We start from the raw sequence: 57,671 nt of genomic DNA on the forward strand, positions 1-57,671 counted from the left end.
TAGAAAAGCAACCACTTCAAAAAGCAAATGGTTTTGGTTTTGCAATTTTAGGATTGATGTTGTTCATCTTTGATGGGTTAAAAAATGCGACACCCGAAATGTTAAAAGAATTATTAGTGCCGATGGTCGGAATTATTGTTATTGGAGTATTTGGAATGTATGTATTTTCAGCAATTGTTGGAAGGTTACTAGGGGTGAGTAAAGAAATGGCTTTTGCAGTTTCGTTAACGGCGCTTTATGGTTTTCCAGCAGATTATATTATTACGAACGAAGTGATTCAAGCGTTGACAGAAGATAAGAAGGAGCAGGAAGCACTCACAAGTCATATGTTGCCTCCGATGCTAGTAGCAGGCTTTATCACGGTGACAATCGTATCTGTTGTTTTGGCAGGGATTTTTTCAAGTATTCTATCAAATTTATAAAAAATGGGGGCTTAATTGATGGGGAATTTAAAAGCTAGTATTCAAAAATATGAACAAGAAATGATTGCATTTAGACGAGATTTACATCAACACCCAGAATTGCAATGGGAAGAATTTCGTACGACTCAAAAAGTAGCAGATGAAATGGATAAGTTAGGAATTCCTTATAGAAAAACAGTTCCTACTGGTCTGATTGCAGAGTTAGTTGGAGGGAAACCTGGTAAGACAGTAGCATTACGTGCTGACATGGATGCGTTGCCTGTTCAAGAATTAAATGAAGGATTAGCTTATCAATCTTTAGAAGACGGTAAAATGCATGCCTGTGGACATGATGCTCATACCGCAATGTTAGTAACGGCAGCCAAAGCCTTAAAGGCCATTCAATCTGAAATTAAAGGAACTGTAAGATTTATTTTTCAACCGTCTGAAGAAAATGCAAAAGGGGCTAAAGCGATGGTGGAGCAAGGTGCTGTCGAAGGAGTAGACAATGTTTTTGGCATTCACATTTGGTCACAAATGCCTTCTGGAAAAGTTTCTTGTGTAGTAGGTTCTTCATTTGCTTCGGCTGATATATTCACAATTGATTTTACTGGACGAGGAGGACATGGAGCAATGCCAGACGCTTGTATTGATGCAACGATGGTAGCTTCTGCTTTTGTGATGAACGTTCAAGCAATCGTTTCAAGAGAGACACATCCGTTAGATCCAGTAGTAGTGACGATTGGTAGAATGGATGTTGGAACGCGATTCAATGTCATTGCGGAAAATGCACGTTTAGAAGGAACCGTTCGTTGCTTTAGTATTGAAACCAGAGAGCGAGTAAAAAAAGCGATTCAACGATATGCAGAACATACAGCGTTAACTTACGGAGCAACAGCAGCCGTTGATTACCAATACGGGACGCTTCCAGTTGTAAATGATGAAGAAGACGCCTTGTTTGCGCAAAAAATTATTCAAGATAGCTTTGGTGAGGACGCCTTACTTCAAGAGCCACCAACTACTGGTGGAGAAGACTTTAGCTACTTTACAGAACATACTCCAGGTTGCTTTGCTCTAGTGGGCTGTGGAAATCCAGATAAAGACACCGAATGGGCGCACCACCATGGGAAATTCAACGTTGATGAAGACGCAATGAAAATGGGGGCAGAGATGTATGCTCAGTACGCATATAACTATTTAAATAACTAATAAAAAAACTAGTCTAAGGGAAAATTTTAGGCTAGTTTTTGAATTTCAGAAACATTATAATAGAGGGAGTTAAAACAAATAATATTGCATAAGACTCTCTTTTTTGATAGTCTTATAGGGATTGAATTGAATCAATATGGAGGTTTCGTCAGTGGAGAAAATTATAACATTAAATGACATATCCTATAAATATCATCCAGATGCAGAAGGTTTAGCAATTGACGGTGTCTCACTTGATATTGAAGCAGGAGAATGGATCGCAATTATTGGACATAACGGTTCAGGAAAATCCACCTTAGCGAAAACCATTAATGGGTTACTAGCTCCAACTCAAGGAACGGTTACCGTTGGCGGACATCTTTTAACGGAAGAATCTGTTTGGGATATTCGAAAAATGGTTGGTATGGTCTTTCAAAATCCAGACAATCAATTTGTAGGTTCAACGGTTCAAGATGATGTAGCTTTTGGTTTAGAAAATATAGGTGTTCCCCGTGAAGAAATGATAGAACGCGTAAAAGACGCAATTGATAAAGTGAAAATGACGGATTATCTTGAAAAAGAGCCGGCCAGACTTTCAGGTGGTCAAAAGCAACGAGTGGCCATTGCCGGTGTGGTGGCACTACGTCCAGATATTATTATCTTAGATGAAGCAACAAGTATGCTGGATCCTCAAGGCCGAGAAGAAGTACTTGCGACTGTGAGAGCAATCAAAGAGACTGCTAATTTAACGGTGATTTCAATCACTCATGACATCAATGAAGCGGCTAGTGCAAATCGTGTGTTAGTGATGAAAGAGGGCAAGTTGATTAAAGAAGGGACTCCAGAAGAAATTTTCTCTTATGGGGATGAGCTGATTGAAATGGGCTTAGATTTGCCATTTCCAGAAAAATTAAAGTCAGCATTGAAGACTAGAAATATCACAGTACCAGAAGAGTATTTAACTGAGGAAGGGATGGTGGATTGGCTATGGACATTACTTTCGAAAAAGTAGGCTATACCTACCAAAAAGGCACTCCTTTTCAAAATCGCGCCTTATATGATATTGATTTAGAAATCAAATCAGGCAGTTTTACAGCGTTAGTGGGGCATACTGGTAGTGGAAAATCGACTGTATTACAACATTTAAATGCGCTAATGAAACCTACTGAAGGTGTTGTAACGATTGGCGATCGTGTGATTACACCCGAAACCAATAATAAGAACCTAAAAGGCATCCGTAAAAAAGTTGGTATTGTGTTTCAATTTCCAGAAGCGCAGCTTTTTGAAGAGACCATCGCAAAGGATATTGCATTTGGTCCTCGAAATTTTGGCGCAACGGAAGAAGAAGGCAAAGCGCTAGCAAAAGAAATGCTTGATTTGGTGGGCTTAGACGGATCTTATATGGAACGCTCACCATTTGATCTATCCGGTGGCCAGATGCGCCGTGTGGCGATTGCAGGTGTCTTAGCGATGGAGCCAGATGTCTTGGTCTTAGATGAACCAACAGCAGGCTTAGATCCAAAAGGACGTCTAGATATGATGGAAATGTTTCACTATCTCTATAAAGAAAAGGGACTGACAATCGTTTTAGTAACCCATCAAATGGATGACGTGGCAGATTATGCGGATCAAATGGTTGTTTTAGAAGGTGGCACAATTGTGAAAAAAGGCTTGCCAAGTGAGATTTTTAAAGAATCCGATTGGTTAAAGGAAAAACAATTAGGAGTGCCAACGGCGGTTGCTTTCAGTAACTATTTTGAAGCACGAACAGGCATTGACTTAGGCGAACTGCCATTAACGACAGAGGCTTTAGCTGATTTACTTGTGGCGAAAATTCAAGACAAAGCAGGTGACGGCAAATGATGGACAAACTGATTTTTGGTCGTTATATACCTGGGGATTCGATTATTCATCGTTTAGACCCGCGAGCAAAATTACTAGCAAGTTTCTACTTTATTGGTATTATCTTTTTAGCAAACAATTGGCAAACGTATTTATTTTTATTTGCCTTTACAATGGCAACCATTGCTCTTTCTAAAATCAAGTATAAGTTTTTTATTAACGGCGTAAAACCACTAATTTGGTTAATCTTGTTTACCGTTGTCTTACAAGTTTTATTTAGCCGAGGCGGCGAGGTCTACTTTGAGTGGGGACCAATTGTCATCTCACAATTTGGGTTGTTAAACGGTGTATTTATCTTCTGTCGTTTTGTGTTGATTATTTTTATGTCGACCTTATTGACGTTAACTACGGCGCCTTTAGCATTAACCGATGCGATTGAATTTTTATTACGCCCATTAAATGTAGTGAAATTTCCGGTGCATGAAATTGCGTTAATGCTGTCGATTGCATTGCGATTTGTTCCGACATTGATGGATGAAACGGAAAAAATTATGAACGCTCAACGGGCTCGTGGAGTTGATTTTGGTGAAGGGAATGTCTTTCAACAAATGAAATCCATCGTCCCATTACTAGTCCCACTTTTTGTCAGTTCCTTTAACCGAGCAGAAGAGCTTGCAACGGCAATGGAGGCTCGAGGCTATCAAGGTGGGGAAGGTCGAACCAAGTATCGCTTACTAAAATGGAAACGCAATGATACACTTGTCATTTTAGTATACGCAGTGGTAACGGTTTTACTTGTATATTTAAGAACTTAAACAACTTGAAGGACTATTTCTAATTGAAATAGTCTTTTCTATTAGCAGAAACAAGGAGAAATCGAATGAAAACAACACGCTATAAAGTAACTCTTCAATATGATGGCACGCATTTTGCTGGTTTTCAGATTCAACCAAAGTGTCGAACAGTTCAAGGAGAAATCGAAAAAGCCTTAAAAACCATGACGAAAGGCACCGTCATCAAAATCCAAGCTTCGGGTAGAACAGATGCAGGTGTCCATGCATTAGGGCAGGTGATTCACTTTGACTATCCTAGTGAGATTCCACCAGCTAATATGCTTCGGGCTTTAAATAGCTTAACAACAGATGAAATGGCCTTTATAGAAGCAGAGATTGCAGACAATCAGTTTCATGCCCGCTACTTTACAAATGGCAAAAGATACCAGTATCGAGTCAATATCAGCAAAGTTGCTGATCCATTTTTAAGAGATTATACGTTACACCATCCCTACCCCATTCAGATGGAGTATTTGGAAGCAGCATTAAAGGATATTGTAGGAACTCATGATTTTACAAGCTTTTGTGCGGTGAAAAGTGGACGTGAAAATAAAGTTAGAACAATCTATGAAGCAACCGTAACGAAAGATGAAACGCGTGATGAATTGATTTTTGAATTTTATGGCAATGGCTTTTTATACAATATGGTTCGGATTTTAATAGGGACGTTGATGCAAATTGCAAACGGACGTCGACCTGTCACCGATATGAAACGCATCATCGAAGCAAAAGACCGACAACAAGCAGGACCGACAGCCTTGCCTCACGGACTCTATTTAAAAAAAGTGTATTATTTGAATGCTGCTGAAATTGCTGGAAAAATTGCTGAAAAGGAAGCTTGGGATCGACAAAAGGAGCTGAGTGAAAATGGAGATTAGATTAAGTTTAGTAGAAGATTACCCCGGAATGGTAGCCATTGAAAATAGTATTTGGAACGATTTAAACACGCCATCTGTGACGACCTATAATAGTGTTGCTGAATTTCAACTGCGCTATCCTACTGGCTCACATTTAGTTGCAGTTGAAAATGGGGAGGTCTTAGGTTTGTTAGGCTTTCATCCCCCAACAGGCTTAGCAGCGCATCAAAGAACCTGGTTGCTAGACATTGGCGTTTTGCCAAGTGCGCAAGGTAGAGGTGTAGGGAATTTGTTGGTGTCAAAGCTTAAAGAGCTTGCTAAAGAACGCGGCATTCATAAGTTATCACTACGGGTATTAGGGACGAACGAAGGGGCCATTCGTTTTTATAAACGTCATGGATTTGTTGAAGAGGGCGTTTTAAAAGATGAATTTTGGATCAAGGATCGATATGTAGAGGATGTCTTTATGGGGTATTTGCTAAACAAATAAATTCTGGTAAAAGTTTGAAATAGGATTGACAAAACCGATAAAAAACGGTAATATGTTAGATGGTATTGTTTGCCCCCACGATGAGCCCCGGAAACTTATTGTGCATTCAAACAAACAGATAAGAATATGGAGGAAATTAACGTGCGTACAACTTATATGGCTAAAACAAACGAAGTAGACCGTAAATGGTACGTAGTAGACGCAACTGATATTCCATTGGGACGTCTATCTACAGCAGTAGCAACTATTTTACGTGGTAAAAATAAACCAACTTTCACACCTCATGTAGATACAGGGGATTTCGTGATTGTAATCAATGCAGACAAAATTAAATTAACTGGTAAAAAAGCAACTGACAAAATCTATTATCACCATAGTGGATTCCAAGGTGGTTTGAAACAAGTATCAGCTGGCGAATTACGTGCGAACAATTCTCGTAAATTAGTTGAATTATCAGTAAAAGGTATGTTACCAAAGACTTCTTTAGGTCGCAAACAATTTACTAAATTAAACGTTTACGGTGGAACTGAACATGAACACCAAGCACAACAACCAGTATTATTGGACATCAACAACCTAATTTAAGGAGGGAATTTCATTGGCACAAGTACAATATATCGGCACAGGCCGTCGTAAAAATTCAACTGCTCGCGTACGTTTAGTACCAGGAACAGGTAAAATCATCATGAACAAAAAAGATATCGTTGAATACATTCCATTTCCATACCTACACGAGGTAGTAAAACAACCTCTTGCAGCTACAGAAACTCTAGGAAGCTACGATATCCACGTTAACGTAAATGGCGGAGGATTCACTGGACAAGCAGGCGCTGCTCGTCACGGAATCGCTCGTGCATTGTTACAAGTTGACCCAGAATTCCGCGCACCATTAAAAGCGGCTGGACTATTAACTCGTGACCCACGTATGAAAGAACGTAAAAAACCAGGTCTTAAGAAAGCCCGTAAAGCTTCACAATTCTCAAAACGTTAATCTTTTTATATCAAGGATTTCAAGACACTTTCCATTTTTTGGAAGGTGTCTTTTTTTGATTTGGTAACGAGTTTGGTGGCGACTTTTTTCGTACCTCGTAACCAGCTATTCATTTTGATAGGCACTTCTGTATTCCTCTATCTATAAAAAATATTCATTTAATTGCACGATAAATGCTCCCAGACATTATCTTATAAGCTATTTGCGTCAGTTCATCTTCATTGGGGTTCTTATTATTGATTAGATAAGACTTGGTAAGCTGTGCTAAACCTGAAGCCATAAATTCTAAAGCCAAAAATGCCTCATCTTCATCAACGGTAATAAAACTATCTCTACATGTGGCTGTTTCTTGATAAATTAATAACTTTAAGATATCCATTAAATCATTTTCAATGATTATTTCCAAATCCTTTTTTCGCTTAATAACAAACTTACTAAAATTTCTACAGGTTTCTATGAGTGTGATCTCAGAACCGTGTTTATAAGAACTCGTTTCTTTTGAAATGATTTGCAAATGGTGGAGTAATAGGTTTTCCTTTGTTTTGTAAAGACTATAGAAAGTTTGACGTGAGACGCCAGATTGGGTACATAATTCACTAATTGTGATATCTTTGAATCCTTTTTTATTCAAAAGCTGAGTAAAAGCTTCTAATAATAATTGTTGTGAAATTAGGGCGGTAGGGTTATTTCCTTGGTACATTTACAAACACTCCTTTCTGTCTAAGTTTAGCTAATAACATTGACAGTGTCAATGTTAATTCATATAATACGATTAAACATTGACATTGTCAAGTTTGGTTGAAGGAGGAATAAAAATGAAAAAAGTATTAATTGTAACAGGACATCCAGATTTTGAGAAAGAATCAGTAGCAAATAAAGCTGCTTTTAAGGAACTAACTGAACTTTTACCCAGTGCAGAAATTGATAGATTGGATTTGTTATATCCAGACTATAAAATTGATGTACAAAAAGAGCAAGAGAAATTAGTTGAATCCGATATTATCGTCTTACAATTCCCAGTGTTTTGGTACCATATGCCTGCTTTAATGCAAAAGTGGGTGGAGGATGTTTTCTTAAATGGTTTCTCACATGGCCCAGAAGGAAATGCATTAGTTGGTAAAAAGTTAGTATTATTAATGACTGCTGGAGCACCAGAATCCTACTATAAAGGAGAAAAGGCTGTTTATGAACAAGATTTATTAATACCAATTAAAGGAATTGTGGAAGCTACTGAGATGGAATTAGCAGGTTACGAAATTTTATACGGTGTGAGTTATGGAACACGCATCAATGAAGAAATTTCGAAGGAGTACGCTGAAAAGGCTCGTCATACAGCTAGAAAAGTAGCAAATTTAGCAGGTGAATTAGCTAAATGAAAAGAAAAATGAAATTTTCAGTGTTAGATTTAGCTTATTTAAGAGAAGGTCAAACTTACCTTGAAGCGTATCATGATTTAGTTCAATTAGCTAAAAAAGCCGAAGAATTTGGCTATGAGCGTTATTGGATTGCAGAACATCACAATAGTAGACCAATCGGCAGTAGTGCGACCCAAATTTTAATTCAACATGCATTAGCCAATACAGAAAAAATCCGTGTGGGATCAGGTGGAGTCATGTTACCTAACCATAGTCCATATTTAGTAGCCGAACAATATGGAACGATTGAAACTTTATATCCAGGTAGAGTAGATTTAGGATTGGGAAGAGCTCCTGGAACGGATAGTGTAACAGCACAAGCTTTAAGACGTTCTAAAACATTGAATTCGGATTTTGAAGAAGAAATTGCTGAGCTAGAAAGTTATTTTAAAGGAACAGCATCGGTACATGCCTATCCAGCACAAGACTTAGCGATTCCTAAATATATTTTAGGTTCTAGTCCAGACAGTGCACATATTGCGGCAAAATTAGGATTACCATATGCCTTTGCTTCCCATTTTGCACCAACTCATTTAGAAGAGGCTGTGGCTATTTATCACAGGGAATTTAAACCAAGTGATTATTTGAAAGAACCGTATGTGATTGTTGGTGTGAATGCTTTTGTAGCAGATACAGATGAAGAAGCAAAACGACTAGCAACTTCTCAAATGCAAGGCGTGTTGTCATTAGTAACAGGGAATCCTAAAGGGATTTTGCCACCAAAAGATGAAGAGCAGTTATGGAACGACTATATCGCTGCAACGAAAGTTCCTCACTTTGGTCCAATTGCCTTTGAAATTGAAGGAATTGTAAATCGCGAGCGTGAGGTTGTTGAACAGATGACAGGCTTGTCGTTAATTGGAAATAAAGATACTGTCACAAAACAATTAAAAGCGCTACAAAATAAAGTGCAATTTGATGAGATTATTGTCAATAGTTTTATCTATAATCAAGGGGATCAAATAAAATCATATCAATTATTATCAGAAGTCATTAATGAGAAATTTTAAAAATTAGGAATGTAATGACAGGAATTGATTAAAAAAGACAGTACTTGAATTTTTAAGCAAAAACATAATAAAGTGATTGTAATATGTTTGGTAAAGTTTTTAAATACTTTGATTAATGATAAAAATTTAAACTTGAAAGGTGATTTATACATGAATTCAAATAATCAGAAATTAGTTTTAGTTGTTGGTGCTACTGGACTTCAAGGAGGCGCTGTTGCAAATGAAGCATTAAAACAGGGATTTAAAGTAAGAATTTTGGTTAGAGATAAAAATGCGCCTAAATCGCAAGCGCTTATTCAAAAAGGGGCGGAAGCTGTAGTAGGTGATTTTGATAATCCTTCTTCTTTGGAAAGTGCTATGAAAGATGTTGATGCTGTATTTTCTGTACCAATCTCTGGAATGGATACTGTTGAAACGGATAGAGAGAGAAAGCAAGTTTTGGCAGTTATTCAAAGCGCAGTGAAAAGTGGAGTGAAACAATTTGTGCATACGTCTGTTGCTGCGACAAGCAGATACACGGAGTTTCCAAAATGGGGAACAGGTTACTGGTTTGAAAAGTATTGGACAGATAAATGGGATGGGGAAGAAGCCGTTCGTTCTGCAGGTTTTCCTTCATGGACAATTTTGAAACCAGCAGTGATTATGGAAAATTTCATTGATAAAGTTGAATTGATGTATCCTGATTTTAAACAAGGTGAAATAAAAACAGTCACCTTTGCAGATACACTTATCGATTATATTTCAGTTAAAGACCTTGCTGTGTTCGTTTGTGCAGCCTTTGAAAACCCTGAGAAATTCAATCAACAGAGTATTGAACTGGCTGCTGAATCAATATCATATAATGAAATTACTGAAATCATTTCAGAGGAGACTGGAAAAGAGCTTAACGTTTCAACGCTTACTATTGAAGAAGCAGAAAAGGATGGAATTCATCCATTATCTATCGCAGGTCAAGAATGGGACAATGTAGTTGGATACAATGTGGACATTGATTTATTAAAAAAATATGATATCAAATTAACGTCATTTAAAGAATTTGTAGAAGAAAATAAAGACCAGTTTAAAATAGATTAAGGATTATATTTTTAATGTAGTGTTCAAGGGGGCCCCAATTGCTTCATATTCTGATGTGCAAGTAATTTATTTTGGTTACGAATATTGGTAACGAGTATCTAAAATTCAATAAAATTTAGTGAAACTACTTGCCCTAAAAGAGCGCTGTAAATACAGATAATATAGTGTTTTTCAACTCTATAAAATTTAGGAACAGCCAACCAGGTCTTAAGAAAGCCCGTAAAGCTTCACAATTCTCAAAACGTTAAAACCTTGTTATCAAGGGATTTACAAGACTCTCAGATATTTTATCTGGGAGTCTTTTTTTGGAATCTCCACCTATTCCCCACCGCTACATTCAGAAATATTATCAAAGGTGTAATCTGCAGGCGTAATCCTAACAGTAGGCTTTATATTAATATAAATTTTCATTGTTTCTTGGTCACTATGAGTCAAAGCCTCCATAATATCGTCTAACGACATTCCGTGCTTACTAGCTAAACTTGCTGAAGTGTGTCGAAGTTTATGGGGTGAGGCATGTGTGAGCTCAGGGTGTCGTTTTTCGACTACTTTCATTCTGTAATTTAAATAATCCGTGTGAACCCGTTTGTTAATATTTCCTTGACTATCACAGAAAGTGAAGAGGAACTGATTAGGGTCTTGAGAATTTCCAAGTTGTTTCAGCTCTCTTTTCTGCTGCTCATTCCAAGCGCTTAAAATAGCTTTTAAATTTGCTGATATTTTAAGCGTTGTTTTCTTGCGTCCTTTAGTAGCTTTTACAGTTCCATTTTTATCCAATGTTTGATCTAAATGAATACAATTATGTTCAAAATCAATATGTTTCCATTGAAGTGCATAGCATTCACTTTTCCTACAACTCAAAAAGAATGTTGTCCAAAATAGCGTATATTCTTGTGTGGTTAAATCGCCATTTTTGTAGTCTTCATTAATTGCTTTGAAGCAGTAATTCAATTCATTTTCGTTTAGATACTTGTCTTCATCAAGTTTACTTTCTGCTAGCTGAATATTTTTAAAAGCTTTTATTTTTTTAAGTGGTTCAGCAACCCTGTTGTATTCAATATATTTATAGTGAACAGCTAAATCAAAAACCTGATTCACGTAACACCTTAGAACTTTAAAATTAGCGTATTCTTTAGCTTTCGCAGTCATTCTAGGTGTAACAAATTCAGGGTGGTTATTTAAAAAGTTTAATGTCTGTTCTCCGAGCATTGGCAAGATATGAAGTCTAAACATATCTTTAGTGTTCTGTATAGCAGGTGGGTTGGGTAGGATAAGAACTTGTTGAACCATTGATATAAGCATCATACCAATATTTGATACAAAAATCCTCAATTATCATATTTCCACCAAGCTCAAAATCATTCATATGTTGTCTCCTTCGTATTTCTTGAATATAATTATCAAAATCTAAATCAGCTTGTTTTGCTTGTTGTAGAGTTTTAAACGTTTTGTCATAGTATGGATGTTTCAGGTTACAAAGTTATTATTGACAGTAGAGAATGGAATTAGCTATTCCTCAATATATAGCTGACTGGCTAAAAAACATCTGAAAAGCAAATCAAAATTTTTTGGTGTACAGACTGTCCACCTATACTTGGTTCGTTAATTGAGAGGACTATAGGTTTTAAAACGGAAGGACAATTACAATTCTATAATACAAAAGCTTACGAATGGAGTAAACTTTACGGAATCTTAGAATTTTGTAATGAACTTGAAAATGACTTGGTAGTATTAGCTGACAGTTTTGTGGAAAGAATGACTAAGGGAGTAGAATTACCCAGTAATTTGAAAACTGTTTTACCGTCAGATGCGACATTGACTATTGAAGATTTAAAATTAATTGATAGCTTGTAATTTATATGCTTTAGAAAAACTATATTTATGTAATTAACTATTATATCTCAATATTAAAAGCACTTCTTATTTGTAGGGTGTTTTTTTATTGTCTTGAGAAAAAATTCACAATAAGGTAAGATGTATATATATTCTAAAGATTGGAGGAGTTTCAGAGTGAGAATTAAAACTGTGTATATTGAAAATTTTAGAGGTTATAAAAATAGGGTGGATATTGATTTTGAAACTCTAACAACTTTTGTTGGTAGAAATGATGCAGGAAAATCAACTGTGCTTGAAGCATTGGATATTTTTTTTAATGAAGGAAAAAACATTATAAAGATTGAAAAAGACGATGCTTGTATTTATGGAGATTCAGATGTTTTTACAATAGGAGTATGTTTTGACAATTATCCTTCCAAAATTATAGTTGATAGTACAGTGGAAACGTCTTTGGAAGAAGAATTTTTATTAAATAATGAAAGTATGTTAGAAATAAAAAAACAATTTAAAAATGGTAAAAAAACTGGTACTTTTATTGTTGCTAATTATCCGGTATCTTCTGAATTACAAGATATTCATTTAAAATCGATTGCTGATTTAAAAGAAATATTAGAGAGTCATAATTTGGAAGTAGAGGATTACAGAAAATCATCATTAATTAGGAAAAAAATTTTTAACAGTGTAGAAAATGAAGATTTAACAATAAAAGAAATTCCTATTGATGTACAGGGAGCTAAACAAATTTGGTCTAGTTTAGAACAATACATGCCACTTTATGAATTGTTTCAATCAGATAGAAAAAACTTAGATCAAGATGATGAGGTACAAAGTCCAGTAAAATTACTTATAAAAGAAATACTGAAACAAGATGAAATGGAAGAAAGATTAAATGAAATATTTAATGAAATACAGACAAAAACTAAAATATTAACTGATAGAACAGTTTCAAAAATATCAGAAATGAATCCAGAAATTGCAAGTGAACTAATATCAGAATTTTCTAAACCAAACTGGAGTAGTGTATTTAAGTTTTCTCTTGATACTGATCAAGGAATATCATTGAATAAAAGAGGTAGTGGTGTTAGAAGATTAATATTATTAAATTTTTTCCGAGCAGAAGCAGAAAGACGAAGTTCAGAACGAAAAGTACCAACAATAATATATGCATTTGAGGAACCTGAAACATCACAACATCCAGAACATCAAAAAATGTTAATTGAAGCTTTTAAAGAATTGGCTCAAAGTGAGGTTAACCAGGTGATATTAACTACTCATAGCCCTGCTACAGTAAAAATGCTTCCTACTAATAACTTGCGTTTTATAACTAAAAACGAAGATAATGAAACTGTTATTTTTACTGCTTCAGAACATAGTGATATTCTTAGAGAAATTTCATTGGATTTAGGAATTTTACCAAGTATTGAGCCGTTTGATACGAATAGAGTAAAATTAGCTGTTTGTGTTGAAGGAAAAAATGATATAGAATTTCTAAAAAATATAAATAGAGCCATACCTATGTTAAAACAGATAATTGATTTGGAAAGTGATCAGATTATTTTTATTCCTATGGGAGGAAGTACTTTACAATTTTGGGTTAATGAAGATTATTTAGGAAAGCTTAACTTGGCTCAATTTCATCTTTATGATAGTGATATTGGTTCTCGAAGAGAACATAAATATATAGATAGTATTAACACTATTAACACTAGAGGTAATTGTATCGGACTTGAAACTACAATGAGAGAATTTGAGAATTATATACCTATGAATACTTTAAAAAGATTTTATGAATCTCAAGTGCTAAATAGCATAGAGGAATGGGGAACATGTGATATTCCAGAATCAATCGCTAAGAGTATTCATAATTCAGCAGAATCCAGAACATGTGATTGGGATGATGTTACTGATAAAAAGAAAAAAGATAAAGTGGGTAGAGTAAAAAATAAATTTAATACTGAATATATATTGGCAACAACAGAAGAAGACTTCCAAGGGCATAAATTCTTGCTAGATGAGATTATAATGTGGCATGAGCAAATTGTGTCATTACTTGAAGCATAAATTGTGTCGATAATCAGGGACGAAGCATTTAAAATAAGTATTAATAAAATCAAATTATAGCAATCGGGTAAGTAAACAAAGTAATAAAAATAAACAAAATCAATTGATTTAGATTTGCTCTATATCAAACCAGGTCTTAAAAAAGCCCGTAAAGCTTCACAATTCTCAAAACGTTAATCTTTGGTATATCAAAGATTTCAAGACACTTTCCAGTTTTTGGAAGGTGTCTTTTTTATTGTAATACAGACTGTAATAATTACATTAAATACTATAATAAAACTCGAATTCATCAAAAATTAGGTTATAAATCACCGATAGAATATCGGAAATTTATAGCATAACAATCGCTTTTTTTTGATTGTGTTCCATTCAATGGGGTTAGTTCCAAATGGAAGGGACTCTTTTTGTCTATTTATTTTGATATTGATGAACTCTCCGTAAAGTACTAGTTAAGATGATCATTATAGGTCGCTGATATTTTTATCTGCTAGATGTTGTCTAACGTTTGTTGTTGCTTCTCAAAGACTTTTGTTATTTTCGTTCCAAACTGTCCTTTAATTGAACTTCCTAATGTTTTTGAAGAAGAATCAAGTGCCTTTTTCGCACTCTCTATCGCTGTCTCTCCTTGTTTTTTGGTGTCCTGTATACTTGTATAAGACTTTTGTATTTTTGCGCCTCCAATTGCTAGAACACTTATTTTTTCTAAATTCTTTTGCAAATCTTTTAATAAATTCTTTGTGAATTCTTCCAATCTGTCAACTCCTTATTCTTTATTTACTTTCTGAAGGTCATTTCGATACCTTCGTTCAACTTGTTCTTGTTGTTGATAGATTTGTTTTTTTGCTCTTGCTATTTCCTCATAGTAGTCATGCTCTAAGCGCGTAATAGACTGTCTCGCCTTATCAAAAGGTTCACTGTTTACAGCAGATTCTTGAACTGTTCGGTAGATATCAGACAATGTTTCTTGTATCAACTGTTCTCCTTTTTGTTGAGCATTTTTTAATCTATCTTCATCCGCTTCCAATTCACGACGTTTTCGTTGATAGTCTGCAAGGATTTGTTCTTCTTTCATTTTCTAATCCCCCTTATGACCTTAACTGTTGTGCTAATTCTTTATCTCTTTGAATGAGCTCATCAATTTTATTTTTTATTTCTTTAGATAAGTTCTCAAATTTTTCATCTATCATTTTTGTCTTATTGATTTTTTTTTGAAAATATTCTGTTGGCTCATCCACCATTCGTTGCTGGGTCGCTCCTACAGCTGCTAGACTATCTTTTATTTCGTTTTCGGACAATAACTCTGTTTGTCTACGTGATTCTCTCAGTGTCTCTTGCCAGATAACTTCTGCGTCGGTCATTCCTTTTTGATACGCTCTTATTGCGTTTGCCATTGCATTTTGATAGGCAAAACGCCCTGTATTTACTGCTATCAGTGCTTGTTGGTCATTTAAATAGAGCTGTTCATTCTTCGAAAGTCCGCCACCATTTGCCGTTAGTTTTATCTTTAGTTGGTCTAGTTCTGTCAAGTGGGCAGAAAATTCACGCATAATATAATGACTTGCTTGTATCATGGCTCCTTCTGAGTTACCTGAACTATTCGGAATTTTTAATTGTCCGGTTTTCTCATCAAAATCCCAACTATCTAATTTATGGCTACTGCCATCTATCCACAAAATCGTTCCAAAATCGTCACTGTTTCCCCAACTTGAATTAAAATCATTCCATTTAGTGACATCATCGTTCTTTTGACGGTAATTCAAAAATAAATGTGGATTATTTTTCATAAAGGTTTCTTCTTCTTTTGTTAAAGAACGATATTGAAACCAGCCACTAAATACTGTTGTTGGTATTTTAAAATGAGCACCAGCTTTCAATATGTACGCAGATTGAGAGTAGCCAGACAACTGCGTAATCGTCCAGTCAGGATTCTTATCAATAAGGTCTCCAACATAGTCTACAGCTACATCTGCTTGAGGTGAACCGTTTGGAGATAGTCCTTTTAATGCAGCTTTAAAATCTATCCCATCGTCAGGATATGTTCCAGCTGCCACAACTGTTACGTGTGATACATCAGGTACACCATTTATTATCGGCGCCACTGCCATTCCTTGAAACCCATAATCACCGTTTTTCACTGAAAGAACCTTAAATTTTTGATTACCTGCCTTGACTATATTCCTCTCGTTACTCTTCAGTTGATTATCAGCTTTATTTGTATATTTAATTTCACTTTCCTTATAATCAGGGTCAACCTGGTAAACCCTATTGTTTAAATCTTTTAATTCTTTTTCTGTTGCCATTATAGACTCCTTTCTGTCTTATTAGAAAAAATAACTTTGACTTTATTTTCTGTCGTGCCTTCTAAAAGATTAGGGTCTACTCCATAAGATTCTAACTTTTTAGATTTATCATTCAAAGACATACTGACATCAAGTAATGAGGTCACCCCATAACTAGTTGTTATAGTCACATCCACTGATGTATAGCCAGTTAGTCTATTTTCACCATATCTTTCCGAAAACTTAATTTCCGTTACATCCGTAAAAGTATTTTTAATTTGTTTGGCCGTTGTTGTTTCCATCTTCACAATTTGTTGTTCTTTCCGTTGCGTCTCGTTTTGATTAAACATAAACCAGCTAACACCTCCAATTAGAATAAATATAAGAATCCCTGCTAATACCCATGTTTTCTTTCGCAAAATCACACCTCATCTCAGTTCACTACTCATTAAGTAAGCTACTCTATTTTTTATTTTACCATATAAATAAAAAGCGCATGTTTTTTTATTGTCTGATAGTTTGAGAAATAATGAAAAATTCGTATTTTTTAAATAGTTAATGGAATAGATTTGGTTACTAACTAGGGGCTCTCTATTAATTGTCTTACTATATCCAAGGAGTTGATTGCTCCTGTAAGAAAGTAATCAAAAAATAAATGCAACAGGGGCTATTATAAATATACGCCAAAATTTTTAAAAAATTCTATATAAAGAGCAAGTTGGGTGCCGTTTTAGGGAAGTGAAGGATGAGTTGTTTTTTCTTCTAGTGAATATGAAATCGATTAGGATTAATTAAATCAACCATTACTTCTTACGTCAGGGAGTATTCTCTGGATCCATTAGAAGTTATTGAAAAAGTAACGGAATTCAATGGAAAAAAGTTAGGTGATTTGATTTTGGAAAAATAGAAGATTATATTCAAGAATATTTATTTGTACGAGAACAAAAAGCATTACTAAACGATCATCCTGATGTACCATTAAAAATAAAAGATGATTTTCTTACAGGAGAATCTAAAAATAGTAGATGGGAAAATGATTTTGGTTATCTAGTAGAGAAATTTATTGATAACTGTTACGCAAAGATTCGTCGTCAAGTGTTAAGCGAATGTATTTAGACACTTTCCCAATTTTTGGAGAGTGTCTTTTTTGTTAAAACTGGATAAGTTTAAGCTTGTATACTTTAACTAAACAGAATCTTTTTTTGGAATACATAAAATATGCAACTAGATTCAATAGTTGAAAGTAGTCTCTTTTTTAGTGGAGAATATATTTTTTTTATTTTTGTCGTGATACAGTTAAATTATTAGAATGAAAGGGGTTGCAAAAAATGAAGAAGATTTTTTTTAGTATACTAGTTTCATCTGTACTGTTAGGTTTTTCTACGATAGCGCAGGCTGAAGAGACTGATCTTGAAAAAGAGGGTTATACGTTAGATTTTCATGATGAGTTTAATGGGCCGATGCTGGATAAAACGAAGTGGTCGGATCATTATTTAGAACATTGGGCAGATAATCCAGAAGATGCTAAAGCTAATTATCGATTTGAAAACGGTGCTTTAGTTGAATCTATTGAAAAAGAGCAGAAGGCTTGGGCACCAACACTGGATAAAGATAATTATGGTTATGGAACAAGCGGCGTAAAATCTAGCGCAATTCAATCATTTAATAAGAATTGGATTCATAATTTCAGCAATTCGAATACATTAATTTCACCTATCCCAGATGAGGATTTAATGCTTGGAGATGAGAAGACAGGCGGGTATGCAACAACTTACGGATATTTTGAAATACGTGCCAAATTAAGTAAGTCTTTAGGTGGTGGTCATCAAGCTTGGTGGCTAGTCGGCATGCAAAATGATACTAATGATTGGTTCAATTCAAAAGAAACAGGTGAAATTGATGTTATAGAAACATTTTTTGATTACAGTGAAAAAGTTCAAAGACCAGTAGGAACTAAAGGTGTTACAGAGGCGAATTGGCAAAAAGGATTATGGCAAGTCTGTACATTTGGCTGGAATGATCCGTTCTTTTCTCCTTCATGGACAGACAGTACGACGGCCATAAAAGGCGGAAATGAGGCCGTTGTTCCGGGAGCCGTGGGGATAGAAAGTTTAACGAATGAGTATCATACTTATGGGTTAGATTGGCAACCAGGATCACTAAAATTTTACTTTGATGGAAAACTATTTAGAACAATTAATCAAGCACCGGATTATCCAATGGGAATGATTTTAAATATTTACACAGATTCTGGATCTGGTAAACATGATGATGTATTTCCTAAAGAATGGGCGATTGATTATGTAAGGGTTTATAAAAAAGATAGTGGGTATGAGATTCCTAATCAAACAGTAAGAAATAGAGACACAGGTAAATATATTAATTTAGATGTATCTACTGAAAAGGTAATGTTGTCTGATGTTATCGCAGATTCGTCAAAATGGGAATTGGTGCCTAAAGGCGAGTACTTCTTAATAAAGAATAGTCTAACGGGTGAAACCTTAAATATTGAGCACCAAAAAGGTTTTGTTGAACATAGTAAGATTCAAGATACGGCATATAGTGGGCAGTGGAAGAAAGAGACGGTAGACGGATATGTTAGATTTGTGAATCGTTGGAAGCCAAATCAAGTAATTCATACAGAAGACAATTTAGGGTATTTACAGGCAGGTGCTATACAGCAAGGAGCTTGGCGAAGCCAATGGACTGTAAATGAATAGTCTTAAAGAATGTTAAAAAAATTGAGGGAAAATGAACGTATTAACAAATTAGTACATGATTATTTTATAAATAGAACAATTTTAAGAAGGATATTTTCATTATAAATATCCTTCTTTTTTTGACGTTATTTATAGAACGTATTTTTCTGTATAGAAATTCCTGATACGCTCTAAACGTCTTAAAATAGTTTATTGATATTTAATAAGTTTAATTGGAAAATAGTAACAATAAAAACCAAATCATTATCGATTTATTTTATTAATGATTTGGTTTTTTTGTATATTGATTTATGAGATATTCTATTAAATTTAGTGCATTTCCAAAGAAATAATTTAGATGTTGATTCTCATGATCGAGTCCAGTATTTCCTCTTTCTACAACAAAAGATAAGTCACTTTTTGCAACATAGCTGCTGTTTTCTGTCGCAGTAATTGCAATAACCGTACCACCATCATTTTTACATTCTTTCATTTTAATTAATCCTTGCTTATTTTCTCCTGATTGAGAAAAAGTAATTAACGTATGTGGATTGTCATCGGATATTAAGCTGATTTCTACACCTTCAAGATCAATTGCATAGATTTTTTTTAGAAGTAATTTTCGGTAGGTGTAATCGACTAAAAATTGACAAAATCCTTCGCCGTATAAGTAAATCTTTTTTGAAGTAAGTGCATTTTCAAAATAGTCATTAATTTTCTCCCAGTCTTGATCGGCAAGTACAAATGGTAAATTTTCCAATTGGTTTTTATTTTTAAGTGAAAATTCAGTAGTTAAAAAGAAAATAAATTCTTTATAGTTGTTAAATCCAGCGCGCTTGGCTAAGCGACTGATGGAAGACTGGGACGTAAAGTTCACTTTGGCAATCGTCTTTATGCAGGTACTAGATTTTTCTTTAATTCGTCCAATAATATTTTCTATTATTTTTTCATCATCGTCTCTGAGAGTGTTATTAGGAAAAAGACGACTAAAGTAGTAAATTTTTGTCAAGTAGACCCCTCCAGTTGAAAGTAGTTTCAGATGGAGAAAGAGAAACCATCCTATTCCGAAAGCATTGTATGCGCTATCTTTATAAATTATACTACATATAGATAGAAAGTAAATATCATTATATGAAAGTAATTTCGTTGAGGAGAGGGAGGTAATTATGAAAAAAGTAATTATTAATGCTGATGATTTTGGTTATTCGACAGCTGTCAATTTAGGGATTATAGAATCCTTTAAAAAAGGAGTTTTAACATCCACTACATTGATGGCTAATATGGGAGGGCGAGATGAAGCCATTCGTTTAGCTAAAAATAATACTGGATTGGGAGTAGGCTGTCATTTAGTTCTGACATGTGGAAGTCCAATTACTGAGGGATCAACAATTGTAAAACCCAGTGGGGAATTTTTCAGTTTGAAGGAGTATCAGTTATATAGAAAAGATATGAATGACACTGAGATTTTTAATGAATGGTGTTCCCAAATAGACTATCTGCTTAATCAGGGGATGGTGTTGACCCACCTAGACAGTCACCATCACGTTCATACGTTTAAAGAAAACTATGAAATTACAAAAAATATTTCTGAAAAATATCAATTATGCTTTAGAAATGCTTATAGTCTTGAAGAAAATAGTCATCTATCTTATCAAAAAGGGATCACAGGTTTCTTTGATTTAATGAATCATAAAGAAATTCGTGATTTGAATGTTGCCTTTGAATCACGAAAAAAAGAATGTTTTGAAGAACTTCAAACGGTATTTGATAAAGTAGAAGGAGGTCAGATTACAGAATTAATGGTTCACCCAGCATTTATTGATGAAAGTTTGTATTTTAATTCATCTTTTAATATTCAACGAATAAAAGAGGTAGCTATTTTATGTGACCCAGAATTAAAACTATTACTAGAAAATCAGCAGATTGAACTGTGTCATTACGGAGATATTCCTAGTGTAAATCAGTAAGCATCATTCGTATAGATTGAAAATAATTAAACGGAGGAGTAGTAAGAGATGAGAGAAAAGTTTATGAAATCGGCGAGTATTTTTTCCAAAGCAATTATTCAACCCGTTATGTTCATGGCTGTGACAGGGATTATTCTGTCGGTCTGTGCTATTTTGAAACTAGAAATGATGCCTACAGTTTCAAAAGATATAGGTGATTTCATTTTTAATATATTATCCGGAGGGATGATCGGTCAACTGAGTGCAATTTTTTGTGTAGGTATTGCTACTGCTTTAGCAAAACCAAAGTATAAAACAGATGCGGCTATTCTTGGAATTATTACTTATTTAGCCTTTTTATATGCAAATAACGCTTGGCTTACGTTAACTAATCAGTTAGCAAAAGCAGGTGCACAAGGTTTATATGGAACGGGACAAGGGCTTGTTTTTGGAATTCAAGTAACGGATATGGGTGTTTTTCTTGGGATTAGTCTAGGAGTATTGGTAGGATTTATGGTAAATAAATTTGGCGATATCAAGCTTCATAAATATCTTTCGCCCTATTCAGGCACTAAAACAGTCTATATTTTAATTCTTTTTGTTACAATTCTCTTTGCGATTGGCATCACTTATGTGTGGCCAGTTATCAATAATGCTGTTGAAACGATTGTAAAAACTACTACTACATCTGGATCTGTCGGATTTTTCTTTTATGGATTCTTAAATCGCTTATTACTCCCATTAGGATTGCATCATTTTTTATGGATGCCAATTTTTTACACACCACTAGGAGGAACAGCCGAAATTGCAGGACAAGCATACGATGGTGCATTTAATATTTGGTTAGCGGAACTTGGCAACGCAAGTCAAATTACTACAATGCATCCGTCAATTGGTTATTTGGCTAATTTTGGTTCGATTTCACTGCCAATCGGTATTGCATTTGCATTGTGGAAAACAGCTAGACCAGAAAATCGAAAAAAAGTTGCTGCAATCTTGATTCCAACTGTCACCACAGCTTTTTTAGCGGGGGTTACTGAACCATTAGAGTTTTTATTCTTGTTTTTATCTCCGCTATTGTGGTTTGCACATGCGATTGTGTATGGTTTAAGTATGTTTATTACGAATATGGTGGGTATCAATATTCAATTTGATACGGGAATCAATATGATTATTAATAGTTTTGCTTTTCCGATTCGATTAGGACATCAGTATTTAATACCAATTGTATTTTTAGTAACGGCAGCAATGGAATATTTTGTGTTCAAAACATTGATTGTAAAATTAAATATTCAAACTTTAGGACGAGAAGAGAATGGCTCTCTTGAAACAGATAATGAAATAGTAGCTGGAGATTCAGAATTCCCATCACAGATTAAAAATATCGTAGCTGGTTTGGGCGGGGTAGATAATATTGAAAGTATCATTAATTGTTATACACGACTTCGTGTAGATGTTAAAGATGAAACAAAAATTAACATGAACATTTTGAAAGAAGAAGTTCAAGCGTCGGGCATAGTAGATAAAGGGAAACATATTCAAATTATTATTGGTGTTGGTGTAGAAGAAGAAAGAGAAAAGGTAGAAGCTTATATGGAACACTTAAAAGCTACTCGAGTTTAAATAAAAATATTAAATTAATTTTGGAGGAGTCAAATCATGGGAAATAAATTTGTAATGATAGGTGGCGGCTCAACTCAGTCACCAGGAATTTTAGAAGTATTGCGTAAACGTTCAGAAGAATTAAATTTAAGTGATTTAGTTTTGTATGATATTGATGAAGAACGAGTGTCCTTATTAGGTCAGTACACAAAAATGTATTACGATGAAACAGGTTCGAAGGTCAATGTATCCTTCACCACAAACATTGATGAAGCTTTGCAAGGAGCAGACTTCTTATTTATGCAGATTCGTCCTGGTCTTAATAAACAACGAGCAATTGATGAAAAAATATGTTTACGTAACGGAGTAGTTGGCCAGGAAACATGTGGGCTAGGAGGCTTTTCTTTTGCCATGCGAGTGATACCAGCTGTTTTGGAAATTATTCGTAAAGTTAAAGAAATTTGTCCAAAAGCTTGGATTTTGAATTATACAAACCCAGAAGCTATCTTGTCAGAAGCCATCTATCGTGAGTTTCCAGATGCAAATGTATTATGTATTTGTGATATGCCCATCTCAATTGAAGGAGCTATCGCAAAATATTTTAACAAGAACCTTCGTGACCTAACGTTTAAATACTTTGGCTTGAATCATTTTGGCTGGTGGACTAACGTTGTCGATGAGAATGGAAACGATTTGCTACCTAAGCTAAGGGATGATGTTTTGTCTGGGGAAATTGAGACACTCTTAATGTCAAATGATGAGACAGAAGGAGATCAATATTGGATTGATACTTACAAGCAAATGATTAGTTTGTTTAAACGGTTTCCAGAATATTTTCCAAATTGTTATTTACAATATTATTTAACACCAGATGAGATGCTGGCTCATGATAATCCTGATTTTACTCGTGGTGATTTTGTAATGAACGGACGTGAAAAACGAATTTATGACGAATGTCGTCGAGTTATCATGGCGGGAACAGCAAAGGATTCATCACTACATGCTGGAGTTCATGGGAATTACATCGTGGATATAGCCTATGCTATTATTCATAATACAAGAGAACGCTTTACGGTAAATCAAAAAAATCATGGTGCTATTTCCAATTTCGATTCAGAAGCGGTTGTTGAAACTCCAGCATATATTGGATCTATGGGTGCTGAAACCATTAATATTGGTGAAATTCCTGTTATGCAAAAAGGACTTATGGAAATGCAGAAAGCTTACGAAAAGATGACAGTAGATGCAGCGTTATCTGGTTCATATCAAACAGCGTTAGAAGCAGTGATGCTTAATAGAACCATTCCAAATTATACAGTTGGAAAAAAAGTATTAGATGAGTTATATAAAGCAAATAAAGGATTATGGCCTGATTTGACGTAAATTAGATGAAAATAGAAATAAATATTTCCAGACGCTTCGCACTAATTTATTACGAAGCGTCTTTTTATTACGTGAATCACCAATACTAGATTGACATAAGAGAGTGAGCAAGTGATAATAGTATTAAAGGTGGTAGAAGAAATGAACGCAAAAGAAAAAATGTTAGAAATTATTAAAAATAAACAATCTGGTGGCAGATCAAACCAAGTAACAGCACCAAAAAATGACCGTAAAAACATGCGAAAAGGTCCGAAAATTTATAATAAATAATTATTTAAATGAGAACAGGGCGATTTAAAAACACTTTCCAAAAATGGAGAGTCTTTTTTTTACCATTTTTTATCTAGGATAATGACTACATAGTAGAAAGCTTTTTCGCAAATCATCCTTAAAACAAAAAACACCTCCCATTTCTGGAAAGTGTTCAAAATGTAACACCCATTAAATCAAAGAATCGTTCTTGTTAAAATCAGTCAAAATCTGACGAACTTCATTTGTCGATTTGGTCGTCATTAACTTAACACGTAAATCACTAGCGCCAGGAAAGCCTTTTACATAAATTTTAAAGAAACGATGCAAGCCTACGATGGAGCGTGGAGCTAGCTCTGAATAGTGATCTTGTAAATCTAGTTGTAATTGTAGTAAACCAAGTAGCTCTTTTGAAGAATGCTCTTGAGGTTCTTTTTCAAAGGCGTAAGGATTTTTAAAGATCCCTCGACCAATCATAATCCCGTCCACTCCATATTTTTCAGCAAGCATCAAACCCGTTTTACGGTCAGGAATATCGCCGTTGATTGTGATAAGCGTGTCAGGTGCGATGCGATCACGAATCGCCATAATTTGAGGAATAATCTCCCAGTGGGCATCCACCTTACTCATTTCTTCTCGTGTTCGTAAGTGAACAGACAAGTTGGCAATGTCTTGTTTCAGCAAGTGAGTAACCCAGTCTTCCATTTCAGCCATTTCCTTGTATCCGATACGTGTTTTGACGCTAACGGGTAAGCCACCTGCTTTGGCAGCTTCAATCAACTCTGCAGCTACATCTGGGCGTAAAATTAGGCCACTGCCTTTTCCGCGACCAGCGACATTTGGAACCGGGCAGCCCATGTTAATATCAACGCCTTTAAAGCCCATTTCGGCTAATCCAATACTCATTTCTCTAAAAAATTCTGGTTTATCTCCCCATATATGAGCGACAATCGGGTGCTCGTCTTCGGTGAAAACTAAACGGCCACGTACGCTTTCGATTCCGTCTGGATGGCAATAGCTATCCGAGTTTGTGAATTCCGTAAAAAAGACGTCAGGCGAGCCGGCTTCTTTAATCACATGGCGAAAGACGACATCCGTCACATCCTCCATTGGTGCTAAAATAAAAAAGGGCGTTGGTAAATCTGCCCAAAAATTAGTTGTCATATAGCTAAACTCCATTCTATTTCGCGCAATTACTTTTCCAAAAGGCACAATTATTATACTAAGAATAGGCGAAAGAATCAAAGGAAAGATTTGCCAATCCTCATGGAGTGATTGGTCTTTCTATATTGTTGCAAATACAACAATGTTGATTTATACTAAAGGTAACCAAGAATAGGGAGTTTTGATATGACAGACATTCTTAGAGATATCGGGATTATAAGTAGAGCATTGGATTCAATTGCAAATATAGAATTTAAAGAATACGACCTAGCCAAAGGGCAATACCTCTACCTTGTGAGGATTGTTGAAAATCCAGGTATTATTCAAGATCGGTTGGCAGAGAGGATAAAAGTAGATCGAACGACTGCGGCAAGAGCGATTAAAAAGCTTGAAGCAAAAGGCTTTATTGAAAAAAGAATGGACAACACTAATAAGAAAATAAAAAAACTTTTTCCAACCGAAAAAGGTCAAAAGACGTTTCCATTTATTATTAAAGAACATCACTATTCCAATGAAGTAGCTCTAAAAGGCTTAACCCATCAAGAAAAAGAACAGATTGCGAGTTTATTGAAGACAGTCAAAGAAAATATCGAAGACGATTGGAACGATGTAAAAAAAGGAAAAAAACGCACATATTAAAAAAGGAAAGAAGGAATTAGATGACCTTGGAATTTTGTATTTGTAGAGAGAGTGATTTACAGACGTTACAAAAAATGAGTATTGAAACATTTAGCGATACATTCAAAGACCAAAACACAACGGAAAATCTAACAACTTATTTAGAGCAAGCGTACCATACAGAACAATTAAGAAATGAATTAAACAATCCAGATTCAACCTTTCTTTTTTTGAAGGACAAGCAAGAAATTGTTGGCTATTTGAAGGTTAATGTAAACACTGCTCAGTCAGAAAATAGCGCAGAGGAAGCGTTAGAAGTTGAACGAATTTATATTAAGAAAACAGCTAAGGGTCAAGGGTATGGACGAAAAATGATTGCTAAAGCAGAAGAATTAGCAAATCAAAAAAAGAAAAAACAAATTTGGCTTGGAGTATGGGAACATAACGAACCTGCACGAGCTTTTTATAAACATTTAGGATTTGTAGAAACAAGTGAACATTCTTTTTATATGGGAAACGAAAAACAACTAGATATTATTATGACAAAAAAAGTGACTGAAATTTAGGGGGAATGTCATTATGAACAAAATGATTGTGGAACCTGCATTCTGGGACATTTTTCCAGAGGGACAACTTACCGTGCTCATTTTAAAGGCATAGATAATCATAAAATGAAAGGGGATGCCCCCTACTTTGCTGATTTATTAACAAATACAACGCAAGAAACAGCTACAATTATAATTTAAAAATAGTTTTATTAGGACACTTTCCAATTTGGAAAGTGTTTTTTTTATAATAAAAATAATTAACGATAACGAAAATTTATTTCGTTATTGAAAGAGAGCAGCGAACCAATAAAGATAGTATGAATTAGACTAATTATTATTACTATGGAAGGAGAAACGGTTACCTTATAGGAATAAATACAAGACTTTTTTCTTTTTAAAAAACTCCCTAAATAAAAGAAAAAACAAAAAAATCGTCAGTTATTTTGTTTGTTATAATGTCTTTATAATGGGTATTTTTATATGCATTTATTAAATTCAATTATTTTATATGAATAATAAGGGAAGAAAACAATTATAAATAAGGAGGCAGATAGAAATGAAAAAAGGAAGTATTCTGTTAGTGATTTGTACAGTGGCATTGAGTTTAGGAGCTTGTCAACATAAAAAAAATGATGAAACGTTACCAGAAAAAAAAGAGATTTCAAGTGAAATAAAAGAAGAAAAAATAGAAAAGAAAACAAATCCAGCAACTGTAACAGTAGTGGACGAAGAACAAAAGGGACAAGAAAATAATCAATAGTAGAAATTTATTAGGGGGGAAACAAGTGAAAACGAGTAAATTCATTCATTGGATTGTGACGTTAAGTTTGTTCATTCAAGTAGTAGCATCTTCAACTTCAAGTATTAAAGCATTTGCCGATGGAGTTAATAATCAAATTGAAGATTTATATTTTTCGAATGATGCGGGAGAAAAGTTAGATCAAGCTTCTATTTTATTAGGGGAAACAGTGACAACGGTTTTAACTTCTGATCATTCATTAGATCAACAAGTATCAGTGTCGATTCTACCAGGGATAGAATTGGATCAAGAAGCTACGAATCGTGCGAACCAAGAAAATAATGTGACCGTTGCTTATAGTAAAGAGGCAGGGAATATTTTGGTGAACTGGGTTACACAACCTCAACTAACAGCTAACGAAACGCAAGAATCACTAAAGACAGAAGAAACGACACTTGCAGAAAAAGCAGGACTGCTGTCTAAGGAAGAGGCTGAAATTGCTGCTAAGATTGAAAATGCGCCTTCTGTGGAAGAAAAAATGCCACAAACTAAGAAAGTTTTGCTAGTCTTTAAAGGAATAAAAACAGGAAGTCACGCCGTTACGGCACAAACTACTAGAAAAGGGCAATCTTATACTGCAAAATCCTTAAGCGTTGTGGTTAAGGAAGAAGATAAAGCAGCAGAAACGAAAAAATCAGAGCACGAACAAAAAGCACAACAAGTTAAAGCTACAGAAGTGAAAACAAACTTCGCAGTAATTGATGAAAATGGAAATGAACTAAAAAATCCAAAATTAGCGACTCCAAGTGATTATAAAAAAGAAGTCCGATTTAGAATGACGATTACAAGTGAAGAAGACTTCACCAAAATAATATTTGATAACAACTTGATGTGGGATCTATTTTGGACAGATAATGGAGTGACCACTCCTATCGACATTACGTATACAGATTTTTCAGGGAACTCAAGTGACGCATACTATGATTTTTATGAAGACATGGAAGAAGGATTTGTAGGAGATGATCTTCCCGCTGGTACGTACACCTATGATTTTTCCTTGTGTTTAAAACTTGGCGTTAATTACGATTCAATTTTTAATGTATCTTCAGGTTTTAATAATTTTAAACCGGACTTTAATATTTATTATGAAACATCTAGTAAAAAAGAGCTTTCTTCTTCAGACTTCATATTGGAAGGGACTTATCCTCAAGCAACAAAGGTTGTCACGAAAGATAGTCTATCAGGAACAGCAATCCCTAATGTTAAACTCGGCGTGAAAAATATCCTAGCAGATGATGAACTTTATATTATCTATACAGATGATCATGGGGTAGCGTATTTGCCTTTAAGAGAGAACAAAGACGCATCAAAATATTCTATTATGATACTAGAGGCACCTGGATATTTAATAACTGGAGATAACGGTGAACAATATAAGTTTGAGTTTGAAGGAGAGGCCAATAGAATTAGTAATGCTAGTGAAGGAAATCCAAATGAATTAGGGTTGATTGCACTTGCACCAATTATTGAAAATAAAGTAACCTCCGATATAACTGAAGGTTATTATGGAGATAAGGTAACATTCAGACAAGAAATGATTTATATGGATGGAACGGAGATTATCAAAGCGCACTTCATTTCCATTCCTTCAGATGCAGGTATTCCACAAGCTAGTGCGCGTGGGTTAAAGAAGTTGCCTAATCCAATCCTAATTAGATACAAAGATAATGTTGAAGTTGAGCGAATTTCTTTGAATGATGACGATGTTTGGCAAATGCAAGGCAGTGTTGAAGAAGGCTATATTTTGGACTATCAAATAGACTTAACAGATGAAAATAATGGATTTACGATAAAAGAACCTCTAGGAGCAGGAGAAAAATTAGAATTGGTAACAGAATGGATTATGACTCCTAAAGATTCAAAAGCATTTATGCAGATGTACACTATGTCGATTAATGGTATGGGGATTGATAAAAATGGCAAATCATCTATAAAATTTGCAAATAAAGCTGAAGTAATGGCTCACCCTAAAAAAGCAATTAGTTTAAAGGTGGATAAAACCGTAGAAGTTCTTGAGAAATCAAAAGAACAGACAGAAAAATGGGTCACTACAGATACTAAAGACAATAAAACAACTATTATCGGAAGTAATAAGTTGCGATACGATATACAAATTACAGCAATAGGTGAACTCTATAGTCAAATTAAACCTACTGATATTATTGACACATTACCAGCTGGAATTAATGTAAGTGACCCATCTAAAATTAAAGTTTCTATTGATGGGAAACCAATTAATTCAAAATTATTTGAGTTAAACGGAAATGAACTATCGATTGCAGTATCGAAAATTGCTAGAAATAAATTGTTAAGTATTACAAACGATCCTAAAGATGCGAGAATGTTAATTACTATTGAAGTAGAATTAACCCCAGATGCTAGTGGGATTCTAGAAAATACGGCACTAGTAAAAGGACAAGTAAGAGAGAATGATTTTGTTGACAATTCATGGGGAGCGTCTGTTGACTACACGTCAAATTCAGTAGAAAACTACATTGAACCTAACGTTAACATTAAAAAAATAGCTAATTCGGTAGGTTATGTTGGAGAACCCTTTGAATACAGGTTGGTTGTCACTTTAGATGAAGAATCCGGCGCACTTCATAATGGCGTCATAACCGATATCTTGCCAGCAGGTTTAAAACCAGTAGGAAACGCTACGATTATAATTGATACAAAACCCACTACAAAGTTAATAACAGACCCAGCTTTGAAAAGAGAATTTCGTAATGTGACGTCTTCATGGAGTCAAAATACAGAAGGACGAGATGTTTTAACCATTAGTGATTTAACCATGAACCGCACCCAACAGGCAGTCATTACCTTTAAGGTGATTCCAGATGTGTCAATTGCTGGAGAAATCTTGAAAAATGGGGCCGAAGTTAGTGGGACCGACAAAGATAAACTTTTTAAAACAACGGATAAAGACAAAGTAGACACAAGATTCGTTTTCCAACCAGGAGAACTAGAATCAGCGAAATCTGTCTTTCCAGTTGAGGGTGGCGCTGTTGGCGAATCTAATGACGGGGAAAATGTAGCTGTTGGGGACATTATTCAGTACCAAATTGTTGTTTGGAATCCATTAGATGAAAATACGGCGGTTCGAGATATCGAAATCAAAGATGTTATACCAGAAGGTTTAGAATATATGCAAGGTACGTTAACGGTTACTAGATCAGGAAAAGTTGTTGAAGATGCAACTGCAGAAATGAATACAGCAGATCCCATGCGCCCTATTTTAACTGTTAAGATTAAGCATTTACAAGGGACCAATCAAGAACTAGACAAGCGAACAGTCGTTACATTTAATGTTAGAGTGACGAAACAAGCAAGTGGGACATTAAAAAATGAAGCGCAAGTAGTTGGCTTTATTGATAAAACACCGTCACAGCCAGATATTTCTTTAAACCCACCCAACACAAGTACAACTACAGTAGTTGATCCAGAGCCAACAATCACGAAGTCAATTGATCGTAAGTTTGCTTTTAAAGATGATGTTTTAAATTACGAACTTGTAATAAGCAATACAAAAAAAGCCGGTTTATTAGTAAATGGCAAAGTAACAGATCAGCTACCAGAAGAAGTGGCCTACAAAATAGGTAGCACAGTGATTATCGATCAAAATGACGTTATTCATAAAGGCGCTCAAAATGACAAGTATTGGCATGAGCGTAACTTCTCCTTATCAGGACTAACTTTAAAAGAGGGAGAAACCATTACCATCCAATACCAAGTTAAAGTGATGAAGGCTGTATTTGAAAAACCCATTATTAATTATGCGAAAATTACGGGAACAAGTAATGAAGGAACGGATTCCAAAAATTACGAAAAGAATGCTGAGGCAGAATTTGAACTTGTTCCAAGTCCAGGCAAACTCGCAGCAACGAAAGAAGTCTATAGCTTAACGGAAGATGGCTCGCTAGACAGCACAATCAACAATGGAAATGTTCAAGTTAATGATACCATTGCTTACCAAATTAGCGTAGCCAATATAGGAGACAGAGCAACTGAAGTGAAAAACGTTCACCTACAGGATCAGTTGCCAAAAGGATTGACTTATGTACCCAATAGTTTGGAGTTAACAATTGGAGACACCGTTACTGCTCTAAAAGATGAAGACACGATCAACATTGAAAAGCAGGCCATTGACGCTTTAATTGGGACGCTAAAAGGTGGTGAATTTGCTACATTAACATTCAAAGTGACGGTTACAAAAGAAGCCAGTGGGGAAATAACGAATATTGCCACCTCAAAAGGAAATGTCATTACCGAACCAACGGACCCTAAGTTACCTGAAAAGGACAAACCAACAAAACCTGCTGAGACAAACGATTCAGATCCCGTTCAAAATCATGTTCCTCCAAAACCAACGATTCAAAAAGAAGTGGGTCGTAATGTAGGTGAGGAGATTCATAACGCAAAAGAAAATGAAAAGTTGCAAACCTTTAATGAAGACACATTGACTTATACCTTAACAGTTGCCAATGAAAAAAATGCAGGAGTTCTTTTTAATGGCGAAATTGAGGATAAAAAATTACCAGATGAAGTAAGGTATATTGCAGAAAGTACAGAGATTCATTACAAAGACAGAAAAATTGAAAAGTTAAAAGATCAAGATGTGTGGATAGACGGAAGGTTAAGAATTTCAGGATTCACCTTGGCAGAAAACGAATCCTTCAAAGTTCTCTTCAAAGTAAAAGTGAAATCCGAACAGTTGAAAACAGATATCATAAATAAAGTTTCAATTAAAGGAACAGACAAAGATAAAAAAGCAGTTATCGGCAACACAGCCGAAGCAAAATTTGATATTGTTGCTTCACCAGGAATACTAACCGCGACAAAATCTGTGTATTCAACAGGAAAAAATGCAACCAATATCAATGGAGAAAAACTTCAAGTTGGCGATAAAATTCAGTACAGAATCGTAGTGAAAAACGATGGCAAGTCGCTCTCAACTATTAAAAATATAACTGTAAGTGACCTTTTACCAAGTAGCGTTTATTATGTTGATAATACGTTGAAAGTAGTGGGGGATAATACTGCGATTGTGACCGTAACCAAAAATGATCAAGGGGAAGAAACTCTTTCTGTTGAACTAAAAGAATTGACAGGTGGTAAGTCAATTGACATTTTATTAGATGTTATCGTACTTGATTCGGCTAGTGGAGAATTCACGAATACAGCCCAAGCCGAAGGGGAAGTCGCCTTGCAACCAGATGATTTGACCATTACCAAACCATCAAAAGTAGAAACAAACACCGTTAAAAATAATGTCCCAATTGAACCTATGATAACCAAAACACTGGATAATCAAGGGGTAGCATTTAATGATGATGAATTTTACTACACATTAGTCATCCAAAATAAACAGAATGCAGGGAAATTATATTTCGGAGAAGTTGAAGATCGTTTGCCAACAGGCATTACCTATGTGGCGAACTCGACAGAAGTTGATGGTCAAAAAGTGAACGATGATCATTGGAAAGACAATACCTTTAATAAAAAAGGGATTGAATTACTTGAGAATCAAAAAATGACGATTCGTTTTAAAGTTAAAATCAATGTCAAAGAACTTCAAACCATTACCAACACAGCTAGTTTTAGTGGGAAAGATATCAATGGCGAAGGAATGAAACAAGTGAAATCCGAAGTTCCTGTTACAGTGATCAGCAATACAGGAGAATTAGAAGCTGAAAAAGCAGTCTATAATCAAGCAGGTGAATCAATCAATAATGGAAAAGTCAGCGTTTCAGATACGATTCGTTATGAAATCATTGTAAAAAATACAACGGAAGCACCTTTTTCAGAGGTTCGAGAGATTAACTTAAACGATGAAATTCCATTTGGTTTAACTTATGTAGCAGGTTCATTAACCTTAAATGGAGAACCACAAAAAGACGATGCGGTGACACTAGACTCAAAAACAGGAAGTTACCACCTGAATCTATCAATTGGTACATTAGGAAGTTTAGCAACAGCAACGGTTTCATTTGAAGTCATGGTTTCTAAAAATGCGAGTGGGACATTAAAAAATATTGCAATCGCCAACGGAACCACAAATAAAACACCAACCGAAACAGATACGCCAACTGGCGACAAACCAACACCGCCAGTGAACAATCTGATTCAACCTGTACCAAGTATCAAAAAATCAGTAAAAGCGATAGGCTCAACAAATGAAAATTCTCATGGGATGGCGCCATTACCAGTATTTAACGAAGACGAATTAATCTACACATTAATTGTAACCAATCAAGTAGGAGCGGGGTTATTAAAAAATGGAGTAGTAGAAGATACATTGCCGCCAGGTCTTGTTTACAAGCCAAAATCAACGGTTATTGATGGGAAATCTGTTGGAGATGAAAATTGGCAAGGAAATACCTTCAAAAAAGAAACGATTGAATTAGCTAGCGGGCAAAAAATGACGATTCGATTTACCGTCAAAGTAGCAGAAACTGAAGTTCCAAAGGCCATTCTCAATGTAGCTACTTTTGTTGGAGAAGATGGTGATGGAAATCAGTTGCCAGTTGTAAAAGACGATGTGAGTGTCGCTATTATCAACAGTCCAGGAAAACTAGAAGCCAAAAAAGCAGTATATGGAGCAGATGGTACAGACCTTAACACGAGAGAAGTCAAAGTTGGCGATAAAATCAGGTATGAAATCGTTGTTTCAAACAGTACCGAAATACCTTTTTCTGAAGTCCGCGATGTGGTTGTCAAAGATGCCATTCCAGCAGGATTGAAATATGTAAAAAATACACTGACTGTCAATAATCGATTAATGCCAAATGACAGTGAACTGATTTTTGAAAATCCAGATGATCCAGAAACGGAGTTACTTGAAGTTTCAATTGGACATTTAGCTAGTAAAGAACAAGTCGTTGTTTCTTTCGAGGTTGAAGTTATGCCGAATGCTAGTGGAGAATTAACTAATATTGCAGTAGCTAATGGTTTAGTGACACCTAAACCAAACGAACCAGCTATACCAGATAGCAGTCAAACCCCACCAGTTGTAAATGAAGCACCTCCAAAACCAAGTATTGAAAAATCAGTCAGCCAAGAGACTATTTTTAACGGCGACACAGTCATCTACACCTTAATTGTACGCAATCAAGAGGGTGGTGGGTACCTTTATAATGGAGTTGTAACGGATAAATTGCCTGATGGCGTTATCTACCAAAAAGGAACAACCCAAATAAATGGAAAAGATGCGACAAAAGATTACTGGGATGGAAATCAGTTTACATTTGACCAAATTGAATTAGCTTCAGGTGAATTCATTACGATTACCTTTAAAGCCAAAGTAACCGTTAATAAAGCGACAGAAGGAATTTTAAACAAAGCGATTTTTAATGGAACCGATAAAAACAATGTACCCACGGCAGAAGTTTCAGATTTTGCTGAACTAAACGTAGTTCCACGCCCAGGTAAAATTGAGCCTGTTAAAGCGGTCTACAATCAAGCAGGTCAGTCGATTGAAAATCAAGTAGTTAAGATTGGTGATACGTTATATTACGAAATTATCGTAACGAATACAGAACAAGATATCTCGGAAGTACGTGACATTATAGTGACAGATGCCATTCCAACCGGATTGAAATATATCAAAGACACCACAACCGTAAATGGAAAAGCTGTCGCCAATAACGTAACGACGGATTCAAATGGAGACGATCATTTAAATTTAGCGATCGGTCACTTATCGAGTGGTGAACAAGCTGTTATTCGATTTGAAGTAAGGGTGGATCAAAAAGCAGATGGTCGATTAACTAATATTGCGCTCGTTAATGGAGTTGTAACACCAACACCATCCGATCCCAAGGATCCAAATCGAGAAAACTTGGAGATTGAAGAAACACCAACAAATTCAGTTGAAAATAAAATCCATCCAAAACCGAGTATTAAAAAATCTGTTGCGGAAGAAAATACTACAAATAAAACAGCAGTCTTCAATGAAAGCACATTAATCTATACGCTAATTCTGCATAATGAAGCAGGCGCTAGCATGTTGAAAAACGGAACAGTCGAAGATCATTTACCAAATGAAGTACAGTACCAACCAGAAACAACAACAATAAATGGCGTTTCGATCAAAGACAATACCGAGCAACTTAGTTGGATAAACAATCAATTCAAATTAAGTCCTATTCAATTAGCCGGCGGAGAAACAATGGAAATCAAATTCAAAGTAAAAGTAGAGGTTCAACAAATAGCTACTGGCATTTTGAACACAGCTTATATGAACGGAACAGACAGCCACAATAACCCTGTAACCGAACAAAAAGACAGTGCAAAATTTGACGTCATTGCAGATCCAGGTGAAATTGATGCACTTAAATCTGTTTATGCCGTTCATCTAGATGGCTCAGATGGTGATAATATTCATAACGCTGTAGTTAATGTTAATGACACGATTCGCTATAAAATTCTGGTAGAAAACACAAGCGAGAAAAAACTTTCAGAAGTACACGATGTCATTGTCGAAGATTTACTTCCAAGTGGTGTTTCATATTTGCCGAATACTCTTTATTTAGAAAAGGACAACCAATTGATTCAACAAAGCGATGAGGCTGTTAACCAAGAGAAGCAATTCTTATCCTTGAACATTGGCACTTTGAAATCAAGAGAAAAAGCAGTAGTGATATTTGATGTGAAAATTACGAATAAAGCAAGTGGAACCATTGCAAATATTGCAACAGCCAAAGGAATGACCGCTGTCAATTCAGAAGAGCCTGAAAAAGAAACGGAATTAAAAGAGACACCTAACGTTTTAAATAATGCACAACCAGAACCAAACATTATCAAAACAGTGACAGATGGAACGCCTCAATTTAATGGACATTCTTTTACCAACACTATTTTGACGTATCAATTGGTTGTTAGTAATGCCAAAAATGCAGGCTTCTTAAAAGAGGGTGTAGTAACGGATACTTTACCAGAAGGTGTTCGTTACCAACCCAATACAACGACAATTGCAAATGAAAAGGTAGAAGATGCAGCTGTTTGGAAAAACAATTCGTTAACAATCAAAGACATTGAGTTAGCTGAAAATGAAGAATTAATGATTGAGTTCAAGGTTCTAGTGACCTCACTTGAATTTGATAAAACGATTGTCAACAAAGCAACGTTTGTCGGTGCAAATGGAGATGGAATTTTAACGGATCCAGTAGAAGATGAATCAGAATTTATCTTACAGGCTGGACCAGGAAAACTAAATTCTACTAAGAAATCTTACCAAGGAACAGAAGATGTCAGTGGAAAAGCAGTAAAAGTAGGAGACAAATTGCGCTATGAAATTGTGGTTGAAAATAGCAGCATGGGACCAGCAACTGTCAATGGAATTGTTGTAAAAGATCAATTACCAAAAGGACTAAGTTATATCCCAGGTACGCTTCAATTAAATTCGGAATCATTGAGTGACGATCATGTTGTTGACCAAGTCATTACAATTAAAGTAGGAAGATTGCTTAGCGGCGAAAAAGCTGTGATTTCCTTTGAAGTGATGATTGAACAAGGCGTAACAGAAAAAACAACCATTTTGAATATTGCGGATGTAACGGGTACGGCAGTTCAAGTAGCGGGTCAACCTGAAACAGTCATTGAACAACATCCTTCAGTCGACAATAAAGTCGCCTCTGAAGTATCAATGTTAAAAATAGTTAATCAAAAAGATGCCAAAGTGGGAGATGTTTTAACGTATGAATTAATCGTGAAAAATGGACCAAATGGAGGCCCATGGTCTGGTCAAGTGATAGATACTATACCAGAGCATACGATGTACCTACCAGACAGTACAACCGTTACGAATGAAACCGGTGAAAGCATCAACTTGTCAGATGCAAATGTTTGGCAAGGCCACCAATGGTCCGTTATGATTTCAGAATTACAAGCGAATCAACGTGTGACGATTCGATTCCAAGTGAAGATTACAGATATTTCAAGAGATACGGCCACTATTTTGAATATTGCCTCCCTTGTTTCTGATGATCCAGCAATAACGGAAAATCAAGAGTTGGATAGTAATGAAGTTCAAACAATTGTTACTAAACCAGTAGTACCTCCAGCTACCACACAACCAAATCTGTTGCCACCAACAAAACCCGTACCACCAGACAATCAAAAATTACCACAAACTGGAGATGAGGGGAATCAACTGATTCGCCAAGTTGGATTATTATTATTAGGCTTGTCCACGTTATACTTTACGCATAAACGTCGAACAAGAACAAGTAGATAATAAAGAAAATCAGTTCTTAGGAAAATCATTTCTAAGAACTGATTTTTATTTAATTCAAGAAGAGATAAATTGAATATGTTATAATTATAGAAAGAAAAGGACTTAAAGGGAGGAAAAAAAGTGAAGAAGGCAAAGAAAATCATAGTGTTTCTTTTAATGGCGATTTTGATGGTAGGTTGTACCGGGATGAAAAAAAACGCCAATACTATTGATGATGCGTTTAACTATGACAAGTTTTATAAATTAAATAAAACCATTACTGGAGAAACCTTTGAGCTGCAACTTACAGGCTATAAAGTAGTTCGGGATAACGAAGCATTACCAGCAGTGCTTATTTATTACACATTTAAGAACAATAGCGAAGAAGCGATGTCTGCAAATGATACTTATTTAGACATTAGCCAAGCATCCGCTATGAAAGATGGAGATACGTACATTTCACAAGCCTACTTTGAGTATGCTAGTTTAACAGACACTGATAATGAGTTGATTCAAAATGCGGATAAGTATGTTGAGCAATCAGAAACAATTGATTGCATTGATGGCTGGAAACTAAGAAACAATGTCAATCCAGTTAACCTAATCTTTTTTGATGAAAATGATGAAGTAATCGATAGTGTCATGATTGATGTTGAAAAAGGGTTGCCAGCAGGAACCGATCACTTATAAATAAACTGCTAAATGTTTCCTTAAAAGAGAGGGCAACATTTAGTTGTTTTATTTTTTTGTGGGGAAAGGTTGTTAGAACAAGTTAAAACAGGTAGTAACTAAAAAATAAAGGGAAATGCAGTAGAAATTGATTGCTTTTTGCCTGTAAATTAGACTATAATAAGGTTTCCTTAAGAAAAAAACGGACGCTATATATAGTATGGTTAAATAAAAAAAAAGATTTAGGTACAATATATTGTGTTTCTTTCTCGAGTAGCCTATAATAGAATTTGTTGAAGAAATTAATTAATTTTTTACGTAACTGGAGGAATTGAAAATGAGTAAAATTCATGTATATAGTAAACCAAATTGTCCACAATGTGATATGACAAAGTTCTTATTAAAGAACGAAAATATTGAATTTCATGAAAGAAATATTATGGAAGATGAAGATCATCTTAATTTCTTAAAAGAAAAAGGGTTTATGAGTGTTCCTGTTGTTTTAGTGGAAGGAATTGAGCCAATCGTTGGATTTCAGCCTGAACGTCTAAAAGAACTGAAAGCAATATGAAAATCGTTTACTTTTCATTGACTGGACAAACAAGAAGATTTGTCAAAAAGCTAGGATTAGATAGCTATGAAGTCAATGCAACGAATCCTTTTCAACCAATCGAAGAAGATTATATTGTAGTTGCACCGACATATGACATCGAAGTCACTGAGATTATCAATGATTTTATTGAATATGGCGATAACCAACAACACTTAAAGGGTGTTGCCGGTGGTGGAAATCGTAATTTTGCGGACTTGTTTGTTTTCACAGCAAAAGATTTAGCCAAACTTTACAACGTTCCGATGATTTTTGAATTTGAATTCAGTGGAACAGACCAAGATGTCATTAATTTTAAGAAAGAGGTTGAGCAGATTGAACGTTTATGATATTCCAAAAGAACAACACAACCCGAGCTACTTCAAGTTAAACAACCAATTAAATATTCCTGTAGATGGTAAAATCCAACTACATAAAGATAAAGAAGCGGTTCGTGCTTATTTTCTAGAGCATGTAAACCCAAACACTGTTTTTTTTCATTCCTTAAAAGAGAAAATTGATTATTTGATTGAAAATGATTATGTGGAAGAAGCGTTTTTAAGCAATTATTCATTTGAATTTATCAAGAAATTATTCCAACAAGTTTATGACAAAAAATTCCGTTTCCGTTCATTTATGGGAGCTCATAAGTTTTATACTCAATATGCGTTGAAAACCAATGACAATATGCGTTATTTAGAACGTTACGAAGATCGTATCGCTTTTAATGCGTTGTACTTTGCAGATGGCAATGAACAATTGGCAATGGATTTAGCAGAAGAACTAATCAGCCAACGTTACCAACCAGCGACACCTTCATTTTTAAATGCCGGTCGAAAACGTCGTGGGGAATTGGTATCTTGTTTCTTATTACAATTAACGGATGATATGAACAGTATCGGACGTGGCATTAATAGTGCTTTGCAATTATCAAGAATTGGTGGCGGAGTAGGAATTTCACTGTCTAACTTACGTGCTGCTGGTGACCCTATTAAAGGCTACGAAGGCGCTGCAAGTGGTGTTGTTCCAGTTATGAAATTACTAGAGGATAGTTTTTCATATAGTAACCAACTAGGTCAACGTCAAGGTGCTGGAGCGGTTTATCTAAGTGTTTTCCATCCAGATGTGGTGTCTTTCTTAGCGACAAAAAAAGAAAATGCCGATGAAAAAGTTCGTGTGAAAACTCTATCTCTTGGGCTAGTGGTTCCAGATAAATTTTATGAGTTGGCAAAAAACGATGACTACATGTATTTATTTAGTCCTTATGATGTGGAGCGTATTTATGGCGAACCATTCTCTTATATCGACATCACAGCTAAATACGATGAACTAGTAAATAACCCTGAAATCAAAAAATCAAAAATTAAAGCCCGTGATTTAGAAATTGAAATCAGTAAATTGCAACAAGAATCAGGCTATCCTTACATTATTAACATTGATACTGCTAACCGTAGCAATCCAATTAGCGGTAAAATTCTAATGAGTAACTTGTGTTCAGAGATTTTACAAGTTCAAAAACCATCAGTGATTAATGACGATCAAAGCTATCAAGTGATTGGAACAGATATTAGCTGTAACTTAGGTTCAAGCAACATCGTGAACTTAATGGAATCACCAGACTTTGGGAAATCGGTTCGAGTGATGACGCGCGCGTTGACCTTTATTACAGATAGCTCATCAATTGGTGTGGTACCTTCAATTAAGCGCGGAAATGATGAAGCCCATACGATCGGTTTAGGCGCAATGGGTTTACACACGTATTTAGCGAAGAATCATATTCACTATGGTTCAACTGAATCGGTGGACTTTATCAATATCTATTTCTTACTGTTAAACTACTGGACGCTAGTAGAAAGCAATGCGATCGCTAAAGAACGTGGAGAAACCTTTGCTAGCTTTGCTGAATCTGATTATGCATCAGGCACTTACTTTGATAAATACATCAATGAAGCTTGGTTCCCTGAAACCGATAAAATCAAAGAATTATTTGAAGGCATTTTTATCCCAACACCAGAAGATTGGGAAAACTTACGTGAAAGTGTGAAAGCTTATGGTTTATACAATCAAAACCGTTTAGCAGTTGCTCCAAATGGCTCGATTTCATATGTCAATGAAACCAGTGCAAGCTTGCACCCAATCACGCAAAGAATTGAAGAACGTCAAGAAAAGAAAACAGGTAAAACTTATTATCCAGCACCATTCTTATCGGATGATACCATTCCTTATTATACGTCAGCCTACGATATGGATATGCGTAAGGTCATCGATGTTTACGCTGCGGCACAACAACATATTGATCAAGGAATGAGCTTAACCCTGTTCTTACGTTCAACAATGCCAGATGGCCTATACGAATGGAAAACTTCTGATAAACAAACAACTAGAGATTTAAGTATTTTGCGTAACTATGCCTTCCATAAAGGTGTAAAATCAATCTATTATATCCGCACATTTACTGACGATACGCAAGAAATTGGAAGTAATGCCTGTGAAAGTTGCTCGATTTAAATAAGAATAAACGAATGCACGCTTCAAAGTCGATGGTTCATTTTATCTAAAATGGGTCATTGATTTTGAATGCTGTTTGGATAAGAAGGGATTTTAGACGATGACAGAATCAGAAAACTATGCTGCGATAAATTGGAATAGCTTTGAAGATATAATTGATAAAAAAACTTGGGAAAAACTAACAGAACAATTTTGGTTAGATACACGTATTCCAATTTCAAATGATTTAGATGATTGGCGCAAGCTGTCTAGCATCGAAAAAACATTAGTAGAGCGTGTTTTTGGTGGTTTAACTTTACTAGATACACTACAATCACAAGATGGAATTGAAGCATTGAAAGCCGATGTTCGCTCTCCTCACGAAGAAGCTGTTTTTAATAATATTCAATTTATGGAATCGGTCCATGCTAAAAGCTATTCGTCTATTTTTAGCACGTTGAATACACCAAGAGAAATCGAAGAAATTTTTGATTGGACAAATACAAATGCTTTTCTTCAAGAAAAAGCACGTATTATCAATGATATTTACCAAAATGGATCGCCTTTACAAAAGAAAGTGGCCAGCGTTTTTCTTGAAACATTCTTGTTCTATTCAGGATTTTACACACCACTTTACTACTTGGGAATCAACAAACTACCAAACGTGGCAGAAATCATTAAATTGATTATTCGCGATGAATCAGTTCATGGTACGTACATTGGTTATAAGTTCCAATTAGGCTTCAATGAATTGCCAGAAGAAGAGCAGATGGCTCTTAAAGGTTGGACATATGAGTTGTTGTACAAACTGTATGAAAATGAAGTGAAGTATACAGAATTGTTATACGATACAGTGGGTTGGACAGAGGAAGTAAAAGTCTTCCTACGTTATAACGGAAACAAAGCGTTAATGAATTTAGGTATGGATGCGTTATTCCCTGATAATGCAGAGGACGTTAACCCAATCGTGATGAATGGGATTTCGGCTGGAACAAGTAATCATGATTTCTTCTCACAAGTGGGAAATGGTTATTTATTAGGCGTAGTAGAACCTATGCAAAAATCAGATTATGAATTTTAAAAACGAGTTGTTCAGTGGAGGCTGTGGTCTTTCTTGAACAACTTTTTTTAATATAAAGTAAGGAAATTTTAAAAAACTGTGAAAATCGTTTACTGATTTTGAAAAGATTTGATATCATCAAGAAATTAAGGTATGCTTTAGCTACTAATGTGAATAAGGAGTGCCAGCGTTTATGAAAAATATTGATCAAAAAAAATTGATTAGTCAATTAAGTTCAATCTATTCAATTTTAATTATTCTATTCTTAGGACTTTATTTCTTTACGAAGAATATGTTATTGGTTAAAATTTGTCTGTTTGGATTACTAGTCATTGCCATTATTTTCGCCGTATTGTTAGTCATTAATTTAAAAAATCGAAAAAAAGAATAGCAAAAAGCCCTGAATTAGTTTTAATTCAGGGCTTTTGTATTAAATTTTTCGGCGATTTAAACTTAGTGAATTAAGCAAGACACTTACAGAACTAAAGGCCATCGCCCCGCCGGCAACAATTGGGTTTAATAAACCAAAAGCAGCAAAGGGAATGCCAATCGTATTGTAAATAAATGCCCAAAATAAGTTTTGTTTGATTTTGCTTAAAGTGATTTTAGATAAATGAATCGTTTTTGGAAGGCTGTTTAAGTCGCCATTCATTAAGGTAATATCAGAAGCTTCCATCGCAATATCAGTTCCAGTACCCATTGCAATTCCAACGTCAGCTGTGGCAAGTGCTGGCGCATCATTAATACCATCGCCAACCATAGCAACTAAAAGACCTTGCTTTTGTAGTTTCACAACGTGGTTTGCTTTGTCTTCAGGTAAGACTTCTGCAAAAATATGATCAGCTGTTAAACCAACTTCACGACCAATACTTTCTGCAGTTAAGCGATTATCCCCCGTTAGCATATACACATCTACATTGAGTTGTTTTAGTTTTTCAATGGCTTCTTTTGACGTGTCTTTAATTTGATCGGCTACAGCAATCATTGCTAAACATTGATCTTCTTTAGCAAAAAGCATGGCTGTTTTGCCACTTGCTTCTAACGTTTCGATATCCTTTTCAAAATAAGAAAAATCAATTCCTTTTTCAATCATTAAACGTTTGGCTCCCATATACATCGGAATTCCATTAATTGTTCCTGAAATACCAGAGCCAACTAAGGCTTTGAAGTCATCGACTTTTGGAGCGTCTATAGCTAATTTTTTTGCGCCATAATTGAAAATAGCTTTGCCAAGAGGGTGTTCTGAATTTTTTTCAAGTGCCATCATCCAAGAGAGAATTTCATTTTTATCAGTATTTGGACGTGTTTCATAATCGGTAACGTCAGGTTTTCCTTTTGTAATTGTCCCCGTTTTGTCTAAAATAATCGCTTGGATTTTTGCAGCAGCTTCTAAGGACTCGCCCCCTTTGATTAATATCCCGTTTTTAGCACCAAGTCCCGTTCCAACCATAATTGCAGTTGGTGTAGCAAGTCCCAATGCACAAGGGCAGGCGATAACTAAAACAGCTACGCTATGAATCAAGGCTGTTTCCCAATTTTGAGTGAGAAATCCAGTGATGATTAAGGTTGCTAATGCAACTACGAGTACGATTGGCACGAAAATCGCTGAAATTCGATCGGCGATTTGTTGAATCGGAGCTTTGCTACCTTGAGCTTCTTCGACCATTTGAATGATACGAGAAAGAGCCGTTTCACTGCCAATTTTAGTCGCTTCAACCACTAAACGACCATTGGTATTGACAGTGCCACCAAATACATTGTCGCCTGTTGTCTTGTCAACAGGTAAGCTTTCACCTGTAAGCATACTTTCATCTAATGAGCTACTGCCTTCGACAATGTTTCCGTCAACGGGAATTTTTTCACCAGGTTTAATACTTAATAGATCATGAAGTTGAACTTCTTCAATTGGAACAGTCATTTCTTTGCCATCTCGAATGACGACTGCCGATTTTGCTTGTAGCGCCATCAGTTGTTTAATCGCTGATCCGGTTTTATTTTTTGCATTATGCTCTAAATATTTTCCTAATAGAATCAATGTAATGATCACAGCACTACTTTCAAAGTAAAGCTCATGGCTATTCCCAGAAAAGAAACCGTTGTAGACACTAAGAGCATAGGCAGCAGAAGTTCCCATTGCAACTAAGACATCCATATTGGGAGATAGCGATTTAATAGCGTGATAGGCGCCTTTATAAAAGCGCCAACCAATGATAAATTGAACTGGAGTTGCTAGAATAAATTGAACAAGTGGCTTTTCAAAAAAATTAATAACAGGGTTGTGGAAGCCAAGTAACATAAAAATCATCGCAAGAACCATAGGTGCACTAAGAAGCGCGCTTGCAATAAAGTCAACTTTTAACCGCTTGTTTTTCTTCTCTTTGATTCTAGCTACTTCAGCGCGATGTTCTTCGTCGTAACGAATAGCCCCATAACCTGTTTTTTCAATACTTGCAATTAATTGCTCCAAGGTAGTGGTGTGTGTATTGAAGGTGACGGTGGCTTTTTCAGTTGCTAAATTGACATTAGCGAACTCTACACCTTCTTGTTGGTTTAATGTTTTTTCAATTTTTTGTGCGCAGTTTGCACAGGTCATTCCAGTGAGTACGAGTGTATCCATCGCAATGTTTTTATCTTGGCTCATATTAAATCACCTCGGCTTGATAGCCAGCTTCAGTAATTTTATTGATAATCGCTTCACTTGAAAGTTGTTCTTCGTTGTAATGTACCAAAGCAGTCTCTTTTTTTAAGTGAATTTTTATCTTTTTAAGACCATTTAGTTCTTGAACAGCAGTTTCAATATTTTTAACGCAATGTTGACAAGTCATTCCAGTGATTTTAAAAGTTTGTTTCATAATAGATTCCTTCTTTCTCTTTTTTTCGATTACAGAAGTAAACGTTTGTGATAATTGAAGTTTACACTTGTAATCGATATTTGTCAAGAAAAAAAGAGTAAAAAAAAACAACTTAAAGCAAAGTTGTTTTTAAACATAGTGATAGATTTGGGTAGGGGCTGTAGATAGATAGTTTTTGATAGTTCCTGTATATAAGGGTTTAAAGATACTAGAAGCCTGTAAATCTTGAGGCGTTACAAGATTGGGTGACTTATCAAATTGATAAATCTCACAGTCTTCCAATAGCGTAGCGATAAATTCTGAACAGAAAAAGGCATGTTCTCTTTTGTAGTTTACATTGACAGCTAATGCAAGTAAACCTAAAAAGTTATAGCGAAAGAAATCCTGTAATTGATGATAATAAGCTAACTCGGTTTGTAAATGAGTGTACTCTTCTAACGTCACCTCACATGTGTAAATAGAACAATGGGCGTTTAAAAAGAAGGCATGGGAAATATCCTCTTTAACAAAGCCTCCAATAAAAGGATTGTTGATATCTTTACGCCCAAAACTGGTTAAGTCATTTAAATCAGGTGAAAGCGCGATGGACGCATGATTATAACTGGCACCGGTATATAATTTAATTGTTTTTGAAAGTAAACTGCTGGTAGCAGTTAAGACTAAGTATATTTTCATAAGAGATTCCTTTTTTTGTATGTAATAGGTATTTTTAATTAGTATACAAGAAATGGAGGGAGATAGATATAGAACTTTAGACTGAAATTGGATGAATGCAAAATGTTCAAAAATTCCTTGAATTTAGCCCAATTTAGATTTATCAATAATTGGAGGAATTTAGAAAAAAAAAGAGAAGAGCTGAATAGAAGGAAATGAAATCAGTGGAAAAGTTGATTTATAGGTCTTTTACGAAGAAAACGATAAACTTGCGTCCTTAGTTTGCCTTTGCTAGAGAATACTAAATTATTTTAATTTATGTTCTTTTATGTTATCTTAATACCTGTAATAAAGAAGAGGTAAACTGATTTTTGAATAGTTTTTTTACTAGTAAAAATTGGTTGATAAATCTATCTTACTGTTATTTTTCATTATATAAACATTCAAACTAAGATAGGAGTGATTCAACATGAATCCATTAAAATTAAAATGTTTTATCGATATTATGCTGAATTTAATTGAAGATAATGAATGGGAACGGACCTGTGAATTATTGGGAATCGAAGACAAGGATGAATTTAGAATTATCAATGAAATGCGTCAAGATAAAGAAAATAAATTTAGTGAAACAGCTTCGGCCTATATGGAAGTTTGTATGAAGAAACATGAAGAAATTGATTATGAAAACCCACACTTTAAAGAAATGAATTTGCATGAATGGATTGAAAACAATCGTCCAGCAGTTCCATTTACTTATGTGTAAGGACTAAAAAAAATAAAAAACCTCTAATGCATTCTTTTATCAAAAAAGAGTGGCGTTAGAGGTTTTTCTTTAATCCTCTTCAAATAATTTGGTTTTTTGAATGCTAATTTTTTGAGACTCGTAAATTCCAAAATTTCCAGAAAAGAGATAACTGATAACACAAACTAAAAATAAATAGGGCAAGGATTCGGTTCCAAATAGTTCTAGTCCCATTACAAAACAGGCGATAGGCGTATTTGTAGCGCCAGCAAAGACACCAATAAAGCCTAAACCAGCAAGAAATGGAATCGCAATGCCAAGTAACGGAGCTAAGCTACTACCTAGTGTAGCCCCGATTACAAATAGAGGTGTGACTTCGCCTCCTTGAAATCCAGTACCTAGCGTTAAAGAAGTAAAAAGTAATTTTATTAAAAATGCAAAGGGGTTGCTGTCACCATTAAAGGCTTGGTCAATTAGTGGCAAGCTGAGGCCTAAATAATCCCTTGACCCCACAATAAAGACCATCAAGATAAGGATAGATCCGCCAACAAAACTTCTTAAAGCAGGATGAACAATCCATTTTTTAAAGAACTTTTTTAAAAAGGCTGTTAAGCGACTAAATAAGCGACCAGTTAAGCCAAAACATAAAGCTGCAAACATAATTTTACCAACCAAGATAAAGCTGACTGCTGGGATAGCGCCCATTTGGTATGAGTGATGTACAATACCAAAAGAGAGTGTGACCCAATTGGCAATCAAAGCTGCCCATAAGCTAGGGAAAAGTCCTTCTTCCCGAAAGAATCCTAGGGCAAGAACTTCTAAAGCAAATAATGTTCCGGCAATCGGCGTTCCAAAAACGGAGCTAAAACCTGCACTCATGCCACAAATAATTAAAATACGTCGTTCTTTTTTATTAATTTTAAAAAAGAAGCCAACGGCCTCTGCGACGGATCCACCCATTTGAACGGCGGTGCCTTCGCGACCAGCAGAGCCACCGAAAAGATGAGTCGCTAATGTTCCAATTAAGGTTAAAGGAATTAAGCGCTTAGGAATGGTTTCAGATCCTCCATTTGCCTGTTCAATGACTAAATTATTGCCACGTCCAGCATTTTTACCAAATTTAAAATAGAGATAGCTAATCAAGGCTCCTGCAAAAGGCAAACCAAAGAGCAACCAAGGATGTGACAGGCGTTCGGCTGTGGCGATGTCTAAAGTTAAAAGAAAGAATGCGGACAAACAACCGACTAGAACGCCCACAATACCGGCATAAAAGCTCCATTTAATGAAATACAAAATAATGCCTATAAATTCTAGTTCCTTCATTTTTTTTAATAGATGCGTTGAAGTAGTCAAGAAAAACGTCCTTTCTGATTCAATTATATAAGAGTATTTTACCACTTAATTCAGCTGAAATGATAGTAAATAAAAAACAAGCCTATAATCATTTCTGACTTAGTGCTTGTTTTGAATAAAAACAGAAGGCGGCTTGCCGTAGTATTTTTTGAAAAGTTTGCTGAAATAATAAGCATCATTGTATCCTACCAAGTTTGCTGCTTCTTTAACGGTAATATCTTCTTGATTTTCTAAGAGTTCCTTGGCTCGTGTCAATCGTAATTTAATTAAATAATTAATAGGCGACTCCCCCGTTTCTTCTTTAAATACGCGGGAAATATAGGTAGGACTGATATACAACGTTTGAGATAAGGAAGAAAGACTGACATCCTCCGTATGATGTTTTTCTAAATAATGAATAATATTGCTAACAATTGTCTGTTTTTCTTGTTCTTCGTAAGAGAGCTTTAACGCATTGATTTCTAAATGATTTGATTCCGCATCTCTTAAAATATAGATGATTAGCTTCATGACCAATGTCTTCAACATCAGATCATAACCTTCCTCTCCTTTCGCTTTTTCCACTAAAATTTCTTGGCACACGTCAAAAAATTCCTTTTTAAACTTGGTCAATTTTAGAATGGATGTTTTGAAAGGAAAATGATCTCTTGGAAAATCGGTTAAAGAGAAGTTGCGGAACCCAATATGAATTTGCGTGCTTTTCATTCCTTCTTCATAATGTTCATAGTGATGAATACCCGGATTAAAAAGAAGAATGGTCTCTTTTTCTAAAAAAAAGGGTTCATCGTCAATTAAATATTCAACAGAACCATCAATAATAATCGACATTTCTAAAAAATCATGAGAATGATTTTGTCCTGTAGTAGGGCCGACATTTGAATAGTCAAAAATGTATAATATTTCCGGATTAAAGGTTTTTGGATTTAGTTGCAACACGATTAAAGCACCTCCTTAAGCGCTTTCTATTATACGTGAAATAGAAACTAGAGGCAACCTCATTCAAAGGAAGAAATGAATAAAGTGTGGGTTGTTATTTATTTAGTAGTTTTTTTAAAGGATATTTTGAACAAAAATGGGACAAAATAGACTGGAAATGGAGAGAGGAAATATTAGTTTTGATGTTATCTTATATGCATAACGTATGAAAATAAAAAGAAAGTAGCTGGTAATAAATTGGAACAAGATGGTTTTTTAGTAGAAAAAGATAAGAAAAGAAAATACGCGATTATTAAAACATTATACGAGTCTTCGAATGGGTTAGTCTCGAAACGGGAATTAGTAAAGAAATTAGAGATTACTTTAAAAACGTTACGTGTGGTTGTTGATGAGATAGTCGGAAGTGCTGAGATTCAAAAGTTAGGAGTCTTTGTTACTTGGGAACGTCAAAGTTCACTGATTCAAGCAACTTTTTCTCCAGAATTTTCATTGAAAAGATTGAAGCACTATTTTTATCAAGAGTCTCTTTTGATTAATTTGTTTTTTGCTTGTTTTGAAGAACTCGTTCCTTCTATTACAGAGTATGCAGATAACCAATATTTAAGTTATTCGGCAGTCTACCGAAGAATTCACTTAATTAATGAACAATTCGAACCACATTTTCAAATTCAACGGAGTTCTCCTGTAAAAATAATAGGAAATGAAGAGGTTCTTCGTCAATACCTTGCAATTTTAATGCTTGAAACGGATTATGAGTATCAAGAGAAATTAGATGAATTAAAATTATCGTTGGAAGGGTTGTATCCATTTGCGACGAAAGCAGAGTTGCCACCGAAAAATTCATATATTTATACCATCTTGATTGCTTCTAAAATTCGTTGGGAGCAAGGGAACTTTATTAAAGTCAAAAATCAGGATCGAGTGGAGATTCCTGAATCCATTATACTGTGGGTGTCAGATCATTTACCACCGGACGTTAAACCAAAGCAGGTTTATATGGAAGCTAAGTTTATTTGGTATCAATTAATTGTTGGCTTGGAAGAAAAGATTCCACAGTTGTTTCCAGATACTAAAAAAGTTCATTTGGTTGAATTTGATGCCCCGTATGAAACAACTTTAAAAGAAATTCATTCTATTTTAGACTTTACTGTTGAGAAAGAAAATGAAAATCAGCTTCATTTAAAACTAAAAAAATGTATGATATTACGAAAATGGAATAGCCCTGTAGTATTGAATTATTTCATTGCAATCAAAAAGCAAAGCATGAATTACTATAAATGCTTAAAACGACTGAATCAAAATAACTATCAAAATGAGTATTTAAGTAACGAAGCAATTGCGTGGTGTCTGCAAGATTATATTGAATTTGACAAAACAAAGCTTCATGTAGCTATTCATGGCTTTAATAGCCATAGTTTTAAAAGGCAATTTTTGACGTTAGAATTACTTGATCATATCGAAGTAGTGGACGACTTAGACGACCGAGTAAGCCTTGTTGTGACCGATCATGATCTTCCTCATTTTTTGAATCATCAAAAAAAATATGTCATTACAAATAATACCATGTATCAAAAAAGGGGCGATTTTTTAAATTGGATTACGGAAAATGTTTAGATGATAAAATGGAAGAGCAGTTAACGATTTATCAAAATATTGAATTAGTTAAGGCTCTAAATCGAGCTCAAACGAATATCTTGAATTATGCTCAATATTGTGATGAATTGATCAATAATAAAAAAGCTATTGACAATGTTCCGACTGAGCTACTGATGACGGCAGCTGACGAAAGTGTTTTTATTATGAAACAATATTGTTTGCTAGAAGAGCGATACATTCAGCTTACGAAAACAGTAAAAGAAACCTTTCATTAAATAAAAATCAGCAAGAAACTTTCTAAAAAAAGTTTTCTTGCTGATTTTTAATTTGAAAAGGAACGGTTGAATAAATGTTGTTGAATAAAATCAAAAAGACCTTTCCAAATAGTAGGATTGTACATCTCTTCAATATAGAAATACTGTTCATTGGAGATGGTTCCCTCGTAACTGTCGGAAATCACTAAATAAGCTTGATCCATATCGTCTGTAAATCGAATAGTAGACGTTCCGAAAATCGCATTGATTTTATTTTTGATAAGGTACTCGCCTGAGATGTTTTTAGAAAAATGTACTAAAATTGGTAAAGGCTCTACCTCTGCGCTGTTAATAATAAAGTAAATCAACGAAATAACGAGCTGTTTAGAAGAAGCCTCCACCTTGAAGAAGTGATTTTTTTGAAAGAATTGGTCATAAAATGTGAGAATATCCTTTTCTAATAAACTAGAGGAGTTAAGTTGTTTTTTTATTTCATTCAATTGAAAAGGAGAGTTTAAATACTGGGAATGATTGACATTGATGTAACGCATATAAAGATGATAAAAAACGATATAATAAAGGTTCACCATTTTTTTTTGAGAAGTCATCTTCAAGTCAAAATGCTGTTGGACTTCTTCTAAAAAAGTGACACAATAAGCAACGAGATCTGAATTTATCGTTAAAAGATGTTTAGAAATTTGTTCCTTCATCTCATCATTATCAACACTAGCAACTTCGACGCGTGTAAAAAAATTGAAAAATAATCTTTCTTGGTTATCAATTTCCTCAGGCAATTGAGTCCAAGTAGTGGCAATTGAACTTGAAATATCATTCACTTCGGAGATGGCTGTAAGAATTTCAATCAATTCCTCTTCTAATTGAACGTATTCTTTTCTAGAATTCACTCGCCAAAAAGTAATCGTAAGCAAGTAACCAATCTGTGTGGCTTTAGCAGGAGCTAAATTTCCTTTAGGGAATTTCTTATCAATTTCATTTTTGTAGTACAAATCATACATGGATTCAGGTAATCGTTTAAAGGGCCATTCGATGCCTTTAAAAACAGACCAATAGAAATAGGCGAAAAAGAAACGCTGATGGATTTCGCTACCTACAAAATTGGTTGACTGGTTGGAATCAGGTTTGAAAGTTAATTTTAAATGAAAATCGTCAAAAAAAGCGTAAATAGCCTTAAGTTGTCGATATAAATAAGAAGGACTAACATATAAATCATTTGCAATCTCATCGACGGATGTATAGCGTTTCTTATAAAGAGCGGTGATGATTTTAAAGCGAATTGACCCCTTCACGTAATACAAGTTGAGTCGATTCACAATTAGACTTTTATCAAGCTGACTTTCACTTTTATAAGAGTAAGCATTGTTATGATTGATAAGTAAGAAGCTCTGAGAATCAAAGGTTAGGGCTAAATCTTCCTCTAGTTCTTTTAAGTATCGAAAGAGGGCAGATTTTGAAAATTGCAATTGTGTAAGAAGGTCTTTTACAGAAACGAGATTGTCAGAAAAAAAGAGGAGTTTAAAAAGCGCTAATTTTTTTTCAGCCGTTTTATCAATAAAAAATTCCATGGGCCGCTCCTTTATCTAGTGGTATTTACCTTTATTTTGAACCATTATGCCTTATTAAACAACTATTAGCCCTTTTTTGCAAGAATATTAAAGAATTTTCTCCATCAAAAATAAGAAAAATGACCATTCTTTTTTGTATCCGGATACATTAATCTGTTAGTAGTTAATCATACGTGAGGAGGAAACAGAATGGAAAGTGTGAAATGGGTTTGGAAATACGCCAAACAGTATCGCTTACTAACGGTAGTAGCTATTTTTTTAGTCATAGTAACGTCGATTTTAAGTATTGTCTACCCGCTGTTAGGCGGACGAATTGTAGATGTTGTCATTGATCAAGGAAAAACGGACTTGCTCGTGCCGATACTAGGAGTAATGATGGGGGTGGCCTTTCTACGAACGGTATTAAGGTACTGTTATCAAATGATGTTTGAAAAAATTGGGCAAGATTCGTTGTTTCGGATACGTGAAGATTTGTATCAGAAATTACAGGAATTAGACTTTAATTTCTTCAATCAAACAAGAGTGGGCGATATTATGGCTCGGATGACAGGGGATACGGATGCAATTCGCCATTTTGTATCATGGGTTTTTTATAATTTGTTAGAGAACTTATTATTGTTTATTTGTGCAGTGGTAGTAATGGCGACGATTGACTGGCGTTTAATGCTGGCTTTAGTAGCAGTGACACCTATAATCGGGATTTTAACAATGCGAATGGCAAATGAAGCCCAACCCATTTTTTATGAAATTAGAGAAAGTTTTTCAAGATTGAATTCAATGGTAGAAGAAAATATCAGCGGCAATCGTGTTGTTAAAGCTTTTGCGCGGGAAGATTTTGAAATTGATAAATTCAATCAGCACAATGAAGATTTTAAACAACGGAATATGGATTCAGCAGCTGTTTCAAAGCGGTACTTACCACTATTGGATTCGCTAGCGAGTAGTTTAACAATTATTACGTTTGTATTTGGTGGTTATTTGGTTATTATTAATCAAATGACACTTGGGGATTTAGTCGCATTCACAGGTTTTTTATGGATGTTGAATATGCCAATGCGAATGAGTGGTTGGCTCATTAATGATGTCCAACGTTTTATTGCTTCATCCTTCAAAATTCGTGAAATGTTAGGGGCAAAGTCAAGAATTCCAATTCATTCAGAAAATTCAGTTTCGCATTTAGAGGGTTTTGTGGAGTTCGATCACGTATCGTTTCATTTTGACGATGATCCAACGACGGAAGTTTTAAGTGACATTAGTCTAAAAGCTGCACCCGGTCAAACAATTGGGATTTTAGGGGAAACAGGATCTGGTAAATCCACTTTGGTAAATCTGATTGCACGTTTTTATGATCCAACGTCTGGGAAAATTTTAATTGATGGAGTAGACGCTAGGAAGTGGCATGTTCGTGAATTACGCAACCACATCGCCATTGTCATGCAAGATATATTTCTGTTTTCCGATACAATTGGCGACAATATTGCCTTTGGTGTGCCAGATGCAGAGGAGGCGGATATTCAGCGAATGGCACAAATAGCAGATGCCAATCATTTTATTGAAAAAATGCCAGAAGGATACGGCACTATTGTTGGAGAACGAGGAGTTGGGCTATCTGGTGGACAAAAGCAACGAATATCGTTGGCACGGGCATTGATGAAAAATCCTGCTATTTTGATATTAGATGATACGACGTCAGCAGTTGATATGGAAACGGAAACGAAGATTCAAGAGGAGCTTGATGGGATTACAGGAAATAAGACAACCTTTATTATTGCCCATCGGATTTCATCTGTAAAAGATGCGGATGAGATTTTAATCTTGGAACAAGGCAAGATTATTGAACGAGGAACGCACGAATCCTTGTTAGCTAAAAGAGGCTATTATTTTGATGTCTTCAATAAACAATTAGGCAATTTTGATGAAAAGGAGGAAATGACAAATGGCGAGAAATAAATTTGATGTAGATGAAGAATTAGCCCAGGAATTTAATCGAGAAGATTTCAAGCGACTTCTATTTTATGTAAAACCTTATAAAAAACCTATTTATCAAACCTTATTTGTAATTTTAATTGCCAATATTGCCATGATGTTAGGACCTTATTTAAGTAAGATTGTCATTGATGATGTGCTTCCAAATAAAAATGCGACCTTGCTTTTATGGGTTGGATTCGCTTTTCTAGTTTCGGTGATTGTTACAGGTTGGTGTATGTGGTATCGCATTCAATCAATTACGGTGATTGGACAAGATATTTTAAAGGATATGCGTTCGGCTATTTTTGAACATTTACAAAAACTGCCCTTTTCTTATTTCGACAGTCGACCTCACGGGAAAATTTTAATTCGCGTAGTCAATTATATTAATACGTTAAGTGATTTGTTATCCAATGGCTTGATTAATTTAATTTCTGATATTTTAAGTGTGGTAATTACGCTGATTTTTATGTTTGCCATTGATTGGAAATTAACACTATATAGTTTAGTTTTGCTACCAGTCTTGTTTGTATTTGTAATGTTTATTAAAAATAAGCAACGAAAAGCCTATCAAGATTTGAGCAACAAGCAGTCTAATATGAATGCCTATATTCATGAAAGCATTGCAGGGATCAAGGTAACGCAATCCTTTGCTAGAGAAAACGTCAATGATGAAATTTTTTCAGAAGTAAGCAATGAGTATCGGTCTTCATGGATGAAAGCTGTCGGAATTCAATTTTTATTATGGCCAGGAGTGCAAAATATTGCGGTTATTACAACGTCACTTATTTATTATGTAGGGATTCGTGGTATTGGTGTAGAGATTACAACAGGGACATTAATCGCTTTTATTGGCTATGTGAATAATTTTTGGAATCCGGTGATTAATATTGGAAACTTTTATAATTCTCTGATTACAGCGACTGCTTACCTAGAGCGTATTTTTGAAACACTAGATGTGGAGCCAGATATTAAAGACAGTCCAACGGCTATAGAAATGCCGCCGATTAAAGGCGATGTTCTTTTTCGAAATGTAACGTTCCGTTATGAAGCAGGAAAAGACATCTTAAAAAATATTAATTTTCATGTAGAGCCGGGGGAATCCATAGCGTTAGTTGGTCCTACCGGGGCAGGAAAGACAACCGTCATTAATTTACTAAGTCGCTTTTATGATATTAATGAGGGGGAGATTTTAATAGATGGCATCGATTTACGAAAAGTAACGTTGGAATCCTTGCGAAAACAAATGGGCGTGATGCTCCAAGATACTTTTATTTTTTCGGGCACCATTATGGAAAATATTCGTTATGGAAAATTAGATGCTACCGAAGAAGAGGTTATTGCAGCTGCTAAAATTGTTAGAGCCCATGATTTTATTTCAGAATTAAAAGAGGGATATCATACGGCAGTAAAAGAACGAGGCAGTACGCTTTCGGCAGGACAGCGTCAGTTGATTTCATTTGCACGTACGCTACTGGCTGATCCTAAAATTTTAATTCTAGATGAAGCAACCTCCAGCATTGATACGAAAACAGAGACACTTCTACAAAAAGGATTAGAAAAATTACTAGAGGGGCGCACTTCCTTTATTATTGCCCACAGGCTGTCAACCATCAAAAATAGTTCACGTATTTTCTATATTGATCAAGGTAGTGTAATGGAAGCGGGAAGTCATGATGAATTGATGATGGAAAAAGGACCGTATTATGAATTGTATCAATCGCAATTTGATTTACTACAAGAAATATAAAGGGTCTTAAACTACTGAAAAAAATAGAACAAAATTAAAAGAAGGTAACGAGGAGTCAACAGATGAAACCGTTGGCTTCTTTTTCGTTGTTTCTTTTTTACATAACGAAGGTTTTAATCATTTTTCCATATTCTATTAGATAAAATAAACGGTTAAATAACTGCTAGAAAAGCTTTTTTAGCAATCTTTCATCCAATTTTGTTCAAATAACTTTGAGAAAATTGAGAAAAAAATGGACAAAAGCATCTGCCTTTTTTGCTATTCTTGATAGGTAAGGGGGGAGCGCAATAAGTAATAAAATATGGAGGAAAGGAGGACACCAAAATGAAATTAAAACAGTACTATAAAGCAGTAGTGAGTGCAATAGTGCTTCTTTCTTTAATTACTAGTGGATTATCCATCCAGCAATTAAAGAAAGATCCAAGCGTTAAAGCGATGGACTCAACAAATGCTGAATCACAGTATGTAAAAATAGAACAAGCCACACAATCTTCAATACCCAATCAAGTCGATGTTTTAGTTACATTTAGCCCCTATTTAACAGAAGAAATTCGTCTGCCTGTACCTGAAGGGCTAGCTTATCAAGAAACAGTAGCTTCCTTGCAAAGCGAAAATAAAGTGTCAATGGATCTAGCAAAGAATGAATTGATTATTCAACCATTTGAAAAAACAACTCAATCTAACCAAGAGCCATCATCTGAATTAGACATGAATGAAAATCTCCCAGTAGTTACTGATTTTCAAGAACAATCAGTCCTTGTTAGCTTTACAGTGAAACAGACTGGAGCGTATACGTTAAAAGCAATCACCTCTTACGAAGATTCAATTATCTATTCAGATGAGTTGCCTTTAAAGCTACCTACAGCCAGTAATTTAGAAACACCAGAAACCGACTTAAACCAGTTATCAAAGGAGCAAGAAACAGACGCTCAAGTTAGAGAAGAAGACGAACCCGTTGCTAGTCAATCAAGGATGATGGCACGAGCAGCAGGCGAAGTTGAAGTAACCACATGGGCAGAATTTAAAGCAGCTTATGATGAGCCTATAACAACTAAGATCATAATGAAAAATGAAATTACAGCAAGTAGCGCAACTGCTTTTAGAACAACTCCCATTGAAATTGATGGAGGAGGCTTTCTTTTAGAGATGCGTAATTATGATTTAAGAGTCAATAATCCAAGTGTGGCAGGATCCGTTTTTCATATTCACGATATGATTATGAGCAACAACGCATACAATGAAGCATTTGTGAATAGTGGCTATGGTTCAGCCAATACAAGAAACTGGAAATTCAGACTTGGAAATATTGTAACAAAAGCCAATGTGCAACGTGTTATCAGAGCCTATCATGCTGAGGTTACGATGTATGGAAATAATAATCTCGACACCAGAGCTGAAAACTTTTATGTGGGAAGTATGGTTATTGAACCAGGGACAAAATACATTGGAAACGTAAATTATTATAACTTCTCAGTTATTTGGTTTGTAGAGAATTCTAGTGCAGGTGAAACAGGAGCAAGTCAAGAATTTACAATTGGTGAAGGGGCCAATGTGAAATTAGGGCAAACTCAAACTGGAACTGCCTATCCAGCGGTTTATCAATATTATAAGAGTATGACAATTGGCGAGAATGCTGTTTTCAATGTAAATATGCCAGGAAATGCCGTTCGTTTTGAC

At 35.1% G+C, this 57,671-nt stretch carries 49 protein-coding genes (2 of these 49 only partly in view); 35 read left to right on the top strand and 14 right to left on the bottom strand.

All coding sequences use genetic code 11. The features are described 5' to 3' along the window. The 9 genes from CDIMF43_RS03205 to rpsI all read left to right on the top strand — a co-directional run. Positions 1 to 422, top strand: partial view of a DUF819 family protein gene (locus CDIMF43_RS03205; RefSeq protein WP_109841161.1) — the final stretch only. 784 nt of this gene lie to the left of the window's left edge; only the last 422 of its 1,206 coding nucleotides appear in the window; the start codon falls outside the window, past its left edge; the stop codon is at positions 420 to 422. A gap of 18 nt (positions 423 to 440) precedes the next feature. Continuing rightward, positions 441 to 1,610 (top strand): M20 family metallopeptidase, encoded by a 1,170-nt coding sequence (locus CDIMF43_RS03210; protein WP_074402181.1) that lies wholly within the window; start codon positions 441 to 443, stop codon positions 1,608 to 1,610. A 151-nt stretch (positions 1,611 to 1,761) separates the two neighbouring features. Next, a complete protein-coding gene (locus CDIMF43_RS03215) occupies positions 1,762 to 2,601 on the top strand; it encodes an energy-coupling factor ABC transporter ATP-binding protein (RefSeq protein WP_109841162.1) in 840 nt (279 codons plus the stop codon). Continuing rightward, on the top strand, positions 2,577 to 3,452 hold the full coding sequence (locus CDIMF43_RS03220; RefSeq protein WP_109841163.1) for an energy-coupling factor ABC transporter ATP-binding protein: 876 nt from the start codon (positions 2,577 to 2,579) through the stop codon (positions 3,450 to 3,452). Before CDIMF43_RS03215 ends, CDIMF43_RS03220 begins: the two co-directional genes overlap by 25 nt. Further along, positions 3,449 to 4,246: an energy-coupling factor transporter transmembrane component T family protein gene (locus CDIMF43_RS03225; protein ID WP_034572066.1), complete on the top strand. Its 798-nt coding sequence runs from the start codon at positions 3,449 to 3,451 to the stop codon at positions 4,244 to 4,246. Before CDIMF43_RS03220 ends, CDIMF43_RS03225 begins: the two co-directional genes overlap by 4 nt. Before the next feature lie 65 nt (positions 4,247 to 4,311). Then, a complete protein-coding gene (gene truA / locus CDIMF43_RS03230) occupies positions 4,312 to 5,142 on the top strand; it encodes a tRNA pseudouridine(38-40) synthase TruA (protein ID WP_109841164.1) in 831 nt (276 codons plus the stop codon). Continuing rightward, positions 5,132 to 5,611, top strand: coding sequence for a GNAT family N-acetyltransferase (locus tag CDIMF43_RS03235; protein ID WP_233218280.1), 480 nt, complete (start codon positions 5,132 to 5,134; stop codon positions 5,609 to 5,611). Before truA ends, CDIMF43_RS03235 begins: the two co-directional genes overlap by 11 nt. A gap of 141 nt (positions 5,612 to 5,752) precedes the next feature. Continuing rightward, the gene (rplM, locus tag CDIMF43_RS03240; protein WP_057002217.1) at positions 5,753 to 6,196 is read left to right on the top strand and encodes a 50S ribosomal protein L13; all 444 of its coding nucleotides are present in this window, start codon (positions 5,753 to 5,755) and stop codon (positions 6,194 to 6,196) included. Between the two features lie 13 nt (positions 6,197 to 6,209). Beyond that, the gene (rpsI, locus tag CDIMF43_RS03245) at positions 6,210 to 6,602 is read left to right on the top strand and encodes a 30S ribosomal protein S9 (RefSeq protein WP_034572058.1); all 393 of its coding nucleotides are present in this window, start codon (positions 6,210 to 6,212) and stop codon (positions 6,600 to 6,602) included. A 154-nt stretch (positions 6,603 to 6,756) separates the two neighbouring features. Here the strand turns inward: rpsI and CDIMF43_RS03250 are convergent, their stop codons facing one another. Continuing rightward, the gene (locus CDIMF43_RS03250; RefSeq protein WP_109841165.1) at positions 6,757 to 7,302 is read right to left on the bottom strand and encodes a TetR/AcrR family transcriptional regulator; all 546 of its coding nucleotides are present in this window, start codon (positions 7,300 to 7,302) and stop codon (positions 6,757 to 6,759) included. Between the two features lie 115 nt (positions 7,303 to 7,417). On the opposite strand from CDIMF43_RS03250, the gene CDIMF43_RS03255 reads away from it, so the two are divergent. The 3 genes from CDIMF43_RS03255 to CDIMF43_RS03265 all read left to right on the top strand — a co-directional run bounded on the left by CDIMF43_RS03255 (position 7,418) and on the right by CDIMF43_RS03265 (position 10,101). Further along, the gene (locus tag CDIMF43_RS03255; RefSeq protein ID WP_109841166.1) at positions 7,418 to 7,978 is read left to right on the top strand and encodes an NAD(P)H-dependent oxidoreductase; all 561 of its coding nucleotides are present in this window, start codon (positions 7,418 to 7,420) and stop codon (positions 7,976 to 7,978) included. Continuing rightward, on the top strand, positions 7,975 to 9,027 hold the full coding sequence (locus CDIMF43_RS03260) for an LLM class flavin-dependent oxidoreductase (RefSeq protein WP_233218281.1): 1,053 nt from the start codon (positions 7,975 to 7,977) through the stop codon (positions 9,025 to 9,027). Before CDIMF43_RS03255 ends, CDIMF43_RS03260 begins: the two co-directional genes overlap by 4 nt. Before the next feature lie 150 nt (positions 9,028 to 9,177). After that, on the top strand, positions 9,178 to 10,101 hold the full coding sequence (locus CDIMF43_RS03265; protein WP_109841167.1) for an SDR family oxidoreductase: 924 nt from the start codon (positions 9,178 to 9,180) through the stop codon (positions 10,099 to 10,101). A 318-nt stretch (positions 10,102 to 10,419) separates the two neighbouring features. On the opposite strand, the gene CDIMF43_RS03270 is transcribed toward CDIMF43_RS03265, so the two are convergent. After that, the gene (locus CDIMF43_RS03270; RefSeq protein ID WP_109841168.1) at positions 10,420 to 11,433 is read right to left on the bottom strand and encodes a tyrosine-type recombinase/integrase; all 1,014 of its coding nucleotides are present in this window, start codon (positions 11,431 to 11,433) and stop codon (positions 10,420 to 10,422) included. A gap of 678 nt (positions 11,434 to 12,111) precedes the next feature. Here CDIMF43_RS03270 and CDIMF43_RS03275 point away from each other — a divergent pair. Continuing rightward, the gene (locus CDIMF43_RS03275; protein WP_233218282.1) at positions 12,112 to 13,998 is read left to right on the top strand and encodes an ATP-binding protein; all 1,887 of its coding nucleotides are present in this window, start codon (positions 12,112 to 12,114) and stop codon (positions 13,996 to 13,998) included. A gap of 194 nt (positions 13,999 to 14,192) precedes the next feature. Then, the gene (locus tag CDIMF43_RS13945; RefSeq protein ID WP_414734971.1) at positions 14,193 to 14,339 is read left to right on the top strand and encodes an IS3 family transposase; all 147 of its coding nucleotides are present in this window, start codon (positions 14,193 to 14,195) and stop codon (positions 14,337 to 14,339) included. A 146-nt stretch (positions 14,340 to 14,485) separates the two neighbouring features. On the opposite strand, the gene CDIMF43_RS03285 is transcribed toward CDIMF43_RS13945, so the two are convergent. From CDIMF43_RS03285 to CDIMF43_RS03300, 4 genes are all read right to left on the bottom strand, one after another. Continuing rightward, positions 14,486 to 14,749, bottom strand: a complete 264-nt coding sequence (locus tag CDIMF43_RS03285; protein WP_109841170.1) for a hypothetical protein — start codon at positions 14,747 to 14,749, stop codon at positions 14,486 to 14,488. Between the two features lie 12 nt (positions 14,750 to 14,761). Next, positions 14,762 to 15,070, bottom strand: a complete 309-nt coding sequence (locus CDIMF43_RS03290) for a hypothetical protein (RefSeq protein WP_109841171.1) — start codon at positions 15,068 to 15,070, stop codon at positions 14,762 to 14,764. Positions 15,071 to 15,083: 13 nt separating this feature from the next. Next, entirely contained in the window at positions 15,084 to 16,133 is a 1,050-nt protein-coding gene (locus CDIMF43_RS03295) for a hypothetical protein (RefSeq protein ID WP_233218283.1), read from the bottom strand. Positions 16,134 to 16,297: 164 nt separating this feature from the next. Next, entirely contained in the window at positions 16,298 to 16,702 is a 405-nt protein-coding gene (locus tag CDIMF43_RS03300; RefSeq protein ID WP_233218284.1) for a hypothetical protein, read from the bottom strand. 1,035 nt (positions 16,703 to 17,737) lie between these two features. Here CDIMF43_RS03300 and CDIMF43_RS03305 point away from each other — a divergent pair. Then, on the top strand, positions 17,738 to 18,997 hold the full coding sequence (locus tag CDIMF43_RS03305) for a glycoside hydrolase family 16 protein (RefSeq protein WP_233218285.1): 1,260 nt from the start codon (positions 17,738 to 17,740) through the stop codon (positions 18,995 to 18,997). Positions 18,998 to 19,256: 259 nt separating this feature from the next. On the opposite strand, the gene CDIMF43_RS03310 is transcribed toward CDIMF43_RS03305, so the two are convergent. Further along, positions 19,257 to 19,985, bottom strand: a complete 729-nt coding sequence (locus tag CDIMF43_RS03310; protein ID WP_074402189.1) for a MurR/RpiR family transcriptional regulator — start codon at positions 19,983 to 19,985, stop codon at positions 19,257 to 19,259. Between the two features lie 157 nt (positions 19,986 to 20,142). On the opposite strand from CDIMF43_RS03310, the gene CDIMF43_RS03315 reads away from it, so the two are divergent. From CDIMF43_RS03315 to CDIMF43_RS13870, 4 genes are all read left to right on the top strand, one after another. After that, positions 20,143 to 20,943: a carbohydrate deacetylase gene (locus CDIMF43_RS03315; RefSeq protein ID WP_074402190.1), complete on the top strand. Its 801-nt coding sequence runs from the start codon at positions 20,143 to 20,145 to the stop codon at positions 20,941 to 20,943. 48 nt (positions 20,944 to 20,991) lie between these two features. Then, entirely contained in the window at positions 20,992 to 22,545 is a 1,554-nt protein-coding gene (locus CDIMF43_RS03320; protein WP_074402191.1) for a PTS transporter subunit EIIC, read from the top strand. Between the two features lie 36 nt (positions 22,546 to 22,581). Continuing rightward, positions 22,582 to 23,907, top strand: coding sequence for a family 4 glycosyl hydrolase (locus tag CDIMF43_RS03325; RefSeq protein ID WP_109841175.1), 1,326 nt, complete (start codon positions 22,582 to 22,584; stop codon positions 23,905 to 23,907). 141 nt (positions 23,908 to 24,048) lie between these two features. Beyond that, a complete protein-coding gene (locus tag CDIMF43_RS13870; RefSeq protein ID WP_034572051.1) occupies positions 24,049 to 24,177 on the top strand; it encodes a hypothetical protein in 129 nt (42 codons plus the stop codon). Between the two features lie 171 nt (positions 24,178 to 24,348). Here CDIMF43_RS13870 and CDIMF43_RS03330 read toward each other — a convergent pair whose 3' ends face one another. Further along, the gene (locus CDIMF43_RS03330; protein WP_109841176.1) at positions 24,349 to 25,320 is read right to left on the bottom strand and encodes a tRNA dihydrouridine synthase; all 972 of its coding nucleotides are present in this window, start codon (positions 25,318 to 25,320) and stop codon (positions 24,349 to 24,351) included. 186 nt (positions 25,321 to 25,506) lie between these two features. On the opposite strand from CDIMF43_RS03330, the gene CDIMF43_RS03335 reads away from it, so the two are divergent. From CDIMF43_RS03335 to CDIMF43_RS03380, 10 genes are all read left to right on the top strand, one after another. Further along, positions 25,507 to 25,959, top strand: a complete 453-nt coding sequence (locus CDIMF43_RS03335; RefSeq protein WP_109841177.1) for a MarR family winged helix-turn-helix transcriptional regulator — start codon at positions 25,507 to 25,509, stop codon at positions 25,957 to 25,959. A 20-nt stretch (positions 25,960 to 25,979) separates the two neighbouring features. Beyond that, positions 25,980 to 26,504 (top strand): GNAT family N-acetyltransferase, encoded by a 525-nt coding sequence (locus tag CDIMF43_RS03340; RefSeq protein WP_074402213.1) that lies wholly within the window; start codon positions 25,980 to 25,982, stop codon positions 26,502 to 26,504. Between the two features lie 538 nt (positions 26,505 to 27,042). Beyond that, entirely contained in the window at positions 27,043 to 27,246 is a 204-nt protein-coding gene (locus tag CDIMF43_RS03345) for a hypothetical protein (RefSeq protein WP_109841178.1), read from the top strand. Positions 27,247 to 27,271: 25 nt separating this feature from the next. Beyond that, positions 27,272 to 37,522, top strand: coding sequence for an isopeptide-forming domain-containing fimbrial protein (locus CDIMF43_RS03350; RefSeq protein WP_109841179.1), 10,251 nt, complete (start codon positions 27,272 to 27,274; stop codon positions 37,520 to 37,522). A gap of 120 nt (positions 37,523 to 37,642) precedes the next feature. Beyond that, on the top strand, positions 37,643 to 38,191 hold the full coding sequence (locus CDIMF43_RS03355; RefSeq protein WP_109841180.1) for a DUF5067 domain-containing protein: 549 nt from the start codon (positions 37,643 to 37,645) through the stop codon (positions 38,189 to 38,191). 316 nt (positions 38,192 to 38,507) lie between these two features. Beyond that, complete coding sequence (locus CDIMF43_RS03360) at positions 38,508 to 38,741, top strand: glutaredoxin family protein (RefSeq protein WP_034572020.1); 234 nt, start codon at positions 38,508 to 38,510, stop codon at positions 38,739 to 38,741. Next, complete coding sequence (gene nrdI, locus CDIMF43_RS03365) at positions 38,738 to 39,109, top strand: class Ib ribonucleoside-diphosphate reductase assembly flavoprotein NrdI (protein ID WP_034572017.1); 372 nt, start codon at positions 38,738 to 38,740, stop codon at positions 39,107 to 39,109. The genes CDIMF43_RS03360 and nrdI overlap by 4 nt, the downstream gene beginning before the upstream one ends. Next, positions 39,096 to 41,267 (top strand): class 1b ribonucleoside-diphosphate reductase subunit alpha, encoded by a 2,172-nt coding sequence (gene nrdE / locus CDIMF43_RS03370; protein WP_233218286.1) that lies wholly within the window; start codon positions 39,096 to 39,098, stop codon positions 41,265 to 41,267. Before nrdI ends, nrdE begins: the two co-directional genes overlap by 14 nt. Positions 41,268 to 41,367: 100 nt before the next feature. Next, positions 41,368 to 42,327, top strand: a complete 960-nt coding sequence (gene nrdF / locus CDIMF43_RS03375) for a class 1b ribonucleoside-diphosphate reductase subunit beta (protein ID WP_034572013.1) — start codon at positions 41,368 to 41,370, stop codon at positions 42,325 to 42,327. Positions 42,328 to 42,499: 172 nt separating this feature from the next. Then, entirely contained in the window at positions 42,500 to 42,697 is a 198-nt protein-coding gene (locus CDIMF43_RS03380) for a hypothetical protein (RefSeq protein ID WP_034572010.1), read from the top strand. A gap of 39 nt (positions 42,698 to 42,736) precedes the next feature. On the opposite strand, the gene CDIMF43_RS03385 is transcribed toward CDIMF43_RS03380, so the two are convergent. The 3 genes from CDIMF43_RS03385 to CDIMF43_RS03395 form a co-directional block, all read right to left on the bottom strand. Continuing rightward, positions 42,737 to 44,947, bottom strand: a complete 2,211-nt coding sequence (locus tag CDIMF43_RS03385) for a heavy metal translocating P-type ATPase (protein WP_109841182.1) — start codon at positions 44,945 to 44,947, stop codon at positions 42,737 to 42,739. 1 nt (position 44,948) lies between these two features. Beyond that, the gene (copZ, locus tag CDIMF43_RS03390; RefSeq protein ID WP_034572004.1) at positions 44,949 to 45,158 is read right to left on the bottom strand and encodes a copper chaperone CopZ; all 210 of its coding nucleotides are present in this window, start codon (positions 45,156 to 45,158) and stop codon (positions 44,949 to 44,951) included. A gap of 129 nt (positions 45,159 to 45,287) precedes the next feature. Next, the gene (locus CDIMF43_RS03395) at positions 45,288 to 45,833 is read right to left on the bottom strand and encodes a hypothetical protein (protein WP_074402219.1); all 546 of its coding nucleotides are present in this window, start codon (positions 45,831 to 45,833) and stop codon (positions 45,288 to 45,290) included. A gap of 448 nt (positions 45,834 to 46,281) precedes the next feature. On the opposite strand from CDIMF43_RS03395, the gene CDIMF43_RS03400 reads away from it, so the two are divergent. After that, positions 46,282 to 46,575, top strand: a complete 294-nt coding sequence (locus CDIMF43_RS03400) for a hypothetical protein (protein WP_074402220.1) — start codon at positions 46,282 to 46,284, stop codon at positions 46,573 to 46,575. Between the two features lie 69 nt (positions 46,576 to 46,644). On the opposite strand, the gene CDIMF43_RS03405 is transcribed toward CDIMF43_RS03400, so the two are convergent. Next, positions 46,645 to 47,877 (bottom strand): voltage-gated chloride channel family protein, encoded by a 1,233-nt coding sequence (locus tag CDIMF43_RS03405; protein ID WP_109842326.1) that lies wholly within the window; start codon positions 47,875 to 47,877, stop codon positions 46,645 to 46,647. Positions 47,878 to 48,006: 129 nt separating this feature from the next. Further along, on the bottom strand, positions 48,007 to 48,843 hold the full coding sequence (locus CDIMF43_RS03410; protein WP_074402221.1) for a helix-turn-helix transcriptional regulator: 837 nt from the start codon (positions 48,841 to 48,843) through the stop codon (positions 48,007 to 48,009). A 237-nt stretch (positions 48,844 to 49,080) separates the two neighbouring features. Here CDIMF43_RS03410 and CDIMF43_RS03415 point away from each other — a divergent pair, with 237 nt between their 5' ends. Together CDIMF43_RS03415 and CDIMF43_RS03420 are read left to right on the top strand one after the other, a co-directional pair. Continuing rightward, a complete protein-coding gene (locus CDIMF43_RS03415; RefSeq protein ID WP_074402222.1) occupies positions 49,081 to 50,457 on the top strand; it encodes a helix-turn-helix domain-containing protein in 1,377 nt (458 codons plus the stop codon). Continuing rightward, positions 50,436 to 50,714, top strand: coding sequence for a hypothetical protein (locus CDIMF43_RS03420; RefSeq protein ID WP_109841183.1), 279 nt, complete (start codon positions 50,436 to 50,438; stop codon positions 50,712 to 50,714). Before CDIMF43_RS03415 ends, CDIMF43_RS03420 begins: the two co-directional genes overlap by 22 nt. A 47-nt stretch (positions 50,715 to 50,761) precedes the next feature. On the opposite strand, the gene CDIMF43_RS03425 is transcribed toward CDIMF43_RS03420, so the two are convergent. Continuing rightward, a complete protein-coding gene (locus CDIMF43_RS03425) occupies positions 50,762 to 52,276 on the bottom strand; it encodes a helix-turn-helix domain-containing protein (RefSeq protein ID WP_109841184.1) in 1,515 nt (504 codons plus the stop codon). 189 nt (positions 52,277 to 52,465) lie between these two features. On the opposite strand from CDIMF43_RS03425, the gene CDIMF43_RS03430 reads away from it, so the two are divergent. The 3 genes from CDIMF43_RS03430 to CDIMF43_RS03440 form a co-directional block, all read left to right on the top strand. Further along, positions 52,466 to 54,226, top strand: a complete 1,761-nt coding sequence (locus CDIMF43_RS03430) for an ABC transporter ATP-binding protein (RefSeq protein ID WP_074402225.1) — start codon at positions 52,466 to 52,468, stop codon at positions 54,224 to 54,226. Beyond that, entirely contained in the window at positions 54,213 to 55,994 is a 1,782-nt protein-coding gene (locus CDIMF43_RS03435) for an ABC transporter ATP-binding protein (protein WP_109841185.1), read from the top strand. Before CDIMF43_RS03430 ends, CDIMF43_RS03435 begins: the two co-directional genes overlap by 14 nt. A gap of 324 nt (positions 55,995 to 56,318) precedes the next feature. After that, a protein-coding gene (locus CDIMF43_RS03440) for a pectate lyase-like adhesive domain-containing protein (protein WP_109841186.1) crosses the window boundary here: on the top strand, positions 56,319 to 57,671 show its 5' portion. The gene runs 1,530 nt beyond the window's last position; 1,353 of the gene's 2,883 nt are visible here — the first part of the coding sequence; it begins with the start codon at positions 56,319 to 56,321; its stop codon lies off the right edge, out of view.

It is taken from the genome of Carnobacterium divergens (assembly GCF_900258435.1).
GTDB lineage: Bacteria > Bacillota > Bacilli > Lactobacillales > Carnobacteriaceae > Carnobacterium > Carnobacterium divergens_A.

Coding starts and splice junctions, on each gene's coding strand:
- CDIMF43_RS03210 (WP_074402181.1), top strand. CDS start 441: ATGGGGAATTTAAAAGCTAGTATTCAAAAATATGAACAAGAAATGATT.
- CDIMF43_RS03220 (WP_109841163.1), top strand. CDS start 2,577: ATGGACATTACTTTCGAAAAAGTAGGCTATACCTACCAAAAAGGCACT.
- CDIMF43_RS03225 (WP_034572066.1), top strand. CDS start 3,449: ATGATGGACAAACTGATTTTTGGTCGTTATATACCTGGGGATTCGATT.
- truA (WP_109841164.1), top strand. CDS start 4,312: ATGAAAACAACACGCTATAAAGTAACTCTTCAATATGATGGCACGCAT.
- CDIMF43_RS03235 (WP_233218280.1), top strand. CDS start 5,132: ATGGAGATTAGATTAAGTTTAGTAGAAGATTACCCCGGAATGGTAGCC.
- CDIMF43_RS03250 (WP_109841165.1), bottom strand. CDS start 7,302: ATGTACCAAGGAAATAACCCTACCGCCCTAATTTCACAACAATTATTA.
- CDIMF43_RS03255 (WP_109841166.1), top strand. CDS start 7,418: ATGAAAAAAGTATTAATTGTAACAGGACATCCAGATTTTGAGAAAGAA.
- CDIMF43_RS03260 (WP_233218281.1), top strand. CDS start 7,975: ATGAAAAGAAAAATGAAATTTTCAGTGTTAGATTTAGCTTATTTAAGA.
- CDIMF43_RS03265 (WP_109841167.1), top strand. CDS start 9,178: ATGAATTCAAATAATCAGAAATTAGTTTTAGTTGTTGGTGCTACTGGA.
- CDIMF43_RS03290 (WP_109841171.1), bottom strand. CDS start 15,070: ATGAAAGAAGAACAAATCCTTGCAGACTATCAACGAAAACGTCGTGAA.
- CDIMF43_RS03305 (WP_233218285.1), top strand. CDS start 17,738: ATGCTGGATAAAACGAAGTGGTCGGATCATTATTTAGAACATTGGGCA.
- CDIMF43_RS03315 (WP_074402190.1), top strand. CDS start 20,143: ATGAAAAAAGTAATTATTAATGCTGATGATTTTGGTTATTCGACAGCT.
- CDIMF43_RS03320 (WP_074402191.1), top strand. CDS start 20,992: ATGAGAGAAAAGTTTATGAAATCGGCGAGTATTTTTTCCAAAGCAATT.
- CDIMF43_RS03325 (WP_109841175.1), top strand. CDS start 22,582: ATGGGAAATAAATTTGTAATGATAGGTGGCGGCTCAACTCAGTCACCA.
- CDIMF43_RS13870 (WP_034572051.1), top strand. CDS start 24,049: ATGAACGCAAAAGAAAAAATGTTAGAAATTATTAAAAATAAACAATCT.
- CDIMF43_RS03330 (WP_109841176.1), bottom strand. CDS start 25,320: ATGACAACTAATTTTTGGGCAGATTTACCAACGCCCTTTTTTATTTTA.
- CDIMF43_RS03335 (WP_109841177.1), top strand. CDS start 25,507: ATGACAGACATTCTTAGAGATATCGGGATTATAAGTAGAGCATTGGAT.
- CDIMF43_RS03340 (WP_074402213.1), top strand. CDS start 25,980: ATGACCTTGGAATTTTGTATTTGTAGAGAGAGTGATTTACAGACGTTA.
- CDIMF43_RS03345 (WP_109841178.1), top strand. CDS start 27,043: ATGAAAAAAGGAAGTATTCTGTTAGTGATTTGTACAGTGGCATTGAGT.
- CDIMF43_RS03360 (WP_034572020.1), top strand. CDS start 38,508: ATGAGTAAAATTCATGTATATAGTAAACCAAATTGTCCACAATGTGAT.
- nrdI (WP_034572017.1), top strand. CDS start 38,738: ATGAAAATCGTTTACTTTTCATTGACTGGACAAACAAGAAGATTTGTC.
- nrdF (WP_034572013.1), top strand. CDS start 41,368: ATGACAGAATCAGAAAACTATGCTGCGATAAATTGGAATAGCTTTGAA.
- CDIMF43_RS03380 (WP_034572010.1), top strand. CDS start 42,500: ATGAAAAATATTGATCAAAAAAAATTGATTAGTCAATTAAGTTCAATC.
- CDIMF43_RS03385 (WP_109841182.1), bottom strand. CDS start 44,947: ATGAGCCAAGATAAAAACATTGCGATGGATACACTCGTACTCACTGGA.
- copZ (WP_034572004.1), bottom strand. CDS start 45,158: ATGAAACAAACTTTTAAAATCACTGGAATGACTTGTCAACATTGCGTT.
- CDIMF43_RS03395 (WP_074402219.1), bottom strand. CDS start 45,833: ATGAAAATATACTTAGTCTTAACTGCTACCAGCAGTTTACTTTCAAAA.
- CDIMF43_RS03400 (WP_074402220.1), top strand. CDS start 46,282: ATGAATCCATTAAAATTAAAATGTTTTATCGATATTATGCTGAATTTA.
- CDIMF43_RS03405 (WP_109842326.1), bottom strand. CDS start 47,877: ATGAAGGAACTAGAATTTATAGGCATTATTTTGTATTTCATTAAATGG.
- CDIMF43_RS03425 (WP_109841184.1), bottom strand. CDS start 52,276: ATGGAATTTTTTATTGATAAAACGGCTGAAAAAAAATTAGCGCTTTTT.
- CDIMF43_RS03430 (WP_074402225.1), top strand. CDS start 52,466: ATGGAAAGTGTGAAATGGGTTTGGAAATACGCCAAACAGTATCGCTTA.
- CDIMF43_RS03435 (WP_109841185.1), top strand. CDS start 54,213: ATGGCGAGAAATAAATTTGATGTAGATGAAGAATTAGCCCAGGAATTT.